Origin of the sequence: Paenibacillus agilis (genome assembly GCF_007786455.1) — a bacterium.
Taxonomy (GTDB): Bacteria; Bacillota; Bacilli; order Paenibacillales; family Paenibacillaceae; genus Paenibacillus_B; species Paenibacillus_B agilis.
This window is the reverse complement of sequence record NZ_VNJK01000001.1, coordinates 346,028-403,698: the sequence shown is the minus strand read 5'-3', so window position 1 is coordinate 403,698 and position 57,671 is coordinate 346,028. Positions and strand designations below refer to the sequence as shown.

The following is a 57,671-nucleotide window of genomic DNA, read 5'->3' as shown; positions in this document are numbered from 1 at the left end:
CAGGCTGATTGTGCAATACACACACTACTTTTTTGCCTTCATCTTCACGAAGTCGCTTCGTAAATGCAACAAACAAAGACTTCACGCTCGTATCTGTTCCTGGATAACCTAGTACGTTAAAGCTTTCAACTTCAAGTGCAGTCAAGTAACTGCTGTACGTTGTTCCATTCGCTGTACCATTGGTGCCCCCTGCTAAAGGAGCTGCAGCAGCAGCTACAAGTGCTCCCGTCGGACCAAACGTAACGAAGTCGTTCGCTGCCAAACTAGCAACAGAAGTTACCGTTTGCTTGTCCACCTCCTGCATAGCTAAGTAAGTAACAACATCAAATCCACCTGCAGGATTCGTCAATACCGCAATTCGAATGTCGTTGCCTCTCGTACCGCTATATTTTGCTGTTGCGGTAAGACCACCTGTCGTCTTTGTCGCCTTAACGCCGCCGCTATTTACACGATAGACAAGCAATGTTTTTGCTCGTTTAAAACATTCGCGAATAAGTAGCATCTCTGGAGCAGTAGAATCATAACCGAATACACTCAACGACTGTTTATTAAAATCAGCCGCATCCATTTTAATAAGCTTGTCATCTGGACCCCAGCTTAGTTGTAAAGGCAATGAAGCCACACCGCGAGCACCCGCAGTTACACCGCCACCCGCAGACACAAAGTTAATATATGCGCCTGGTAATACTTTATTTTGTAGCGTAAACGTTCCGCCTCCAATTGGCATACTAACACACCTCTCTCATCATAAATGTTTGAACAATCTCGTTTACTTCAGCTAACGTGTACAACTTCTCATCTTCTAGCAGCGCGTCCAGTACATCTGCACTGACATCAATAGAGTTATCTTTAAGCTGCCACTTATAGAAAGAAGGCTCTGACAACATGCCAGAACCTTCTCGCTTGCTATTTTTTATTTCTTTCACGGCAAAATACCCCCTATCATTTTCAAGCTGCCCATCGCTTCTATCGAATTGGGATCTATCAGTCCGTTTACGATGACGTCGAATGTAAAATGAAACACCATATCATCACCTGGCTCAGCTTGCGCTTTGCTTACGTGAACAACTTGGCCATTAACATCCAATTGCTCGAACTCGAAGTATAGCTTCTCTGCCCAGTCGTGGAAGGCCATATTGTCTTTTGCAGACTTAAAATGCAGCACCTCAAAGCTGTACGTCCGCATACGTCTTCGTCCGAGCTTCGTTTCATGCTTTTGCTCCATGCAACGAATGAAATGATGGCCATCTGCAGCTTTTGGAATCTCATCTACATAGATGAGTCGGTCGGGGTAAACGGACTTTAAGCGTTTGGCGATTGCTTTGATCAGATCGTTAACGGTCACTCGTCACATCATCCCCTTTCGAGATACTGTTTCAATCGGCTGCTGAATTTGCGCTGCAATCTCGACTGCCTAGAAGCCTCCGCCTGCTTCATTGCATGACGAAGGATATAACGTCCTTTCACAAAGGAACCGGACTTCGTACGGCGACCATATTCAATGACGCGTGCATACGGCACGTTGTTGTATACGTCAATGTGGTGGGTCGTACCGCTTGTTGTCGGCTTGCTGCCATCATGCTCATTGTTGTTGGCATGAGCGCGAGTGCGGTTGCCCGTATGAAAATGATCGCGATAGCGTCCCGTATCAACAGCGTCAGGGTTGCCACTGCTTGCGATCACCTTCGCTTGGCGCGCTGCATGTTCCCCTTCTTCGATGAGCAGCTTCTGCGTAACCTTTGGCGCTTGGCGCTGCAAGGCGACTAGCTTCTGACGATACTTGATTAACTGCTTAACGTTTGAGCCCATCGTCCACGCACCACCTTTACTTCATGCCATTGCAGCCATTGCCCTATCATGCCAGTTCTTCCGCCTTTAAGCGCACCTCGTTGTGCGTCGCATATCGCTTAGGGACACCTACCACTTCGTAGATGCTGGACAACTGAGCTTGTCCGAATCGTTGGACCATTACACGATCTCCCGCTTGAATAGAAGCAGTTGGCGCTACATATAACTTCGCTTCGTGTTCAATCCTGTGCTCCGCAGTTGTTTGATTACTTCGGTCACTGCCCGCGGAAAATGCGCATGCAATGTTTTGATAGACGTCCGTCCATGTCGTTCGGACGATGCCGTCTACATCTTCTGCAGCAGCCATCCGACTTACGCTGCAAATATCCTCGTACGTCAATTCGAGCGCAGTTCGTTCAGCTGCTGCATGGCCAAACATCCGGAAATGCAGTCCCGTTGCAGCCATAGCAATACGTTCCAACATAGCTACCACCTCGGCTTTCGAAACGCCTGCAATTGTACTTTATAATTGTCAACGATGTCTTTCACTCCACGAATATCTCCAATAGGCTTCGTATCAAAGCTAGTTGATACATCCCCGCGGCTTACAGACTTCGCTGCAGGTGGAAGCTGCTCGCTGCCGTACCTTTCGGAGCGCCACATATCCGCCGCCATACGAACGGCAACATTTTCGAGCAATACAGGCATTTGATCCAGATTACAATAATTGAATATTTCATCACATACCGTCTCCAGCACCAATTGCAAAAGGGAATCTTGCTCAGTGCCTGTAATCCCAAGCACCTGCTTTAACTTGGTTAGCATCGTTGTTGAGATTTTTGAAGTCATAAGGATCACACTCCTACCTTACGATCCGATATTTACCCACACACCATCGATCTTGTTATCTGGAATCCACAAGTCGTGGTATTTGCGGTAATCCAATTTCCAAGCGTCTGCCTTCTGATTCGTATTCGGCTCAAAAATACGTACTTTCTCTGTCTTGGACACCGCAATCGGGCTGCGGCGCACAGTAATGATCCAGTTAATCGGTTTAGCGCCTGTTGCTGGCACAAAGCCGCCATTTGTTTGTCCCGTCGTGGAACCATCGTGGAACACATAAGCCGTCTTCATACGCGCGGAAGGAACACGGATAATTGGGTTGTTGTCGAGCACTTTTACTTTGCGGGAAATGTTGCCTTGCGTAAACTCAGCAACCTCCAAGTTTTTCTCCACTTTATCAGCAAGATCAAGCTGTTTTGCAGCATGCGTGGACATCGTGATGACCATTTGCTCATTTTCACCAATGATGTCTTCGATAGCAGTAATATCATCAAGCAGCTTGTCATAGATCGTTGCCGCTGCTGGTGTATATGCCGTTGTATTTACTTTGCCTTTTGCGTTAGCCATCGCGTAAATTTTGCTATAGCGATACGCATCAATCTCAGGCACAACTAATGTGCGCTGAAACTCTCCCATTACATTAGCAGCAGTCGCAGCAAAGTTAGACTCATCCACATCCATCGCATCTAGCTGGAATGTGCGACCGCGGTCTTGCGTCAGCGCATATGTACCGTATGTTAAAGATACGGAGCCTTGTACGTAACCGCGATCACGGTCATAATCACCGAGGCCATCCATCGCGATCTTCGGAATTTTCACCTCGTTGCCGCCTGCGTATTTCACTTGTGCTGCATTTTCTTCCATCCATCCAGATGTCGCCAAAGCGACCATCTGCTCATCTAGCGAAGCTTGAAACAGCGTCGCGTATTGGAGCGTATTAATAGACATGTACATTCATCCTTTCGAAAGTGGTTGTTAAAAATAGAATAGTACTTGAAATTGCCATCTCCACTGTAGATAACCTACAGCGTCGGCAATCCCATTGCTGCACGCACTGCCGTTAGGTTAGCAGCTTGTGAGTTAGGCGCTATGCCTGGATCGGCTGGTCTTGCCCCATGAATGGCTGGCAAGGTGAGGTTTAGAAGCTGATCCTGATTGAGCATTGCGGGGTTGGACTGTAGTTGTCCCGCTTGTTCCGCGTGGATGATCGGAGCGGTGCCATCTTGCGTCTGTACGGACATTTGTTGACCGTTCAGAGGACGCTGATCAATAAACAAGTAAGGCTTCGCCACTCGGATTGGACCAATGATCTCTTCCAAGTCTTGCTTCACATTGCCCACTTCATCCAGCTCAATCTTGTCCATATCAATGAGATTGATCAGGTCTTCTGTGTCATGCACCTTACCTGCAAGCGCCATTCGAATAGCAGCAGTACGCTGAATCGAAGCAAGCTCTGACTGGTAATTACGAGCAAGCTCATCCAGCTTGCCTTGCGCCACGATGACATCTGTAGCGATCTTGGAAGGATCGCCGCTGCCACCTATCGCTTTTAGCGCATCCGCGGCTGCCTTTAAAGCTGCTTCTGCACTCGCCTTGCCTTTCGTTGCTGCATCGTATTTTTCTGCGGGCACATAGCTTCCATCGTTGCCCACAACAAGATCAACGTCTTTCCCCTCCTTTCCTTTGCCCTGAAGTGCAGTTTCCACTTGCAAAGCTAGCTCTTCGCCCAAAAGCATTCTGATTGACTCAACAATCATATTCTTGCTCCTTCCCGGCTGTTTATATAGCGACTTCCACGCTCATTGCCTCCACCAGTAGATCTAGGACTGGCTGCCTGAAATGGGTATAAAAAAACCACCGCCTCTAGTTAAGAGGACGATGGTTTAATCATCTGGTGTTAAGTTGTAATATGTAGCTCATTGAGCGTATTTCCTAATTTGCTATATTACTATATTAATGCCTAAATGACCGAATGACCTGCATCGATTCTGCATTTAATCTGCAAGATGTCTGCAAGGAAGAATTGGTTAAATAATGGGTTGCACAAAACTTTTGACACTCCCCATCTACTATCAAATCTAATCTAATATAGTTGTAACCGGCTTCTGTTCAATTTTATCAAGTATTAATTTTTTACGTGCATTAAGATCGTAAAATTGTTCTAAAGGCAATTGATCCTCTAGTTCCTGTAGACTTAAAACATTCAGTTCTTTTAATAAGTACTCTTTAGATTTATGAAACACCTCCAAATGTGACAACAATATCTCTCCGTATGCAATAATTACTATAGATTTTTCAAAAATACCAAGATTCATAGTTGTTTCAAATTCACTAAGTGTCCTAGATAAGGCTTTAGTACTACTCATATTTTCCAATATAAACTCTTGGTATGTTTCATTTACTGCTTCAAACAATTCCGTATACTCCCAGTTCATATATACTACCTCCATTTATTTTTTTGGAATAACAGGGATGCCCCCATTATGAACAATTTCAATTATAATATTCGGATACTTTTCTTTAAACTTACTTATTATATTGTTACAACTACCACATGTATCTTTTTCAGTAAAGAGCTTAATGTAACCTTTTGCATTTACATTATTACCAAGTTGAGAGGCTAAATCATTAAACATTTTGTATTCAGAATCTGGTTCTCTCGAATAAGGTATACCATCTGGTCCAGGAGCTTCTGTAGCTTTAAATATTGGAGGTTTATTCTCTTCTACAACTGAAATATCATTAAGTTTTGGATTTCCGTTTCTTGAGTTCACTCGACTATGAGCATAAAATTCTTTTTTTGTAACACCTTCAATATTAACCTTCATCCATGCAAAATTCCCAACTTTTTTAAGTACGGAATTTGAAAGTAACCCTTTTAATTCTGAAACTCGGTCAAGCATATCCTCTTCAGCTACAGGATCAATCTTCCTTGATGGTATCCACTCAAAATCAACTGGTTTTTTAGTATCAGGATCAATAGCATACCTATGTTCAAGTGGTGTTGAACCACGTTCCACTTCAGGTTTTCCCGTCCCCTCAACCCTCTCCTTATGCCACTGCTCATACGTCATATCCTTCGGTAGAGGGGGCCCACTCATACGCGATTCATCTATGCCATCAGCATTCTCAATCGTAGTCGATCGGCAGCGCGGGTGCATCGGCGGATAGTTAATTCCTCTTTTCGCATCCGATACATTAAACTTCTTACCATCCAAACTTAAGCAAGTATCGCTTGTACGTCTATCTAATTTTGCCACATACTCATACTGCTTTACACCAGACGCTTCGTACGCCATCCTAATCGCTTCACTATGGAAATAGGCACTTTCTGTTTGAACGAGACGTTCTAGATGTTTATACGATGCTCCCGTCTGATCGGACAGATCTTTTAATATTTCGATGCTGCTTTTGCCGTGAATCAATCCATGTATGATCGTTTCTCTCATTTGAAAATGCAGCATATTGATATTCTCTGCCATCCGATCCGTAAAGTTTAGACCACTCCAAGGATGAGATAATACATCGTCCAGCTTCGCATCTGGCTTCTTGAACTCACGTAACAAGCCATATCGCTGCTCGATATCGAATATTTTCTTGTAGTACGCTTCGGAATACAACGATTCAAATGCATTCCACATTTGACGAACATTTTTAGCACTCAGATCATCCAGCGCGATCCTAATTTGTCTAGATGCAAGATCAAGTCTAGTAAGCGGTGGATCACTACATTTGACCGACTTGAGTCTAGATTGCAGCAGTTGTTTAGCAGCATCATCCTTCTCCTCACCGATGCTCTGCGCCCAGTCGTTTACAGAATCCTTCCATTCCTGTATCTCTGACGTATTCAGCGACTTGGCTGCCTTATCGTACGCAGATCCTTGTTCATCCTCATAGCGAACCAAAAAGTCATTAACGCTAACTCGAATCTCACAAAGTGCTTGGTCATACTGCTTGAATAGTTCTCCCATGACCCCTGATCCTGCATCTAAACTTTCTCTCTCCCTAGTTAACGCACGCTCCAGCCATTGCTCATCATTGTCCACCAATTCTATCACCACCTATCTGATTGCCCAGCTTATAAATGCACAGCAAAAAGACACCTTCAACAGTAAGAAGGTGCCTTGACGTTCAGCCACAATGACTGCCATTTATGCAATTCGTTCCACGCTACGTTACAATAATCTTATTACTAAAACTACATACGAATTTTCACAAGTCGAATTTATTATTTACTGAATTATTTCTCACTAATTACGCTTAGTTCCTTACCTTCACATAAATTATTAATGGCCTCATAGATATTATCTCCAAATTTCCAAATGTAGTACTCATCCATAATACCATAAATTTTCCCTGTTCTAGACATAAACATAGTTGCATTTTCGCTATATGCTCGCCCTATTACAACTAACTCTTCTCCTATTATCATCTCATACTTACTATAATGTTTCCTTCCGATTGCTTCCCTTAGAAATTCAGGTCCTACTTGAAAATCATCTGATTCATCACTAGGTACGGAATACTCTAGTCCTCCAAACTGCTCAAATACTGCCTTAGCGTGATCAAAATCTTCAAAACCCTTGTTCTCTAAAAATACAACTGTTGAACTGATATCTACTTTTCTGTTGGGATGCCAACCAGCATCCTCTAAAATATCAATAGTTCGTTGTGTGAAATTCATTTTAAACTTGCGCAGTTTCATAATCCAGTTTCATAATCTTCTATAAAATGAGACCAGTATCCCTCAACATCCTTCATAGCTTCGGGATCAATCTGTTCATACAATCTACTCAGCTCACGTGCATAATTATAGGAAGTATACTCACCTTGTTTTCTCATTTTCGTGGATACTTCGTGCCTAATTAAATAAAACAAGAAAAATGTTTCCAAGTTCTTATTAAGCATATAAACTTGGGGTTCATGATAGGAAGAGCTAGTAAAGAATTCATCGCCATCCTCGTTTACATACAATCCATACAGAGAAGACGTGAAATGGCCAATTTTAATAAATGGTTTGCCTCCAATTAATAATTTTTGGAAATCAACTATACTATAGAACACAAACTCATCATATTCTTCTGGCACACCAACACTAACCATAAATTCCGCGTTATTAGGACTTATTCCAATACCTACTAGTTTATTAAAATCATACTCTCGGATCTTAGCGTCATAATAATTTCGGATCTCTCGAACATCATATTCCATTCTCTCTCTCCTCTAACTTTTTAAGTTCATTAGCTAAAGCAGCGTTTCCTCTGGCTCGTGACTCCTTCTCCCCACCATACTCAACACTATAGGATACTTCAGCATCAGGAAGCTCATCAGCAAGTAGCTTTTTGCAATCATGACCCCCAAGATTACAAGGTTCTCTTTCCGTATAAACTCGATGAACAATATACGTATATCCATTTGCAATCATATCATTTTTTTCCTCTAACAAAATCTTTTCGGAATGTACCTTCTTTAATTCCTCTTTCCCATTCGGCTTTATTACTAGTCGTTCAGTGCTTTCAAAAATCTTCAGAGTACGGACTCCGTCTATTTCAACATCTGCTGCTACAAGATTTCTTAAATCGAAAATTTTATTTCCGACTCGATGCTGCTGTACTTTTAAACTTAAATCTGTTTCTCCATATCCGACTTGCTTTGGCAGTGTAGGTTTAGCTACTCTATCATCCGAGTCAGGTTTACTAGCCGCCACCAACATTGCCTCACTATGAAAATGAACGCTCTCCGTATCAATAATACGTTCTACCTGCTTAAATGAAGCGCCCATACGAGTTCCTAAGTCTTTTACAACAGCAGAACTACTCTTCCCCTGGATAAGCCCTTGCACGATCGTCTCGCGCAAATGATACTGCAGCTTTCTCATATTCATTGTCAAACGGTCTGAGAAGGTAGTCCCATTCCACGGATTCGATAGCACCTTAGCTATTTCCTCTGCATTGAGACTGTCTTCATCTCGCTGCTTTATATCTGATATTTTCTCAGTGTATACATCCATCAGCAGTGTTTCAAAGGTTTTCCCCATCTGTTGAGTGCCTGCAGAATCCAACTCTTCAAGTGCCATAAGCATTTGCCAAGATAATACGTCAAACCGCGTATTCGGGGGACTAGTTCCGCATATAATTTCTTTCAGCTTTGCCTGAAGCCGTTCACGTGTAGCAGGATCTGACTCTTTTTGTATGCGGCTCTCCCATAAGGCAACACTGTCTTTCCATTCTTTCATTTCTGCAGCCTTAATACGCTTCACGGCTTGATCGTACGGCAGTACTTGCTTCGTTTCTATCATGCCAGCAGCATTCCTACTACTGCTCCTGCTACCATAACGACCATAAAAATCGTTCACCATGCGACGAAAATTACGTTCGGTACGATCATACAGTTGCTTCAACTCGGCCTTTAATTTTGCTCCTGTTGCAGCACTCTCTGCTTCAAGCTGTATCGCCCGCTCCAGTCGCTCCGCCTCACGCCTGCCTAAATGTTCATCATCCTGCGTTACTAGTTCACTACTCTCGCCTGCATGCTCATCGTTCATCATCTATGGCACCAACGCTCTGCGTGGCTCCCATTGCATCATCAAACATACCTGAACCAAACTGCTCAACCGCTTCCTGCTGCTCCTGTTTGAGCTGTTCCATTTCTTCATCCACATCGCGTACCCAAGGATGGTTGGCAAGTCGTGTCCGCTTCGAAATGATGCCTTCCGAATTGCGAATGTTCGTAATAATATCCGTCTCATTAACCGGCAAATCCGCATTAAATAGGACGTTAAACTTCTCTTTCGTAAAGTCTCCCTTGCCTGCAACCTGAAAATAAACATCAAAAAACACCTTCATCTGCACGAAGGTGTCTTGTAGTTCAGCAGCTAATGCCGCACAGTCTATATCCAAATCCATATATCTAAAGTTAATCGCCGTACCGCTCGCACTACCGAGATTAGGGTCTTTCGTATCCACTGCACTAGCGAAGTCGAACATGTCACGACGATTTTTGTCCAAGAACGCCATCACCGCATCGACATTGATATCCGCTTGCAGCTTATCTACACCTCCGTCCCCATCCACTTTAATCGCAAGATGCTGATTCAGATCCTTCACGAACTCGCTCAGGTCTGTACCGCCATAATTTTTAATCACATAAATAAATTTCGCAACATCTCGCAGCACATCTGCCGTCACAGACGATTGCCAGTTGTAATCATTAATCAAGTCTTTAATAAAGTATTGCAGCGGCAGTTCCTCTTCGTTATATTTCACCCAAGCAATCGGAACCGCATCGAAGTTGTAGGGCTTCCCATCGATATGAAAATGAGCCTCTTCATACACGCCTGAGTCATAATCAGCTACGAGATTCGTACCGCCGTTGCCGTTATTTTTAAACCGCTTCACACCGTTAACATCCCAATACTCCGCTCGCAGCACCGTCTTTTTACGTGCTCCATCATATACTGTCTGCTCATAAAAGCGAATGTAAGCCCCCATCTTCGTCCGTTCTGCATCTGACCAGAGCGGGATCACTTCCGTTGACGGCAGCCTCATAAACTTGAGCGTTCCACCATCAAAATAAGGAGCTATAAAAGCGATTCCGCTTTTCACAGCTCCTTTCCCTAATGACTTCATTTTGCGGCGTAATTCATTATTAAACAACTCATTTAACGCCCCGCTGTATTGTCTATTTTTACTATCCACCGTAAACGGTTTGGATAACAAATAATTCGCCTTCTGATCAACGAGCTTCCTTAGAATTGGGTGCTCCATTCGCACGTTCGATCGATTGCGAACGTCGTTGTATTTTCGCTGCACATCCGACCGATTGCGGTAATATTGCTCTGCCTCGACCATAATTTTGTATTGTTCGGAAGCTCTGAAGCTTTTAATTTCTTCTTCTACAATTTGCTCAAGTTCCATCGGAGCATTACCTGCAATAATCTGCTCCATTTCATATAATCGATTATCTAACAACATTATGTTCACCTCACCTTAAAATGGTAATACTCGATCGATTCATCTCATCTTCTAATGCGTATCTCACCGCATCAATGCTATGGTTGTCCTTATCCGGATAGCCCGCCTTATAACCGCCGCTGCCATCAGGCGCCAGCTCATACCGATAAAACTCTCGTTTCGTATTCGGGCATCGAATAGGATCGATCACAATCTCCTCTAAATCTTGTAAAAACTTAATTCCATAAGCCACACTATCAGGGCCTTTCACAGCTCTTGTGATCCGAAGTCCATGCCCTTTCAATTCATTAATCGTACGTGGTTCAGCCGAATCCGCCGTCACCGATTGATTGAGCTTGTTTTCTTCTCGGATATGGTCCACCAGCTGTTTGTTAGACATTTGGGTTTTATGAACTTCATAGAAAATGTAAAGCCGTCTGCGCGTCTTATCATAATGACAAACCGTATAATGGGAAGGATCATTTGCATATCCAAAATCAAGTCCACGCTTCACGCGATCAAACGATCCGATTTCTTCATCAGTAATCGTTCGGAACGAAACGTTTCTGAACACCTCTCCACCTACTCCAGTTACCGCTCCCATATATTCATGCTCGTATCGGTCTAACCTCGTTGCCTTTAAGTGCTCCGCCTCAATTACAAATGGTTTCCCTAGCCATTGACTTGGCACAGATATATAAGTGCTGTGGTGAATGAGTCGATCATGACGTACTTCGGTTAGCTCTGCATTAACCCAATGACGTAAGGTTTGCGGTGGATTAAAGGTATAAAAGACAACAAACTTCGTGCCCCCACGCAGCAGTGACTGGTTAATCGAGCGGATTTCTTCCATTCCTGCAAATTCGTCAACTTCTTCGTACCAGACGTACTTAAAATAACCTTTTGCGAGCTTCGTAGACTTCAGCTTAGTAACATTGTCCGCTCCGCGAAACCAAATTTTCTGCCCTGTCGGCAAGTACGTAAGCTCTAGCTTGGATTTCGGTATTTCCCACAAATGGGACACTTGAAGTCGCTCTATCGCCCATACATATTGCTCGAACACCGAATCGCGCAGCGTTTGTTTTACTTTACGAATGGCCATCGCATTGGCTAGCGGATCTTCCATCATCCCTTTAATCGTCTCGATGCTCACAAAGGAGGACTTCGTTGATCCTCGCCCACCTTTTAACCAGTAATGTGTGTATAGACCTTCTTTTATATCGTGGTGTACACCGTAAAAGTGAGGAGCAATTAGGCTTGACATCGTAACCCGGGTCATTATAAATTCTCCGACATGGGATGCTTGGAGTGATGGGGCATTTCATTCGTTTCCTGCTTTAAAATATGCGTAGGCTCATGTGGAAGCGGGATATCGTCCATAATGTGCACGACGCCTTGAACATCAACTTTTTGCTTGTCCACCCACATGCCGAATCGTTTTCCCAACAGCTCCAACGCTTTAATTTTGTCGGCAAATCGTATCACCCGTTCTACCGCATTGCCTTCCTGCGTCGGAATCGTCTTCACTTTCACACTCGCTATGGCTGCCGTGTCATCCGGTGATACATCAGGTTGCATCGTCGCATCCTCCAAATTAATAATGTTCGGTGCATTTACAAATGCAATACGAGCCAGCTCGCGTATAATCCGCTCCTGATTCACACCAGTACGCCTTGAATGCTCGGCCATTTTGTCGTCTATGTACGCTCGGACTTTTGCATGCTTCATCAATCTACACGCTTGTTGCTCAGCCGTATTCGCACTATAGCTCGCCCTGATAGCAGCCTGCGTGGCATTGAGGTCAATCAGATACTCATCTGCAAATCGTTGTTGTTTGGCCGTCAATGCCATATTCGATTCCTCCCTCCTTCAAATGGAATACTTGCCTTCTCAATTAAATGTTCACACTACTATCGTATAGCCTATTCTGCCAACTAACCTGCAACCATTCTGCAACCTGTCTGCAAAGATTCTGCAACCAATATCTACAAGAAGCCCCCTCAAGAAGCCGCCTCTTCATTAAAAACTTCCAGCCTTAGCGCATATGCCAGCTGCTTCATTGCCTTCGACTTCGCATAATAATAGGAGCGCTCCGACATGTGCATATCTACATATACATGAATGTCTGTCACTCCATCATCGCTAAGATATCTCATTTCGATGATTCGACGATGAATATCCGTTAATTGACTCACTGCCTTCATCACTTGATTATATTCATGCTGCAATTGCTCTTCTCGGTCCACGTTATAAGTAGCGAGCATTGCTGTTTGATCACTTTTTACATTTGTGTTGCTGCGCGGCGCATCACTGTACACAGCTGTCACTCTAGCCTCACGACGAATAAAGCCAAACTTTTTATATAATCTAGCCGACTCTAATCTTTCTTCTACTTTTCTTGATGTTTTACGTGCATGAAGCTTAAGCCCCTCACCAGTCCCCATAGTAATTCCCCCCGTTAGCTCTCGCACTTAAATTCGCATACGCATAAAATATGCGCCTTCGCATATTTAGAATATACAACCAATTATGCGAAGACGCAATACTTATCCACAAAAATAATTGCGCGCACGAAATCTTTCATATATAATTGAACTATGTGTATGAACAGCGAAATGAGGTGAATGAAGTGTCAATGAAACACGATCATTTTGGCGATATTTTAAAGCATCTACGTAAAGATTCTGGATTTAAGACTCAAAAACAGTTGTCAGAGTCATCTGGTATTTCACAGACTACACTTTCAAGAATCGAAGCAGGTACCCAGAAACCGATGCCTGGCACGTTAAAAATGCTAGCGAAATATTTGCAAACTTGCACATACGAACAGCTAATGGAGAAGGCAGGCTACTTCGAGGGAGATCTATCTTTTGAAGATTCGATTAGTCAGCATTCACCTACCATAGTTGCCGATAAACAACAGGAAGCATATACGTTAGCTGCTCATCACGAGGGTGAAGATTGGACGGAAGAAGAGCTTGCGGAAATTGAAAGATTTAAGCAATTTGTAAAATCGAAGCGCAAACAATAGGAGTGACGCCATGACCTATGAACAATTGCTTAAAGAGGCAGCACAGCAAGATGTGGATACCTATGAAATGCCGTTGACAGCAAGAAATAAGGGCTTCTATTCGGACAAAGTGATTTGGATCAATAAGCATATTTCTACAAACATAGAGAAAGCGTGTATTCTCGCGGAGGAACTCGGTCATTACTATACAACTTCGGGGGACATAACCAATCAAAATGTTCTATGTAATCGAAAACAAGAAAAGCGAGCACGCAACTGGGGATATAACAGACTTATTTCGTTAGATATGATTGTTGATGCCCATAAGCACGGTATCCGCAATCGCTATGAGCTTGCTAACTATATCGGGGTCACAGAGGATTTTCTCGACTCTACTCTTCTTCATTTCCAAGAAAAATACGGCTCTTCCGTAACAGTTGGTAAGTATACGATCTGTTTTGAGCCACTAGGCGTACTTGAATGGTTTGAATAGCAACATGTAAGCAAGATTATCTACAAGCTTGTCACTGTTTGCTATATCGATGAGCAAAATTATAGTAGAAAAAAACGACTGCTTGCCAGCAATATACCGGGAAGCAGTCGCAGATTAGCAACCTTATTTAGCGTTACTTTTATAATTCCTCAGGCAATGGAGTAGGATCAGTTGGTGGTGTCTCCGGACCTTCAGAGCCCTTTCCAGATTCATATCCATTTACTTCGAAATTATAAATGCTATCGAACTTAATATATTCTTTACGCTTTTTGAATGGGCCTTTATTGTTGTTGTGCTTATCAAATGCAAACGTCGTCTTGCCTTTGCCCTCAGCTCGCATGTCATACCAAGTTAAGAACGCATTCACTTCCGCTACAGAAAGGTCATACTCTTTCTCCGTACCGTTGTCCAATGTTAGCGTCAACAATGCGCGGTCACCAATATCTTCATTGCCAGGATTCGGATTAGGTTCTGGGTTTGGCTCAGGGTCAATCACTACAGCTTTAGGTGTTGCAGATGCCTCATTCGAATTTGCGCTTTCTCCCGCTGCGCCTACCGCTGTTACCGCGTAATAATACGTAGTTCCGTTCGTAACCGTTTTATCAGTGTAACTTGTTTGGGCAGCATCTACCGTAGCAATTGCCGTATACGTACCCCCAGCTGTTGTTGAGCGCTTAATTTTATAACTAGCTGCGTCCGCCACTTTGCTCCAGTTCAATGTTACTTGTGCATCTGATCCAGTTGCCTTAAGATTCATAGGCGCTTGTGTAGGAGGCAGATCACTCTTACCGAACACATTCCATTCATTTACGAGTTCAGCTTTGGAAACTCTTAAAGCAACCAAAGATACATTTTTGATAGGTTGAGGTAGCACTTCTAAGCTATCATTCGTAGAAGTTACATGAGTATGCAGCAAAGTTTGATTTGCATCATAAAACTCGACTTTGTGTTCTACTCCCACTTTTGATTTCAAAATGATAGATTTAATTTCTTTTGGAGATTTGAAATCGTACCATGCCACAGTATATCCATTATTCACAAACAATTGTTCAGTCTTTACATCGTTATCTGTCATCTTTCTAGTTGTTTCAAGTGTTGTATGAATCGTTTTACCCGTCTGAATAACGAGACCGTCTAGTAAGCCACCCGTGTATTTACTAGAATGAGGTGTTATTTTTGCCTCCACAGAATCAGCACTTTTACCTGCTTCATTGACGGATGTGATTTTGTAATAATAAGTCACACCATTTGTTACAGACTTATCACTGAAAGATGTTCCTTTTATATTAGTTTCAAGTGGAAAGTATGGACCTTCTTTAGCAGTCGCACGTTTTACATCATAAGATTTAGCGCCAACTTCATCCCACTCTAAGTTAACAATTTGATTTCCACCGTAAACCCAATTAATTTTAGTAACAACTGGTGGTGCCGATGGAGTTTCATAAACGTTAAATTCCTTAATAATCATTCCTATTCCAACCGCATCTTTCAGTATTACAGTAGACACATTTTCTACAGGAGTTGGAAGAGACTGCACCCCATCATTCTTTATCACATCGTAAGTGTAAAGTAGATTTTGATTCGCATCATAGAATTCAACTTTAGTTGAGTGATCACTGTGAACAAGTAAAGAATTAATTACTTTAGGTGATGTGAAAGTATGCCAAGTGAAATTGCCCGTTGTAATTGGTTCATTCGTACTTACATTATTATCAGTCATTTTTTTACTAAGCGCTGTTGGTTTATCGATAGATTTGCCTATAGGCAGTTCAACGTTATCTAATAAACCACCTGTATATTTTGTAGCGCTTGGCTTTATTGGCTTTTCAGGAGAATTCGCACTTTCACCTGCTTCATTGTTTGCTGTAACAACATAATAATACATTACATCATTTGATACTGTTTGATCGAAATAGGTTGTTCCTGTAACATTCGACGCGACCGGCTGATATAATCCACTCGAAGAAGTTGAACGCTTAACGGTGTACGATTTTCCGCCAGTATTATCCCAATCTAGTCGAACAATTTTATCCCCGCCTTGTATCCAATTGATCGTGGTAGGGTTAGGCACAGCAGATGGTGTAGTAAACACGTTCCATTCCAATACATAAGCTCCCCCGGAAGGTGTTCTCAGAACAACAGTAGAGACGTTCTTTACCGCAGATGGCAATGACTCAACACCATCGAATTGTATGGGTTTGTAAGTATGTAACAAGTTGTTACTTGCATCATAGAACTCAATTTCATTTCTAAATCTGCTGTTCACAACTACCGCTGATATTTCTTGTGGTGTTGTAAATGTATACCATGCGAGATTTTGAACAGGCTCATTAGTGCCCGTATTATTATCGGTCATTTTTGCACTTGTCGATGTTGGTGTACCGACCGATTTACCAAGGCTTATAGCCGCACCATCTAGCAATCCACCCGTATATTTACTCTGCGCATATGCAGGAGTAGCATTTACCGCAGTCAATAGCATGACTAGCATTAACAAGGATCCTACGAACTTTTTCAATTTTACTTCCCCCTAAATTAATTTCTTTTTATGTTCATATGTTCATAAAAAATAATAACGAAATTAAAATTAACACAATAAAAATGTAATGTCTAAACATAAGTTGTAATATTTAGAAATATAAGTGCTTTATTTCACATAATAAAAACTTGTAATAACTGGAACTAAGTGACCTTTAAAGTATGTAAGACTATTCCCTCTACTAATAAGCCCCTTTAATGCAGTACATTTTTACTTATAAGTGAACTTGTTTCTTAGGCGTAGCCAATAAAAAAAGCTCCACAGTGCAGTCGTTTGACCACCCTCTGGAACTTTTATAAGCAGTATGAATGATAAAATGACGCCATTTAATCTAAAGAATCTTCCTGCTGCCCATCATACCATTGCGCCAACCGCACAATTAACGCACCCATCCGCTCTTCTTGCGGAACAAGAATGCGCTCAACGCCTTCATCACGGAGCACACCTGCTGTCACCTTACCTACTGCAGCCGCCAGTGTCCCCGATGCAAATTGCTGCAGCAGTTCTGTCTCTAACCCTTGCTCACGAGCGTACTCAAATAAAAATCTCGGCTGAGGCGCACTCGTCATGACGACTGCATCCACTTGGCCCTGCACGATCTCTTCGAGCAACTGCTTCATTACTTCAGGCTCAGGTGGAGTATGGCGATATGGCATCAGTTCTGCATAACTAGCTTCGGCTTCCTCAAAGAAAGCCACTAGAGCGGGTGCTGGGTCGCCATGAAGCTGCAAAGAAACCGTCTCACCCTTAAAATGCTCGGCTCCATGCGATTGCAGTGCACGGATAAGACCAGCCGTTGATCCATCATCATCACGAACTTCTGGCACAATACCAAGTCGCTTCAAAGCATTCATCGTCTTATAGCCTCGTGCTGCGTGCCTCAGCTCCTTCAGTCGAGCCTTCAGTGCATCTGCCTTCCCCAATGCTTCAGCCGCTTCCATTAGCGTATTTATACCAATTCCTGTCGTCCATATGCCCCACGTGAACGGTGTATGAAGGAGCTTGTCCACTTCTTGATCCAGATGCTCAAATTGTGCATATACCGTTCCCTGTGTCGGTCGAATGAGCGGAGTTCCCCCCTGCTTCATAACGATGGTCGCCATTTCTTCCGCCTTACGCGGCCCAGTAAGAACAATCGTCTTGCCCGCTAGCTTCGCCATATCTACCCCTCCTATTTCAAACTCGTATTTGTTCCCGCCTCAATAACGATGCGCTCCATAAGAAGCGGCCCTCTACAACGACCGCATACGTACTTCTGAACGTCTACACGACGCTTGCGCAAATAAGTAAGGCTGCATGTTTTACATACCAGCCTATATCGATAGGGCTCACGTCTCTTTTTCTGCAAGCTGGGAATCGCCTTGCAAAATCTTGATCCACCAACCTTCTGCAGCAATTCCTTAAAATCCTTATCCCGATGCTGATATCCTCTGCCTTCAAGATGAAGATGATAATGACACAGCTCATGCTTAATGATGCTGATAACTTCCTCTTCCCCGTGGGCTTCCCACTGCTTCGGGTTAATCTCGATATCGTGTGAACGCAGCAAATATCGGCCGCCAGTCGTCTTCAATCGGGCGTTAAACTTTGCTCGATGACAAAATGGCTTGCCAAAAGAATCGATGGAAATTCGCTCTACCATCTGCTGCAAAATAGATTCTGTTATCCGATTCAAGGTAAGAGCACCACCCTCTGTATACTTAACTGCTCGTCCTCTAATTAAGAAGAATGCTTGTTTTCCATACTTGAATTTGTACTTGAAGTCCATTACACTGTCAAGAGAATCATGGCAATTGAACGTGAAGGAGTGACAGAACATGCCAAAAATGCGCTATCTTATTCTGCAACGCGATGCAAAGCTGGAGTTCGTAGAAATGCCGACAGATTATGCTTATCAACTAAGTGCGTTGAACCTCCGCTTGAATAAAGAAATTGGAAAGCTAACAGCTCATGAAGTTCCGGTACTGCCTGTTGCAGTAGCGGAATGCGATCAGCTTGAATTGCTTCGTGAGCAAGATCAAATCGTAAGCGGACTTCATTATTTAAATGAGCTTGAGCAAGCTTTTTCGTCCATTCGTGAGACCGAATATCCGCTTATCTCGCTGCTTACTGAAATTCGTGCCCTGCAAGCGCAAATGGAACAATGGTATGAGGAAGAAGCTGTTTAGTGTTTAAGCTAAAATGAATTGATTGCGGCCGCAGTCGTCGGAATCAGACAGATCTGTAATCATGCACAATACTAAAACAAGCTCTACTAACTCCCGCTGCTTAACCGCGCTGGAGTTTTTTATTTGATCAGAGCATTTTTATTTTATCATAGCTTATGCACTTTACAGGACCTGCACCTTCTATGGCAGATGCCCATATGATAACGGTACAACATCGTATCGTCATCCTTAGAAGGAGGGAATAGCCCGTGCCGCAATGGTTAAGCAATCAGCTTATGAAAGCCTATCAGAAAAAAGATCGCAGGCAGATCAAGCTGCTCAATGATTGTTGGTTTTTTTATCGTTCGAAGCCGTCGGTTCGTTCATTCCATTCGAAGACAACTCAGTAATCAACTCAGCAAATCATTCAGCAAACGCTAGGCTTCCGCATCCCCTCTCGGAATAAAGCCGGACAATATTCCTCGGCGAGGCATGTCCGGCTTCTATGAGCTCTGCAAATCTGCAAATACATATTTAATAACTATTGTTAGCCTCGGCAGCACAACGGGCTGTGCCCTATCATTTCATTTTCCGGTAACCATCGTCTATTGCTTAGGCTGCTTCATCGTCAACCCAACGCGACCTTTTTTCACATCCACCTGCATGACCCACACTGTCACATTGTCTCCTACAGAAACAACATCCAGCGGATGCTTCACAAAGCGATCGCTAATTTGGGAAATGTGGACAAGTCCATCATTTTTAATCCCAATATCAACAAATGCCCCGAAATCAATAACGTTCCGAACCGTTCCTTGCAGCTCCATCCCAGGCACTAAATCCTCAATCTGAAGTACATCGGTACGAAATATCGGAGGAGGAAGTTCCTCACGTGGATCGCGTCCAGGACGCAGCAAGCTGTCTACGATATCTTTCAACGTTGGTATACCAACTTCCAGCTCAGCTGCCAATTGCTCCACAGAAGCATCGCGCAGCTTCTTCACAAGCTGCTCTGAACCGATCGCATTGACCTTGAAGCCGAGCGAAGCAAGCAGACGCTCTGTTACTTTGTATGATTCTGGGTGAATTGGCGTTTGATCAAGCGCATAGTCTCCATCTGTAATGCGCAGGAAGCCAATACATTGCTCGTATGCTTTCGGGCCAAGACGAGCTACCTTTTGCAGCTGCTGACGCTTCGTGAACTTGCCGTTCTCTTCCCGATGCTTCACGATATTTTTAGCCAATGTTGCATTGATACCCGCTACATAAGATAGCAGTGAAGGCGAAGCCGTGTTTACATCTACACCTACGTGGTTAACCGCAGACTCAACGACTGCTCCAAGATTTTCTTCTAAGCGTTTGGCAGCTACGTCATGTTGATATTGTCCAACCCCAATTGCCTTCGGATCAATTTTAACGAGCTCCGCAAGTGGATCTTGTACCCGTCGACCGATAGAAACCGCACTGCGTTCTGCCACATCAAGACTAGGGAACTCCTCCTGCGCCAACTTAGAAGCAGAATAAACACTCGCCCCAGCTTCATTTACGATGAGATACTGCAATCTTTTGCCGAATTCAGTAGCATAGTGTCCGAGCCAGTCGGCAACGAATTGCTCCGTCTCCCGTGATGCCGTACCATTTCCGATAACGATAATATCTGCATCATATTTACGAGCCAATTCAGTGAAGGTGCGCTCTGCTTCTTTAACCTTGTTATGCGGCGCAGTCGGATACGTCACCGCTACCTCCAGCATTTTACCTGTATCATCGACTACAGCTAACTTACAGCCGGTACGGAATGCTGGGTCAACTGCTAGTACCGTCTTACCTTTGACCGGCGGTTGCAGCAGCAAGCTGCGTAAGTTTTTGGCGAATACATCAATCGCCTGTTCCTCCGCCTTCTCTGTCAATTCATTGCGCACATCGCGTTCAATCGAAGAAGCAATCAGTCGCTTGTATGCATCCTCTACCGTCGCTTCCAACAAACTGCGCACAACCGAAGCACCGCGAATCCACTTTTTCTGTATGTATGCCAAAATCATGTCGTTCTGTACATCCAATGATACCTTCAACACTTCTTCACGTTCACCGCGGTTAATCGCCAATATTCGATGGGAAGGTAGGCGCTTGACTGGCTCACTGTACGCATAATACATCTCGTACACCGATTCCTGCTCTGTATCTTTAGCCTCAGTCCGCAGCAATCCTTGTTCGTATGTATACTGTCTTACCCATTTACGAACGACAGGATCATCTCCGATTAGCTCAGCGATGATGTCGAGCGCACCTTGTATCGCTTGCTCGCTCGTCTCTACACCTAGGTCAGGCTGAATGTATGCAGCAGCCTCCTGTAAAGGATCCCCTGACTTCGGCTCCGTAAGCACCCAATCCGCCAACGGCTGTAAGCCTCGCTCTTTCGCGACGCTAGCACGCGTCTTACGCTTCTGTCTGTATGGACGATACAAATCCTCTACTTCCTGAAGCTTAACCGCTTTCACAATGGCTTGTTGGAGCACCGTTGTCAGCTTGTTCTGCTCTGCAATAAGTCGCATGACCTCGCGTTTGCGTTCTTCGAGCCCACGAATGTAGCCTAAGCGCTCTTCCAAGCTACGAAGCTGATTCTCATCAAGCTCTCCCGTCATTTCTTTACGGTAACGGGCAATAAATGGAATCGTATTCCCCTCGTCTAATAGCTCGATCGTACGTTGGACTTGTCCTGTCCCAAGAGACAACTCAGAAGCAAGCTGCTTTAAAAGGCGTTCACGTTCGTTTGCTTTTAGCTGCTCTACAATCGCTTCCAGTTCTGCTAACTCCATCGTTTGTTCAGATACCGTCATTTTAGCCTTCCTTTCTATCTAAATGGCTAGTAACCTCACCATCATTATTGTCTCAGAAATCCAATAGCATTTCCAGCACTGCCTGAAGGAAACAAAAAAGACCACTGATTATGTAATCAGCAGCCTTATCATTGTCCACATATCGGCTAGAAGGAAAAGCGAACGAACCTCCACCTGACCTGCTTAAATAGAACAGGCAGAGGCTATTCCTAATTAAAAATCAATCAAACCAATGCTAATCTGGAGGGCATCGTCGACTTTGCGCATCGTCTCATCATCCAAATGCGTAATCTTATCGGTCAGACGCTGCTTGTCGATCGTACGAATCTGCTCCAACAAAATAACAGAATCACGATCAAAGCCATGTGTCTCCGCATCGATCTCCACATGAGTTGGAAGCTTAGCCTTCTGAATCTGCGCTGTTATAGCCGCTACAATGACGGTTGGGCTGAAGCGGTTGCCAATATCATTCTGAATAACGAGAACCGGACGAACACCGCCCTGCTCCGAACCAACCACGGGTGATAAATCAGCAAAAAACACATCCCCGCGCTTCACAATCACTGGCTACACCCCGCTAACTAAACGGCCCAGCGTGCCATCCGCATCTGCTTCCGCATAGAACGCTTCGGATGCCATCGTCAAGTTTATCTTCGCCATTTCCATATAGCCACGCTGCATAGACTCACGGATATGGCGTTTCTTCCGTTCGTTCAAGTACAATTTCATAGCTTGGCGAATGAATTCACTGCGATTGGAGTTCTCCATTGCCACGATGCCGTCCACTTCTTGTAACAGTTGGTCGGGCAAGCTGATCATTATTCGTTTGGTGTTGTGTATGTTTCGCACCTGTTCTCGCACCCCCAAAACCTTTCCTGCCTTATCACCATTATGTCGTACCTATAGAAAAATTATACAAGAGCATATATATGCCGCATATAGATCGGATATGTGAAAAGTCATACACGGTATATACAGCTGCTTTTTATTATTTACAATGAGTTATCGAATACTGCAATACTTTATCGATTATACCATTATTCGAGCATGTTTCCTCATTTTCCTTCATCCAATTGGAGAGAATGTAGGAAAATTATTGTTTTTGTCACAATATCACAATAAAGGATTATATACGATGCTAGTTCCATGCTGTTTCACATAGATGCGCGGAATTCGATGCGCAAGCTTGCAAATAACCTCGTAATTAATCGTGCCGAGCTTATCCGCAACCTCTTCTGTGGAAATACAAGCATCTTGCTGTTTTCCTATCAATACGACTTCTTCCCCTACACCCATATCAGCCGCTTCTTCACCAAGCGGAGCAAGAGAGACCATGCATTGATCCATACAAATTCGGCCAATAACAGGAACTCGCTTGCCGCGGATTAGCATTTCAGCTTTGCCGCTGAGCATGCGTGAATATCCATCCGCGTAACCGACAGGAATCGTCGCGATCCATTCGTCTTCTGTTGTGAAATATTTTGTGCCGTAGCTGACCCCTTCACCAGCAGGAAGCTGCTTCACGTGAACAACTTTAGTTTTCCAAGACATAACAGGCTGTAAGGAAACAGCTGTCTTATTGACCTCTTCAGAAGGATACAGCCCATACATGCTGATACCAACACGCACCATATTCACTGCACACTCTGGCAGATCAATGGTTCCTGCACTATTGCTCAAGTGAATCACTGGCGGACATAGCTGGTGCTGCTTCAAAGCTTGCACCACAGTCTGGAATCGCTCTACCTGCATATTGGTATACGTTTTATCTGCCTCATCCGCAGTAGCAAAGTGAGTAAATAACCCTTCTACTTCTACACCCTCAATGCGAGATAAACGGCTCATAAAGGCAACCGCTTCATCAGGTGAACGCAATCCAAGCCTACCCATTCCGGAATCGATTTTGACATGGACGCTCAAACGATGTCCATCATTGGCCGCTGACAAGGCAGGAGCTCGCTGCTCAAGTGCTTCCAATACGTCTTCAGAATATACGTTAATGCTAATATGATGGCAGAACGCCGTCGGAATAGCTTCCGGCGGCGTATAGCCCAACACGAGAATCGGCGTCACAATACCCGCCTGTCTCAATTGGATCGCTTCATCTATGAATGCAACGTTGAAATAATCTGCACCTATCTGCTCTGCTGCTTTAGCAATTTCGACGGCACCATGACCATAGGCATTTGCTTTGACACACAGGCCAAGCTTCGTCTCTTCCGGGATCATGCTGCGAAAAGCTTGTATATTATGCTCGAGCGCATCTAAAGAAAGCTCGATTCGTGTAGGACGATAGTATGATTCCATTAGTGTCACCTTCTCCGTTCCATATTGCCGCTCAATCGTCAACAAACTTATGTTAAATGGTGTCCGGTAGCCTGTCAACGCAGTGTAGCGGCAGTATAGTGCGGAAAAATGATCCTATTTTTCACAAAATGTCGAGAATCCAACCTATTTCCCAGGTTGATCAACCATCGACTGGGCGATTTTAATCATCTCAGTGAGCGGCAAATCTCCTGAAGTAATGCGATACTTAATGCCATCATATAACCACGTCATTGACTTTTGCTCCTCACCAACTAGATGAGCAACTGTAAATCCTAGATTGACACCCTCCGAATAACCAATACCAACCTCAACATCTTCAGGGCGCTCTTCCATAATGGAATACGTGTAAGTTCCCTCATAACGCAGCATGACCGCATGAGATTGGCTATTTGGCAGCTCAACTCGTTCGCCTAGCTCAACACCTGTCGGTGCATAAGTCGGCTCAATAAATCCAAATGGGCCAAGCGGGCCTCCTTGATCTTGACCACCGCTATCATCCGTATTAGGCTGTTCACCTGCTGCAGGAGCTTGCTCATTACCTGCTGTATTGCCCGTTGGAGCGGTTTCAGGCGACTTGGACTCATGAGACTTGTGGTCAGATGCTTCTGAAGTTGTGGCAGCAGGCGTTTGTTCTGCACCATCTGCAGCATTATTCGCTGGTGTCTCAGCTGAATTATCATTACCATTGTTAACAGCATCCACCGGGGTCTCGGTATTACTATTCGTATCCGTATTGGCTGATGCCTTATAACTACCGTCTACAGCAGTATTTTCTGGTGTTTTAGCATCACCATCTGCGGCTGGTGTTTCCGTTACAGCTCCTGCAGATGCAGGCGCAGATGATGGATCTGTTGTTGTAGCTTTGGCATCAGATGACTGCTCATTCTGAGCTTGCGGCTGCGGATCAATATTGGCACTCGCCGTCATATTGCGCTGCATATCGAATGCGTCTTTCTCAAACTTTTTGCTGAAATCAAACTGCTTGAACTTCATCTCCACAACAACACGAGACTCTGCATCCGTTACTTGAACTTGCTTCGGTGCATAGCTCTGCTGATCTAACCAGATCTTCTGCCTTACGAGTGAATCTGTCTGATAGTTAGCCGCAACTTCAAATACGAAGTTGTCGCCATCCTTTGTGAACTGCGGAGCCTTATCCGCTAAAATGCTATGAATTAGCGTCTGATATAAGTAAACTTGGCCTTGATTATCCGGCCAGTCGCTTTGGAAGCGGAAGCTCTTCTTCAAGCTTGGTGTCAACACAAATACTCCTTCATCATTGCGCAGTACGATCTGTGTGACGTCTTTCTTGGCATTCTTCAGCTCAATTCGATAGTATGATGGATTCTGGTACCACACTTCCACTTGATACTCCAAGGGCTGCTGGCCCGAGTACAACGTCATCGTTCCGATACCCGCATAACTTTCCAACTTGCTCATCTTTTGATCCAAGTCCTTGACCACTGACGTTGCATCCTTCTGACCGCAACCAGCCAAAAATAGCGCACAGCTCAACACTATGGCCAATACCCATGAGATCCGACGCATGAGATCATCCCCTCTGACATTGAATATGATTTTGCCTCGTAACGGCTTCCATCTGCTAACATGTCTATGAGGGAACTTGGCCAAATATGCAGACATGCATGACAAGCTAATGTGCGAATAATGATCGTATGGACAAATATGCAGTTATTTAATTTAGAAATCACCATTTCGCAATAAATCCGGACAAATGTGCAGTTAATTTTCTCGATTATCGATTGAAATGGAAAAAGAGGCTAAAATAAATGCAGTTTTGCGGAAAATATCCCAAATAAGCAGATTTACCGAATAAATACCTGCACTTTTGTCTTTAATTTAAGTCAAGAGAGCTTGCATCTAATGCAACTTACTGAAAGCAACTCCTCATCACCGGGCAATCGCCACGTAAACCATGTAAAACGTGTATAAGGCACTATCACGAGCCAACTATGAAGTTGTACTCAATAATAGTGCCTCAATGATTAGTCAATAAGCTGTAGTTGCTTGCAGGTCGCCCCCCGCCTCATACCTCCCACATACGAATATAAAATTAACGAGAACGAATTTCCTGACGCATAAACATCATATACGCTGCCATAAAGCAAACCAATACAGCAGCAATCAAGCCCGTTAGCTGCGGCCATACGAGCAGAAGGCTTTGTCCGACTGATAGCGGGCTAGGCAGCGCACCATAGGTCTGCTCTGGCGGCACAAACAAGCTCAAGGTGCGCACTTCCGGCATAAGCAGGGTCAGCGTTGCTTCATTGAACAAGTGGCCAGGTGATAGTCGCATCAAAAATTGAACCGTCTGCTGATAATTCACCAATTGATCCATATGAGTCGGATTGACAGGCGCAATCCCTTTCGCAATCATTTCGATAATCATCGTGTAGAACATGCTGAAGAATATCCACAGCGCAATACACGACAATGCCGACGTAGCTGGTTGCCGGAATCGTACCGAAAATACAATCGATAAATTCAACCAGAACGCAATATAGACGACACTTAGCATCAAGAAAAAGATCATACGTAAAAATTCTTCAAATGTTGGTGGGATGCCAAGCGTCAACAATCCAAGCCCCATAATAAGCAGACCAAGTGCGAAAAATAAAATCCCAATGACACTGATGCCCGCTACAAACTTAGCGTTAATGACATAATCACGGTGTATCGGCTGGGCCATCATACGCGATAACGTCCCTTTATTGCGCTCTGAATTGACCGCATCAAAGCCAAGCGCAATCCCGATCAGCGGCCCTAAAAAGCCCACAAACGTAATGAAGGATGGAATCGTTCCGTCAGACAGCGTAAATAGACGCAAGAACAGAAATGAATCTACCGCCTCACCTGTTGGTACAGCTGTCTTAATGCTCGAAATGGCCGTATAGAGCGATGCTCCGCACGTAAGCAGCATTAAAGCGAGCAAGATAACATAGCGCCAACTCAGCATAATATCAGACATTTCCTTGCGAACGATAATCCAGAAAGGATGAGGTCCAGTTCTCGACGCAGCAGCTGTAGATCCCGTATATGCAGCAGACATAGAGGACATCACGCCCCGTCCACCGCCAGAAAATACTTGTGCTGTTTTACGGAGTATTCCGCTTAATTTCTCCTGCATTCGGCTCCCCCCCTTCGAAATAACGATGATAAATCTCATCCAAGCCATACTGTTTCATTTGTAAATGGAACAAAGAACATCCAGACTCAATCAGGATGCGCGATAACTCCGAAGAAATATCTTCTTTGCATCCGATCTGTAACAGTCCGTCCTGTTCATCCACCCTGACAACTCCAGGCAGACTACGCAATTTTTCGATAAGTTCATTATCAATCGGCTTTACACCAACTTCTAACGTAAGAGCTTCTTCAAGGTATAGCCCTTTGGCTAAAGACGGGACATCCCCTTCAACAAGCAGCTCCCCTTTTACGAAAATGCCAACCCGATCACAAATTTGCTGCACTTGATGCAAATGGTGTGAGGACAACAGTACCGTAATGCCTTCGTCACGGCTTAACGCCTTAATTAATAGCAGCAGCTCACGCACCCCTTCGGGATCAAGTCCAAGGGTAGGCTCATCCAAAATAATGACCTCGGGCTTCTTAAGCAGCACTTCCGCCAACCCGAGGCGCTGCCTCATGCCGCGTGAATACGTGCTCGCTTTCTTCATAGCCGCCTCAGATAAGCCTACACGCTGCAGCATAACGTCTACTCGCTGTCTCGCTTCCAGTTCTGGAATTCGATTCAGCCTTGCCGTATACATTAGGTTATCGTAGCCTGTCATATCTTCGTAAAACCCAATATCATCGGGTAAATACCCAACTCTTCTCTTTACCGCAATCGGCTGTCTGACCGAATCAAGCCCACACACACGAACCGTTCCCGAAGTCGGCTCGGTAAGACCCAGCATCATCAAAATAGTCGTTGATTTACCCGCTCCATTCGGGCCAAGCAGCCCGAATATTTCTCCTTCTTGTATGGATAACGACAATTGATTCACGGCAACATGCTCATCGTACATTTTCGTCAAATCTTTGATTGAAATAATAGGTTGCTTCATTTCAGCTGTATCAAGCTTCGTATCCAACACATCATCCATTTGCATGTTAGTTGACTGTTCCACGCTTACCTCCTCCCGTATTTACGGAAAATATAAAACATGCCTCCAATGACACCAGCAATGATGAGTACACCTATCCATCCCCACAGCATCGACGTTTTTACGGTCATTCGGAACTGTACAGAAGAATTGGACTCAGGTGTTTTTGCATGAAGATCAAGCTGGTAATCACCAGAAATCGACTTATCATCCGCTTTGACCGTTGCCGTTACATTAGCTGATTGTCCCGGCTCCAAGCTAGCGATTTTGTCCTCATCAAAGGTAACTTCCCAATCTACTGGCGTCGTAGGAGAAAGCTCGATATCTTTTAATACTGCCGTTCCTGTGTTCGTAACTTGAAGTTCCAGCTTCTTTTCTTTCCCTGCCGTTATGTCCGTGCTTAGCAGCCCACTTGGTGTCGTCAATTTCAGTCCATACGTGCCTGTAATTACTGCTTCCAGCTCAGCTTCTGCCGATGTCGAGTTCGTCGCCGCCTTTACAGGGATTTTGTAGCTGCCTTCCTTCACTTCTGCCGGAGGCTTGACCGACACATTAATATCGGCAGTTGAATTTGCCGCTACTTCTACAGAGGTAACACTTTGCCCGCCGCTCAAAAAGGAAACTGTCCAGCCTCGTGGCGCAGCACCCGAAAGCGCATATTGCTGGTCATTTGCCGTTCTATTTTTCAACGTAAGTGTGTAGTCAAAAGCAGAGCTGGCATCTCCTTGCAAATTTGGTTGCTCTGTCGTTAGCTCTGTTTTGTACGTACCTTGCTCCGTTACGTTAATGCTCAATGGTAAAGATGAGTGACCGTTGGCCTTCAACGTAAAGTTGTATGTGCCTTTTTCCACTGCCAGTGGAACATCGATTTGGAGATTCAAATTTTGTTCACTGTCAGGTTTTACACCAATTTGCTTAATTGCCCAACCACCAGAAGTTAGTTCTGCTTTCCACTCTTTCGGAACGCCTTCTAGCGAGAGCGCTACATTTTGTACATCACTCGTATTGTTTAACACATCGACCGAATAGGAAATCGATTCACCAGGCGTAACCGAAATATTCGTATACGGTGTATACAGTACAACCCCGCTGGCAGCATAGGCGCTATATCCCCCTCCGACTAACGTTCCCATCATCAATGTAAGCATCAAGCTGAATGCGATCATCCATTTTTTTTGCATGCTCGTACCCTCTCCCATCATTGTTATCACTCCAACTACGCACGAGGAGGGCAAATGGATTTATTAAATATAGATAAAAATTCACTTAAAACCAGGTGAAATTCATGAAAAACCATACTTTTTATTAAAAATTAGATCTATATTGATATTCTAGACTTATTGAATTCATATAGATTTCTCATAGATTCACAGCCATTTTTCTAATTCAAGTTAGAGGTGAGGACAATAAAAAATAATACTAATGCACCTAGACTGCTCCATGAGTTAAATGAGGGCTCTATGGATGCATTTGAACAATTTTATGAGCAATACTCGTCTCTGGTTTTTCATATTGCCCTTAAAATGATGAACGATCGGATGGAGGCAGAGGATATTTGCCACGATGTATTTCTCGAGGCGTTTCGCAAAGCGGAGCAATTCGATTCAAAGAGAGGTTCATTGGAAGCTTGGCTTGCCGTCAAGACGCGCAGCCGCTGCTTGGATCGGATGAGGCGCCAAAAGAGGACGATATGCGAGGATGCATGGACGGACATGCCAACAGCAATAGAGTCAATAACTCCCGAGGAACGAGTCATCCGACGACTGGATGAAGAACATTTATACGAAGCCATTCAACAAATACCGAAAACGCAAAGAGATACATTAATTGGATTCTATTACAAATCACAAACTCAGCAGCAAATTGCCCAAAAGATGAACTACCCATTAGGTACAGTTAAGTCATTAATTCGCTACGGCATTCAAAATATACGCAAGCATTGGAACGGCAATCCATTAGGCAGTGCATCAAAGGAGGAGCGCAAACATGAATGAATGTACTTGTAGATTGACAGAACAAGAAGTGATCGACGATATTCTCGGCCAATTGCCTGCAGACCGTTCAGCGCAATGTCGAGCACATATACAGACATGTCCAGCATGCCGTGAGCTGCATCAGGAATGGAAAGGCATATTGCATGGGGCTCAAAATGAACATACACCGCATTCACCTGTCCCTGAACGTTTGCAAACTAGATTGAAGTGGAAGTTTTGGCTGTACAAAAAAATGCCCGCTTTATTGCGTCAGCATCGATTCAAGATGATGTCCGCAGTAGGAGCTGCTGCATTACTGGTTGTTATTTCGATTGGCTGGACACAATCACAGTCCTCTCCTGAACATATGCCATTGTCCGTTATGACTAGCAACCAGCTAGCACGAGAAGACGTAAACGTATGTAAGGTACCCGGCGCAGGCAGGACGATTCCAATTAAAAATCAATCTGGCAGATGGTTGAACCGTGAATGGCCAGATGTATCAATATTGCTGCAGCAATATGACAGTGCTTCTGTAGTCAAGCTGCGTACCATTCGATCAGACCGCCAGACCGTTCAATTTTTAGAAAATTGTTCGGCGTATCCATCCAGCTTTGGCCCTCGTATCAATGAGAACGACAGCGCTGGAGTTGTTAAATTTGCTCCTAATAGGTCAAATCATTCGATAAGAGATTAGTGTATGTATAGGGCTAAGCTTGTTGGCTGATTAGCAGGGCACAATCAGCAAAAAGACCGAGTTCGGGGATAAACGAATTCCCTTGTACTCGGTCTTTATTTTTCACCTATACACATTTATTGCTAATTGCTTATTTTTGGGCTTTAATCCACTTCGCTACATCTTCTGCCACTTCAAGCGGCACGTTGCCTGGGGTAAAATACTCTGCTCCCGTAGACGGCTGCTCGCTAGGAATGAAGAAATGGTTCAGCTTTGGATACAGTTTGTACTCAACGTTGTTGCGCTGCGTCAATTCCTTCTTCCATACATCTAGATGCGATTTATCAACTTGGAAATCGTTGTCCCCTTGAATGACAAAGAGCGGTGTAGTTTGTTTCTTTGCTGCTTCAGCCGCATAGGTGTTGCGGAAATCCATCCACCACTTCGCCATCGGGAAGTTCGGCGGTAACTTGTCTATGCTATACTTCTCATCTTTAATTATTTTCAGGAATTGCTTAAATCCTGCAACTTGTCCTTCCAACTGAGAAATGACGGCTTGCGGTTGTTTTCTATCCTTCGCTCGCTTCAAACTGCCTTCCATCTGTTCCAAAATCAAGTCCTCAATCGGACCTGCAGGTCCAGCCGCAACAATAGCGCCGCGAATGGTTTTGTGTTTATCGTTGTCCAAAATACGTGGGACAAGCATTCCGCCTTGGCTATGTCCAAACACGTACACATTTGCTTTATCGATACGTTTATCTTGCGCTGCCCAATTCGCTGCATAGACTGCATCAGCTACTGTCTCTTGCATGACCGTATAGTCTGGTGCGCCCGCAGCTTGATTTGGATATTCACGAGTCCGCTTCACATAGCGTACGGTAGCGACGCCTTGCTGTGCTAGCCCAATTGACAGATCACGTAATATTTTACTAGCACCATGCGACTCGTCCCTATCATGCTGACCAGAACCGTGCACAAGCACGACAACTGGTACCGCCCCTTTCACATCTGTCGGCAAAGTCAACGTTCCAGGAAGTTTGAATGCATCTTCACCGAATACGATAGACTCTTCTTTATAGCTGCCTGCCTTGTCATAGGCAGGCTTTTGATAACCTGCTGCTGACATATAAATTGGGAATACCTCATTGATAAGACCTTCTGCAGTATAACGAAGCTCTACTTGAAGTGGAATCCCCTTATCTGTCTTAAATGTAGCCGTTACTGTATTATGAACACCATTATGCTGCTGTGTTGCAGAAACAAATTGAACCGGCTGACCCATCGCAGGAACAAGCTGCATCACAGTCATTGAGAATGGGTAGTGTTTCGTCGCTTTCTTCAACGCTTCTGTCAAATATGGCTGCAAAGCAGCCTCGGCTTGAGGATTTGCTACTGTTTGCCCCCATGTCACAACGAATTGGGAAGCTTTCGTCTTCCAATCCGAAGCATCGACGACCACTTTATTATCTTTCCACTCTGCGTTAACGTTAAGGGCCTGCTTGAAGCTATCCCATGGAACGGTCATGTTCTTTTGTTCCGTCAGGCCAGGCTTAGCACTGAGCTTCAACTCCGTACCATTTACATCTGAAACAGCATCATTCAAGCGTACGGTCCAGACAATGTCACCGTAGCTGACTTTCGCAGCGTTAGCAGCCTTGTCCCATTTCACAACAGCACCAATCGATAATGCTGCCTGACGAAGCGGTACTTGACCTGTGTTAACGCGGTCTTCTTGAACCGTTTGAGACTCTTTTGCAGGTACAGGCTCTTGTGTTGCCAGAGCAACTGGCGCCATCGTACCGAACAACATACACGCTGCGAGCATCCATTTCCAAGCTGATTTCTTCATAGCCATCTTCCCCTCGTTTTTCTGTGATGTTTGTTAAGCAGCCATCACCATATCTTTTTCTAGTATATGACATGGATAATTTTGATAGTATCATAAATTTGAAATACTACTAAGTAAATAATTGTAAATACATACAACTCTCTTCTAGCTTAAGCCAATGGATCCGCGAGGGCCTTGTTGAAGGATACGCAACATTAGCGATGCCACCTCTTTTGGACGCAGCTTGCAACCCGTCTCGAACCAATGTTGAATAATCCCGATATTGGCTGAAGAGGCATACGCAATTAAATAATCGAGCGGAAATGGACTCATTTCTGCATCTGGAAACAGAAACGTCAGCTTGCTGTACATTTGCTTCTGTAGCATTTTTTTCAACTGCAGCAATATGGAAGTGTCACCTTTCGGTCCTAACGTAACTTTGAAGTAGTCCGTATGAAGCTCCATATATTCTAGTACTCTCACAACTACCCTATAAGGCTCCTTGGTTACCGGTACAGTAAATAATTCGTTTATATCCACTTCCTCCATGATCGCTTGCAAGCCGTTCATCATCTCGCTATGAATCGATTCCACCATATGAGGAACATCACTATAGTGCAAATAAAAGGTACCCCGATTAATACCCGCAGCCTGTGCAAGCTCGCTGACCGTAATTCCATCAAACCCTTTTGTCTCCACAATGCTCAGTAGTGCTTGTCGCAGCAGCTGCTTCGTCCTCAACTGCCTGCGATCTAATTTCTCGGTCATTTTCCCCACCCTTTTCGCCGCTTTTTTTGAACATAATCAACACCACTTAGTTCACGTGATTAGTAATGAACATTAGCTCTATTATTGATTATTGAACTCCCACTTTCTCCCATTATAATAAACAGTACGCTCACTAATCAACATAGTGTTCAATAATAACTAACCTGAGGGGAGAAATGACAAGATGGCTTTTTTGAAACAAAGATCGTTGTGGATAGGTCTGTTAGCGGTTGTTGGGGTTGTGATGTTGTTTGGCTTGGCAATGATCGGGTCTGTAATCGGTTCGAAGCCAAAAAATGTGCCTGTCGCCTTAGTCGCACTGGATAAAGGAGCTGTTGGTGCCAACGGAGTTCCCGTTCAAGTAGGTGAAATGATGAAGCAGCAGTTGCTCACGAACGATCAACTGCCTGTTCAATTCGAAATCGTAAGCAGCGTGTATGAAGCTCGGGCTGGCTTAAATGAACAGCGCTACTACGGGGCTCTTATTCTACCTGCTTCATTAAGCGAAAATATTACTTCTATTGCGACACCACAACCACGTTCAGGACAAGTTGATGTGTTAATCAATGAAGGAGTTAATATGCAGGCCTCTGCATTTGTGCAGCATGTGCTCAATGAAGTGACGATGCGGGTCAATCAGCAGCTGCACAAACAGCTTACTGAATCGTTTAAGCAGCAAGGAGAAGTAAAGCTTACGCTAGATACCGCTAAAGCATTGCTGCAGCCGATTCAAGTCAATTACGAAACGGTCCATCCGATCGGCAGTAATCACGGCGGCGGCAATGCGCCGAATATGCTGACCCAACTAGCTTGGATTAGCAGCTTAGCGATCAGTCTTGTCCTATATGTCGCGGTTACCCGTTCAACAACCAATGGCGGCAAGCGCTGGCTCGCTATCTGTGCACAGGTCAGTTCAGGCATTGTCCTAACAGGGATCATTAGTGGTCTTATTTTATGGATGACCGTGCAATGGTATGGTATGGAGACGAGCAATGCCACCGAATTATGGCTGATCCTATGGTTAGCTGGCGCTGTATTTTTCCTACTACAATCGTCGTTACTAAACTGGCTCGGACTCATCGCTCTGCCTATTATCATACTGCTCTTATTCTTCTCGTTGCCTGTGCTCGCGATGGCTCCGCCATTCCTTCCACAAGCAACCCAAGATTGGCTGTATGCATGGACGCCACTTCGATTCGTCGCTTCAAGTTTGCGGGATGCTTTGTATTTTGATACGGAAGGTCTCTCACATGCTGCTGTATTATGGTCCTTGTTCACCGTATGTTTAGCTGTCGTAGGAACTTCGGTATGGCGAAAAGCTCCTGCTCCATCTGAGGTATCGAATTCGAATCAACCAACATTGAAAAACCTATACAACTAAAAAAATACGCGTCACTCCTCCCCGGGGAGAGGGGGAGATGACGCGTCCAATTCATATTGAGGTTCAGGATGAATCCAAAGGGGATCAAGGGATGATTTGGGGTTACAAATCATCTACTCATGCTGCTTATTCCATATGAAGCGAGGAAAATCTATCATCAATGATGAGTACCAATGACTAACAATTACTTGTGGTTCTCATCAATAATTTTGAAAATCTTCGCTGCATTATCAATGTTGTCAATCAAACCTGCAAACTGCTCCTTGCCTGGTCCATAAGCGATTAGAGGCACATCTTCACCTGTATGTCCGCCCGTTGTCCAGCCAGAGAATGTACGCTTATCGAAAATTTGCTCAATTGCATTATCGATTTCGGTTACATCCTTCGTTACAGCAGCCTTTTTCACACTTTCAATTTCTTCAGGCTTCAATTCCAAATCAATATAGGCTTCCAAGGTTTGTTCTACATCCGCCCCACCAGCAATTTTCGCTGCCATATAGTCCGGTGTGCGCTTCGCCGCCTTAATTGGAGCTACATCGAAGGAATATTCGCCGTCTGTTCCGAGCGAGAATCCGCCCGTAGAATGATCCGCAGTCAATACAACCAGCGTCTCGCCATCTTTTTCGGCAAACTCAAGTACCGCTTGCAGCGATTGCTCGAAGTCTTCCATTTCACTCATTGCAGCTACAACATCATTGTCATGGCCAGCCCAGTCAATTTGGCTGCCTTCAACCATGAGGAAGAAGCCTTCTTCATTTTTATCGAGACGCTTAATCGCGGACTCTGTCATGTCTTTCAAGGAAGGTGTTTCGCTGCTGCGGTCAATCATTTTATCCATGCCGCCATCTGCAAACAATCCAAGCACTTGCTCGCTGTCATCTTTCAACAACTGCTCAAGATTCGTCACATAGCTGTAGCCATCTTCTTGGAATTCCTTTGTCAAATCACGGTCTTTACGAGCAAAGTTCGATTTGCCGCCGCCAAGCATGACGTCGATTTTATGCTTGCCGTATACCCACTCATCAAAGTAGTCATCGGCAATTTGATCCATACTTTTACGCGAATCTTCATGAGCACCGAATGCAGCCGGCGTTGCATGTGTAACTTCAGAAGTAGCGACCAATCCAGTGGACATGCCTTTGCCTTTTGCATGCTCTAGGACGGTTTTAACACGAGAATGGTCATTATCAACTGCAATCGCATTATTATATGTTTTGACACCTGCTGACATCGCTGTTGCAGCGGAAGCAGAGTCTGTAATATTTTCTTTAGGGTCTTCCGGATACGTCATTTGACTTCCTACTAAATGTTGATCGAATAGCGTTTTCTCCATAAGCGGTGTATCTGGGTTGTCTTTCATATAGCGATGAGCCGCTGTATAACTGAAGCCCATGCCATCCCCGATCATGAAGATTACATTTTTAATTTTCTTGGATTCTGGCTTGCTCTCTGCTGCTATAGCATGGCGCTCTTCAAGTCCCCATGCTCCCCCAATAATACCGAAAGCCATCACGGATGCGAGTGCACATAGAAGTAGTTTCTTCGGTTTAAGCTTTATCATTACGCCGAATCCTCCTCAAGGATAGTAGACTTAGGAGATGTCCCCCGTCACAACCTTATCTTAATTGGGCTGTGTTAGCGGACAATATCATTAGCGTAAAATCGATGTAAATTATTTTGTGAATTGTAAAATAGCAATCAAGTTCAATACCATATGTTCGAATGCTGTAAAAACCGTTAGAGTTCGTTTGCTTTCCCAAAATGATTTAACATGATAGTGTGAGTAGGTAGGTAGTTCATACAACTTCTAAACAGAAACAGTCATCCTTTATTTTCAAAGCCTATTAATGAGGAGAAGCTATGAAACTTGAACGATTATTATCGATCCTTATCGTCTTATTGAATCGACGCCAAGTGATGGCAAAAGAACTCGCTGATCAATTCGAAGTATCGATTCGCACCATATACCGTGACATAGAAACGTTAAATATGGCAGGTATCCCGATTATGACTCAGCAGGGAGCCAATGGCGGCATTCGCATCATGGACGGGTACAAGCTGGAACGCAACATCCTTACCTATGATGAGCTTGCATCCATTCTTACCGCACTGCAAAGCTTATCTACTGCCCATACTTTGAATCAGCAGCCGATGCTGGCAGAGAAGCTGCAAATGCTCGTCCCTGAAGCTCAAGGTGAATCGCTGGCTTTGCACTTGCAGCGTTTTCGAATTGACTTATCTACATGGGGCAAATACCCGTTTCTAGAGCATCATCTCACGTTATTGAAGCACGCCGTCGAAGAAGACCGTATCATTCAATTTCAATATGTAGATGCCAACGGCACGAATACGGAGCGGGTTGTACATGCCTATACCCTTCTGCTTAAAAGCCAGCAATGGTACTTATACGGCTACTGCACGACACGCAGCGACTTCCGCTTGTTCAAGCTGTTCCGCATGAAGGATATTCAATTACTTGAGCAGCAGTTTGATCGCAGTGAATTTATCGACGAGGCTAATACGGAACCAGCTACGAATTCACTATCCTTATCTCAACCGTGGAACAATTGGACAGCACCAGAAAATACAACGGAAATTGTTCTTTCATTTGAGGAGTCTGCTAAATCGATGGCCGAAGAACGATTCGGTGTAGAAGCGTTAGTTCCGCAGCCAAATGGTACGTACCAAGTAACGGCATCATTCCCAGCAGATCGCTGGCTGGACTGCTTTATACTTGGCTATGGACCTCATGTTGAAGTCCTCTCTCCGCCTCATTTGCGAGATCGAATTGGAGCATTAATTGAAAAAATGGCGGCTAAATATCGATCTTAGCTGCTCAATCAATCTTTCTATTACGAACCTGACAGACTGTTGTCAGGTTCGTTTTTTTATACTAGAGCTGTACCCGGGATGAACGAATTGTGCAAGACAACTAACCTTCAATTATAAGGAGAGAGATAAAATGACGACTCAATTTTGCCAAAGCTGCAGCATGCCGCTTGTAGATGATAGCCAACTAGGAACTGATGTTAATGGGAGCTTGAACAAAGACTACTGTAAGTACTGTTATGAAAATGGAGCATTTACAAATCCAGATTGTACGTTGGAGGAAATGATCGAGATTTGCGTACCTTACGTAATGGAAAATGGCATGTCTGAGGAAGAAGCAAGACAGCTTATGAAAAATACAGTGCCTTTTCTAAAACGCTGGCGGACAGATCAAGATGAGTTGCCTTCATTCGAACCTGTTCGTTATGAACGCTTGGATGCCATCTCACTCCAAAGCCTTATTACGAAACGAACGAGCAATAAGCAAGAAATGTCCGGCAATGGTGAGATCCCGCAAGCATGGCAGCAAGTGATGTCACAATCTAATACAGAGCAGCCCTCTAGCGAAGGGAAACAGCCTCCTTTATATGCGGTCTATCATCAATATGAAAATGAAATTTGGGGCGAATATAACTTTACTATCGCCGTTCCTGAACGGAATACGGGAGCAGCGGCTACGAATAATGCGGGCACTACAGCTGCGCATGATGTTAATTCATCAAATGCTGCAAATACTGTACAGTCTGAGGCTTGCCTCGTACTTCCCGAAGCGGAATATGCCGTCTTCCGTACTCGCTCCGGCCCAGTTATGGAGGTCGTTGCTGAAGCTTGGCACGGCATTTGGAAATGGCAATCCGAGACAGATCGCAAGCGCACCTACAGTGGTGATTTCGAACTGTACCACGCAGATAAAGTAATTAACGGTGTCGGAGAAGTTGAAATTTATATTGCTGTGGAACGAGCATAATCTACTATTTATAATCTTATATCACAAAGAAGACGGCTTCCCTTATTTTGCTGCATTGGGAAGCTGTCTTTGTGCATTTACCCCTTTATGGTAGCTACAAATACAACAAAGAGCGCACCCTCGAAAGGATGCGCTCTACAGGAAACGGGGCTATTTTATAGGATCAGTAAGTCCGTAATTTGTAAGCGCGTATAATCGTATATTCGTACAACTGTAAGCTGTTATCTCGAATTTCGCTCTAATAGCGTTGGGTTGCATCTGAAGCCGCCAGATGCTGCGGTTGCCCACACTTTCCTGTATGCTGGTTCCCACCAGCTTTCAGCAGGCAACGTAAAGCAATGATCGTCACCAGCTGAAAGCTAGGGAGAACGGAACGTTCACCGTCAATCCCTTTAACCTGCAAATTACATGCAGAGCAAGCCGATTAAGCCATATACTTAGAAGCATCGAAAGCAATCATATTCGTATGATTCGCACGCTCAATCAAGGCAGACAGCTTCGTCACTTCACGAGTCCGTTTCTGTGTAAGCTGGTGATAAACCTCCGGCTCATACAGCGCATATTGATACAATGCTGCAGCTTCACCAGTTCCACCACCACGAAGGCGTTCCCGCTTCTTCTGCTGGCCTAAGTAGCTATAAGCACTCATCTCTTGGCGTGTCTGCTTCGCCAGTTCAATGGCTTCGAGAATCGTAATCTCGCCACCATCCCACGCAATCGTGTTCGCTAGATTAGCCTGAGCAATCAGCACGTCCAACTTGCGATAGTCTTTCAATACTCCATTTAGTTCAGCCGTCATGACATCAATGCTGCGCGATGGGTATTCAGGTGTCTCATTTTTATCAACGTAAACGGTAGTATTATTGCTTCGCTCAATGCGAAGTTCTTCAATCTTGCGGGAAATAGCTGCACGCACACTTAATGCTTCTGCAACCGTAAGTTCATGACTCATGTATGCAACCTCCTTCTTAATTATGGAAGTTTTGTATGTATTGCTTATTCATACGCTCATATTTTGAGTAAGTTGCGCTATTCTATGGAAATTTTCAACCAGTATGTTAATCGTAGAACTTCATATGATGCTTTTCTTTTTTGTAATAGTCCAATCTATCTTGCAAACACCCTGTGTGCAGTTCAAATTTATGACCGTCCAAATCTGTAAAATAGATGGATCGCCTATCCTCAATATCCCGCGCTCTACCAGGTAGAATATTCACATTCAACCGTTCCAATTTTGCCTGCCATTGTTCAAAGTCCTTTTCCTCTATCGTAAAAGCCATATGCGTATAAGATTCTCGAATCTCGTTTCGTGGTATATCCTTCTCTTCATTTAAAGCAATCCATAATCCGTTAAGATCAAAATAAGCAAGCTTGCGCCCTACGACTAACAACTTCGCATCAAATACTTGCTCATAAAAAGCTACAGATTGTTTCAGATTAGAAACAGAAAAACAAATATGATTCATCTGCCCCAATTGCATTATGATATCCTCCTCAGCTCGGAACAGGATCTTCTTTGTAGTGACTGATATCTCCATGCAGCAAAATACTAGGCTCATCGCCTACAAATTGCACTTTGCATAGGCAAGCTGGATGAATATAAGGAAGGTCCCACAGCTTATTCATTGCTCTGCCTTCAAAATAAGCCATAAGCACCTTCACGACCACCGTATGTGTAACGATAACAATGGACTTGCCTCGATGCTCACTAACGATCTCATTCAGCTTGCGAACAGCGCGATCAGATACCTGTTGAAAAGTCTCGCTATTGTCCACTTGGAATTGTGCTGGGTCCTTCCAAAAATGATCGAACTGCTCTGGAAACCGCTCTTTCGCCTCCGTTTGAGAAATGCCTTCCCAACTGCCTAAGCCAATCTCTTTAAAATCATCCGTATCAATAATATCAATAGATCTTGAGCCTCTTATAATCTCTGCCGTTCGATGCGCTCTCCCGCTAGAGCTCGAATACACCCTATCAATGGCTTCATTCGCCATCGACTCTCCCAACCATTCCGCTTGCCGCACACCAAATTCCGTCAAGGGAGAGTCTTGGTGTCCTTGCAATCGGTGCTCCACGTTCCATTCCGTCTGTCCGTGTCTAACGATATATACGGTAGTGATATGATTTTCCATGCTCAAAACCCCTCTCAACGAGATGTGCCTGTTTGCTTTTTCGTCCAATACAACTACTCTACTTCATGCACTGGATAGCTTGCCTATTGCCTACATAGGATCTTATATAATAAATTAAAACATAACATACCATATTGCACCAATCATCCAATATTGTCATTCTAGCATTCATAAAATAAGCTGCTGATCAGCTGTATATCTCTCACTATTTCGCGCCTTCAACGAATATGTAATAGCGCCTATAATAGATAGAATACGATTAGCACATAGTACTTATTCATAAAGGAGAGTTTCTCATGACATCAGAACACGTTGTTAGACAATTTTTTGAACAAGTACGCTCCGGTAAAAACCCAGATTTCGCAAATCAATTTATGGCGGAACATGTATTAGCACATCAAATTGAATCGGAAAATGAACAAACCGTATCGAGAACACCCCAAGAGTACGCTGAACACGTCATCGAAATGATAGAAGCATATGGTCACTTTTCATTGGAAATTCAAGAATTTTTAGCTGCCGAAGATAAAGTATATGTACGCTGGAAACAAACAGGTACGCATGAAGGCGAAATTAATGGATACCAACCAACTGGGCTTCCAGTCATCCAACTGGCAAGTGCGGTATATCGAGTAGAAAATGAAAAAATTGCAGAGTATTGGATTCAAATTGATAGAGCGGGAATTCAAAAGCAACTAGAAGACAATAAAAATACGAACGGCAATTAACTAAAGAAAATTACAAACTTACATATCGATCACCATTTTGTATATAAGTAAACCTCAGAGTAATCACGCAATTTCCTCTAACGGGTGCCACTGACGTTATTTTCGTGAAATCGTCCATTATGGAATTGTAACGGTTGCCCTTGAGCTTATTTTAGCAATAATCGCGAACAAAAGCGCTTAAACCAACAAATAAGCTCGCTGATATCCGTTACATTTCAAAATCGCTCCATTTAGACGAAATAGCCTCCGTGGTAACCGTTAGTGCAAGCAGTGAGCAAGGGTATACTTAACTATCACCACATTTTTGTGAAAAGTTATGTGCAACCCACATTGCATGCACTATTCGATCTAATATGTACAAATAGAGAAATGGCGACGAAGGAACAACTCCTACGTCGCCATTATTTCACGATGCTCCATGAACTAATTTCACTACCACATCACGACAGATCAACCAAGCTTACATCCACTCACTTACATTCCGTCAAACATCGCACTTCATTCACTTACCTACATTCCGTCCAACACTTCATCCACTAGCACTATATATAAACTTGCATCATCAACCGTCACCGAGCGCCCTGCAGCTCATAATTAGTCGTATGCCATTCCTTCACCATCTGATTGAGCAAAAATTGATCCTGATTGCTCAAGCCGTACTGATTGTCATGCACCAAATACTGATGAATATTTCGCCGCAAAATTTCATTCCGTCTGTCCAACATTTCGATCTGTTCTGTCGTTTGTATCACCAAATCACTCCAATTAACAAGGATTTCCTGTTAAGGATAGGTCCAGTCTACAGGAAATCACCCCCAATTGAAAATTGGATGTGAAAGGATTACTTCCCATTTGCAAGAGTGAGCAGGGCTGAGCCTGCCTCAGCAGGTCGAGATATACAATTACGCGCAGATCCTCACGAATCCTGACGATGGTGGCAAAAAAGTCTAATCCAAATGCTCATGCAGCTTCGAGAAAATGGCCACAATCTCGTCCAATTTCATGCGTACAAGTCCACTGGATGAAGGTGCAACGAACTCCCACACGCCTTCTACAACAGATGTTTCCTGAAACCCCCACTGCACATCGCGTCTGCCACTGTATTTTTCATATACACCTTTCCCGACAAAGCATACAACCTTCGGACGGTATGTACGTATTTTATCTCGCAAAATCACTCGTCCTTCTGCATATTCCTCAGCAGTTATATCGGCAGCTGCCAATGTTGGCCTTGCGACGATATTTGTAAATCCATAGCCAAGCTCCAGCAAGTCCTGATCTTCTTCAGGACGATAGCGCCGTTGCGTTAAACCTGCCTCATGAATAATCGTATAAAAGCGATTGCGCGGATTGGCGTAGTGATGTCCTGTCTCTCCCGAACGAAGACTCGGATTAAAACCGACGAACAACAGCTTGAGGCCTGGCTGGAGATGATCATTGATGGCTGCTAACACGGTTGCTTCCTCCTATCCAGTACAATACAGTCCTTCTTAAGTAACTGCATCTAATTATAGCCTCTATTATAGACGGTCCAAATCCGCATTACGAACGCAAAATTAAATGAATATGTGAATGATTATGATGCCCTGATGCCCTACTAGCTAACTGGACCAAGCAGTCCTAGCTCATAGCCTTTTGCGACAGCACTGCCGCGAGACTTAACCCCAAGCTTCTGATTAATCGAAATAATATGATGCTCAACCGTTCTCATACTAATCGCCAATTCGTAAGCGACCTGCCTGTTATTTTTTTCTTCTGCGATGCGTCTAAGCACTTCTCGTTCAATAGCAGACAACTGTTCCTGCTTCAAAGGATTGGTTGGACGACTAGGAGATAAGAGGTTGCAGCCGAGAGCAACTTGTCTAATGGTGTATAGAATTTCTTCGTAGGGGGATTGCTTGGAAATATAGGCATTGATACCAATTTGAAAAGCTTTCTGAATGAGTACATTATACATATAGCCTGAAAGCATGATGATCTTCATTGAAAATGATTCAAGCTCCTTAAGCTTAGTGGATAATTCAAAGCCCGTCATATGAGGCATCGAAGCATCTATTATAATAACATCAGCCTGGAGTTGGGGCATGTCCTCCAACAGAAGCAATGGATCTGTATAGCTTGCTACAACTTCGATATCCGGCTCTAATTGGAGCCGATTATGAATCCCCTCAAGGACAAGAGGGTGATCATCCAACAAAATAACTCGTATGGATTCGTTCATGAATAATTCCCTACTTTCGAATTAGTTACATTATGTATGAACTACAGCGGTTAGTAAGCAACAAATATCGAGAATAATTCTTCTTATTCATGTCATTAGGTTCTTGGTATATTCGAACTCGCATGAATGGAGGGTAAAACGAATGACTACTTGGAGATTGCAAATGGGGAGATAATTAGCAAACACTTCTAAAGAGTATACTAGAAGCGGCAGCAATTGTAAATTATTTCATAGAAAAAGTCCGTTCCTTTTCGAAAGTTATAGCGCTTATCTATAAGATGACACAAATGATGGATAAACGCAAGATCACCTTGGTTCTTATGCCGAAAACAATATGGAGAAAATGCAGGGTATCAAATAGCCTGGCATATTCTAATATGAATCGAATGCTGCGCTGTTAATCGCGCCACATATTTGTCAGCATAGGAACGGTCAATCAAACCTATGCTAAGACCACTTCTTGATTAGCGGTTTCGCCGCCCGCTTAATTAAAGAAGTAACGGGCTCATATCTATCGCTTCATCGTTAACAGTTACCAAGTCACTTCAGTCAGTAATAACGTGTTAAAGTTAGTTTCAACGTAGTTAAAGTTAAAAGTCAGCTTCAACAAGCACCACAGCATCTCCAACATTAGATTAAGGGGGATTTCTTAATGTCCGTACAGAAACGCCGTCGGGAAAATGCAGACAAAATCCGCAAGCAAACCCCGCACTCACACGGGAAGATCAAATCTTTCCGTGAGCTGTCCGAACAGTAACGGTGCAGACGCAAGCGACTTGTCGCTTGCGTCCTCCCCTTATACACGTAGTATAACCCAATTCAATTATTATCATGAAACCCATGAATAAGGGCAAGCTTCTTTCCGTTAATGAACGCAAAAACTTCTACGTCGAAATTACAATTTGAACTTTGATGCAGACTCCTGCAGCGTTTCCGCGATCTTGGCAAGATGCGCAGCTGATGCAGCAATTTCCTCCATAGAAGCAGTTTGCTCTTCACTTGCTGCTGCCACCAGTTCAATTTCTTCGACCGATTGCTCAATCAATTTACCCGTGGAATCAAATGAAGTTAACATCATCGCATTCGTCGAACGCAATTGTCCACTGCGATCTGCAATGCTTTGCATGTGGAACGCCATTTGTTCCAATGAAGCAAATACTTCGTTAAGCTTACTCGTTACAGAGAGCGTTTGCTCATGACCTTCTTGTACAGAAGCTGCGCTAACCTGCATCGTTTCATATACGGTGTTAGAACGATCCATAATCTTCGTGATAATATCCGTTATTTGTGAACTCGCCTGAACCGTTTGTTCAGCAAGTTTGCGTATTTCACTTGCAACAACAGCAAATCCACGACCATGCTCACCAGCATGAGCAGCCTCAATGGCTGCATTAAGCGCGAGGAGCTGTGTTTGCGAGGCTATATTTTGAATAAACGAAACAATCCCTTGCACCTGCTTTGCTTCTTCATTTAGCGCTTCACTCTCAGCACTCGCTTGTGCAGAATGTTTCTTCATATTTTCCATTTGCACGCCGACGTTGAACAATTGGTGCTGTCCCTCAGATGCTAAGCGGTTCACTCCTGTCGTAGTCGCAGAAGATTGCTCCACCATATGTACAATTTCCATAAGCTCTTGGCCAGCTTCAACGGCTAGCACTTGTACTTCTTGCAAGCTTTGGCTCGTCTCTTCCGTTTGAGAAGATACTTCTTGCAGTGATTCCGATACTTGTGTAATCGTGCTAACATTTTGATCCGAATTCGATGACAGCTCTTCAGATGCAGCTGAAACATTTTCAGAAGCCTCCATAATCTGCTTCATCATATCTGATAGTGAATCAGACATCTCATTGAAATGGTTCTGCAACTGTCCAATTTCATCAGTCCGAGTACTTTGCTTTGTACGTACAGTAAGATCTCCAGCTGCGATTCGCCCAGCAAGTACTTGAATTTGGGCAACAGGACGAATAACGCTGCGCACAATGACTACAATATAGAACACGAGCAAGGCAAGCAGCAGCGCAACGAAAATGAATGCAATTTTATAAAGGCTGTATGTCAGCTCCTCCACTTCTGCTAGCGGAAGCACTGCCACAATATTTAGCCCCAGCAAATTGCGTTTATCAAAGCTAACGTACTCTTCTTTTCCATTTGTCATTATGTTCATATTGCCATGGTCGCTTGCTTTAAATGGAGCAAATTGAGCATCTGTAAGCTTGTCACCAAACTTCATTTGTGGATGAACAAGCACGTTGCTATCCTGATCCAGTAAACTTATGTATCCTGATTTACCTACTTTGTAGGACTTAATTAAATCGCTAAAATTATCGATCGACACATCAATGCCGACTACGCCATCATTGGCTGCTAACGTTTTGGAGAAGGTTATTACGATTTTCCCGGTCACTTTATCTTGATAAGGCTTCGAAATAACAACTTTTCCTTTGGCCTTCATTGCATCCTGATACCAAGGCCGTGACTTCGGATCAAACCCTTCCTGCAATTGACCCGTGCTTTCATAGTATTCATTCTTGTACGCAACGAATACCGCTAATAGGTTATTCATATCGTGCGACACATCACGTACACGATTTTGTAAATACGTTGGATTCGCTCGCTCTGGTGTTATGCTTTTAATCAAGCCATCCAACGTATGCGCGTAATTATCATAAGCTTGATTCAACACCGTTGTAATTGTAGCCGTAGATTGCTCGACATCACCGAGCAGCGTATCTTCATTTTGATTAACCGCAAAATTTGTTATCGCAAACGTCAATGCCAATACAGGTATCATGACTAAAAGTATTAATCGTACCAGCGTTTTCTTGGCAAGTGAACGATAATAAGCTTTTCTCCATCTATTAAGCACGGCCTCTCCTCCTTAAAATTGCATATAAATGTCTGTATACGATTTATCGGAGGAATAATTGAAAACTGAATAGGCAGAAAAATGTAATTGCTGGGATTAATATTTATAAATTATTAACAATTTTATTATCTTATATCTATCAAATCTAACATGTGTAAATAGACCCACTTATTCTACTTCCTCAAATAAACCGCGTGGTGATAGTGATTATCATTATACTGAGACTAATAATCACTTCTATTATCTATAATATTGTCATTATTAATTGAAAAAACTGTATCACAAATTATTAAAAATAAGTTATGCTACATTCATACAAAACAACGAATTACAAACACCTGAAATCTGAGGAGGAATTATAAATGTCTATTATCAAATGCCCAATCTCTGAATGTGTGAACTGGAAAGAAAACAACTGTGGAGCTTCCGTGGTTCAAATCAAGCAAGAAAACGCTGAATGCCTAACGTTCGAAAAGAAAGAAAACAGAAAGTAATCTAGTCTCACTGTCTGTATAGGAAACAACTCATCATCACGAACAGTCATCATATAAAAAGCCCTTCCTTATGCTGCAAATTGTTATTCCGTTAATTTGGATGACATCTCACATAAGAAGGGCTTTTTTTGCTGTGTCTCTATAATGGCTCACATTTTCTAAATTATGGAGCACATCAACGATTCCTAATCTACCGATAACATAATTATGAGGAGGTGTTATGCAAAATGGATGTAGCTGCAATGTCAGTTCGTATGAATCAGAGCATGTTGTCCCAAGCCGTCAGCCTTCGGGTCACGAAGATGTCGCAAGACCTAGCAAAACAAGCCGGTAACGATATGGTGCAACTACTGCAACAAAGTCAAAGTGTGCAGCCAAACTTAGGACGTAACATCGATATCAAAGTTTAACCGCTTATTTTCTCAATCTCCCTCCACACCTCTTGACTACCATAACAAACAAAAAATGTAATCTTTCACGTTCTAATCAATGTGACAAGCACATACATATGGGAATGTAACATAAATAAAAGTTGTGTGGAGGGATTACCAGATGAACGAATTAGCACGTGAATTTATTGCTAGTATTCGATCGGAGAAAGCGCCTTTAGATGGACAAAAGCACCGCTCTAGTGGAAACTTTAGCACAGAGGTTCTTCCTCCAGGTACGAAGCGCTTACTATGGGAAGTAGAAGGCGGCGGCGTAGATCCGTATGATATCTCATTCGATGTAAAAAGAGATGTCTCCGCTGGCACCGATCCTACGGAACTGCAAGATGTGATTACTGGAAATGCATCTAAAGTGATATCTGCTCGCTCCTTATATATTGCTAATCCAAGCGGTGCACAGGCTTCCTTCATCGTGAAAGTTTACGCAATCACATAATCATCATAGCTACTAAATAGATAAACAAAAGGGGCCTAGCCAGCGTCTAATCGACGTAGGCAGCCCCTTTTTTTCGTATATGCTAATAGTCTTGCATGCTGCTAGGTTCAGCCCGGACATACATCTTTCATTATATAAGCTTACCTACTAAGCACCTCAAAAGTGATAGGCTATTGCATCGTAATTGAAATTTTGTCATCCTGCTTCGACCAGCTTACTTTGGCACCAAGCGTCTCACTAACGAAACGTAACGGAAGGAACGCGGTATCTCCAGATATAAACGGAGCTGTTTGCAGCTTTACTGGTTTATCATTTACTTTCGTTTCTCCCGTCGAGAAGTTGATCGAAATAACGGTTGTCGTTCCACTAGCTTGCTTCTGCGTAACAAGTGCCTGCTTATCTTCGGCATCCCATTTTATTTCAGCTCCCATACTGCCAAATACAGAGCGCAGCGGAATAAAGGCTTGATCGTTGCGGACGATAACACCGTTCGTCAATGGTACGGACTTGCCGTTCAATTCAACGACTATTGGCTTTTGTACGGGAACGATATTCGAATATTCATTGTCATATTTATAATCCCCAGATCCATAATCAGCATAGGAGTTCAATCCCCACGCCCATAACGTCCCATCTGCTTTCTGCATAATCATATGCTTATAACCATCTTCTATTTCCACGATATCTTTAGCTACCAACTCGAACTTAGGATTCGATGGCATCTTCTCATGCTGCGTGGATGTCCGATACACATCTCCATTTTTCGTCCGAGCCACTAATTCACGATCTACGACTAGAGCTTCTTCAACCTGAGCAATAGTTGTAAGTCTAACCGGGGATAAATGGGTCAAATAATCGGTCGAATCCGAATATCCCGTAACCGTTCCACTTAAAAACCATAGCCTAGACTGTGAATCGATTGCCATCTGGGAGTAGCCATCAGAGTAAACTTTTTTAATGTTATTTACGCCCTTCACGCGGAATGGAACAGCCAACTTCCCTACGGAATCTTCCTCAGGCAGCGCCCACAACGTACCGTCTTTCTGCAAAGCAAGATTACTACTAATGTCTGCAATATCCGTTAGACCTTTTATTTGCTGTATAGATGTTGAATCTTTCACATTGCTCTGCCATACCGTTCCGTCTTGCTTTAAAGCTAGCCAATACGTTTCGTAGCCCTTATCTTCTATCGTATACGAATAAGAACTAAGACTTTTCACTCCATTTAGTCCCTCAACCGGAATGAGCAGATCGGATAACGATTTTTCTAAATCTTCGCTATCTGGATTTAAAGAATATACTTGACCTTTCTCGTCGAGCAATATGTATCCAGGATAAACACTAATTACATCTTTAACTCCATAAAGCCCTTCTATCGGTGTAATCTCTTGTTCTCTCGTATTCATTTGATTTTTCTGAAAATAATAAACGGAATGATCCTTCTTCACAATGAAGGTATTATCCACGGTATAAGCTACATCTGATATGGAATGCACTTGAGTCGGAGCAGATTGCTGTCGTCCCCATACCCATAAGGATCCATCTTTCTTAACAATGGAGTTAGATTCAAAGTTAGCCATATTGGATTTCACAGCTGCTGGCGCAGCATATGCCGGAATCGCTGCTACTGCTAACATCGATGCAATACTAAAACTAGCTATCCATTTCTTCATCACGTCTTTGTTTCTCCCCTTCTGTTCAGATCTGTAAGCTTTCTTATGTAATATGACGCCCAAAAAATTAGAAAGTTTCACCAATACATATTTTTGTAGAAAAATATATTTTTGTCGCATTACCAAATCCAACCCTGCAACAACAACGAACATAAAAAAGCCGACTATTTATGAAAATAGTCGACTTGGTATGAAACCGTTATATTATCATTCCTGCACACAACGAGATATATCGCAACTACTCATCCTAAAAAACGCTTCCGTATATCAGGAGATGGCAGCATACAGCTGTCCTTTTTCCCAAACCATTTATACCTGTTCTTGGCTATTACATTGTAAACTGCATCTCTAACTACTCTTGGCACAGCAAGTAAATAATAAAATAGCTTCCAGCCACCGTTCAAACCTCTACAAATTCTAAGCGCAGCAGAGGATTTGACGTAGTATTTCTTATTCTGTATCAATATCACACTGTCGATACTGTTCGGAACGTTATAAGCATTCATTAGCTGTTGACCAATCTCACTTTGTATAGAAGCAAACCTAAAAAGTGCTTGAGCATCTCGCTTAATAATGAATTGAACGCTGTGGTCGCAGAAGTTACACTCTCCATCGAATAAGATGACATTATTGAGCTTGTCCACTGTATCCATGGCAACCCACCCCTTCATATGGATAATTATAACACCCGCTTCCAAGCTGCTCAATCACCGCGAACGCGCACCTTTACTAACATCTTCCATCTCATGGATAGTGCTTCAAACCTTTTAAATGATTTGTCGCGCCTTCAACTCCGTTGCAATTCTACCTACCGCTTCCGGTACCGTTTCTACTTCAGTCATAATCGTCATTTCCGCATCCTGTGGTTCTTCATAGGGCGCAGATATACCTGTAAAATGAGGGATTTGCCCGCTGCGGGCCTTTGCATACAAGCCTTTCGGATCACGGCGCTCACATTCAGCCAAAGAGCAGCATACATAGATTTCGATATATGGATGTTCGCTCAAAATCTGGCGTGCCATCGTTCGATCCGATTGATACGGAGAAATAAAAGCGTTAATCACAATGAAGCCCGCATCCGCAAACAACCTGGACACTTCGGCGATACGTCGAATATTTTCCGTCCGATCTTGTTGACTGAAGCCCAAATCCCGATTCAATCCCAATCTTACATTGTCACCGTCTAACACATAGGTTCTAACACCACGATCATGGAGACTTCTTGCCAGCGCATTAGCCAAGGTCGATTTCCCCGCACCAGACAGACCCGTGAACCAGATTACTCCGCCCTTATGTCCATTTAACAACTCTCTCTCGTATTTGTTTACAGAAGCTGAATGCCAACGGAGATGATTCTCGCTCGACATGTTGTCCATAATATGCAGCCACCTTTCGCGATGATGATAACAATGAGAGTAGATCCGACCTGTCCTTCTCCAATCATTATACGCTGTATGTAAGTGATGGTACATGACGCTAATGTATAGGAAATAAATATAGCGAATAAAATGCACTATTGACCGTAAAAGCATGGAGGTGGGGATGATTGTCAAACGCATTTGTGGCACGATCATTGGACGAAATCCGGTTTTGGTCTCGTATCATGAAGGAACATTCACTTTTTCTTAAATTAGGATTCAGATGTGAGGATACCCAGCTCATTAATGAAGCCAATCAATTCTATTCCTTATTTGAAGGAATAGAACGCCAAGCACATTCGCACACCGTTGCAACAGATCCTGAGCAAATCCAGCGATTTAACGTAGAGGTACGCAATGCCGCTGCACACATATGGGCATTTAAAAGAAAAGTGTTGGGCTTAGTGCTCAGCTGCCAAATGCCTGGAGCTAACAATTTCCCATTACTTATCGACCATACCAGCAGAGAAGCCAACTACTTCAAAAACCGTCTCGAACAGCTCAATAGCGGAAAATTAGATCCTCTGCCCGATGCAATCATTAATGAGAACGTCTTTTTCTTGCGCATTATGGCCGACCATGCAAAGTTCATCGGGCATTTACTTGATCCGTCGGAGAGACAACTAGTGGAACAGGCTCGCAATTTCAGCCATGATTTTGATCAACTATTATTCCAAGCACAAGATCTGGATTCGATGCGGCCTCAATCGCAAACAGTTTCGCTGCTCGATCAATTTTTGGACGAAAACCGTGTTTCTGTGAAATCTCTACGTGACTTCAAAAAGACAGCAAGAGATCTAATAGAAGCTTGCCGCATTAAAAGCATTATTCATCCTTTACTAGCTGATCATGTATTTCGCGAAGCGGAAAGATTCCTTACGATTATTGATATGTTCGAGCAAAGTCTTGCGTCTGTGAAATCCAAGTGAGAATCAATGCTCCTGACATCAATTCTCCCCAATAAAAGAGGTCTCCCACTTGTTCCATGAACTTATGAGAGACCTCTATTTTTATACAATTCTAGTGTTAGAAGCGATGTTTTTTTGCCATCGGTTCTATCCATGTATCTAGTATCCAAGCTAGTACTTTCCATACCCTTTGTTGGTTAGGTGGCAAATGAGCGTAATACATATAACTGTATTCAATCTGCTGTTTTGCACCACGATTTCGTTTGAACTCTCCGGCCCCCGCACTACAATGACAAATTAAATCTTTTTCGATAGAATCCATTGTAATAAGGAGAGACAGAATACGGTATAAGCCTTGCTGCTGATCGGTGTTTGTACGATAGCCAAGAATAGGCGTTGTCATAACTCCATCCCTAATAAAATAAGCAATGACACCATCTATGGTGTCTCCTTTCTTTATAGCCTTTATCTCAAATAAATGATGCTGAAGAGCATTCCATAAATAATCGGGTGTAAACATTGGATTATGACGGGAATATTTTTCAATATATAGTTGATTGTATAACTCGGAAATTTGTGAAATATCCTCTCTTGTTAATCCTTCATTCGTAATGATTTCATAATTGCTTTTGTCTAATAAATTTTTATCGTTTAATAAGTCTTTTCGTTTCTTCGAATTCATTTCTTTATAGTGTTTTGGGTCAAATAAGTATATAGAACGGGACATCATGTTATTGTAACCTACTGCAGATAATGCTTGTGTAATCGTAGGATATAATTCGTTATTTAAAGAGCGAAATATAATCGTATGCTCTGGAAATTTCTCAACAAATAAATTCGTAATCTGTTCAATTTGTTGTTTGTTAATAGAGTGATAAAGATTGGTTGATAGCATCCAATTATTTACGACAATTACTTTATTCATATTCGTTCGTCGCAGCCAGCTTCCCATAAGATGAATCGGATAGGTTAGCAGCTTCTCTAACCATGGTTTTCTTAACTCCCATAACTCTTCCAATGCATAGGATATGTAATGTGTATAAGGAGAACATACATATGAATTTTCGAACTCCGCGTTATTAATCGTAACCGGCAAGATAAGATCATCCATTTCTAATAAAAATAGCTGCGTGTTAACATTTTCAATACATGCGGGAACGCCTTTTTTGAAAAAAGGCAGGAAGCTGTCTCTTACATAGGCTCCATCTTTTTTTGAAGCCCAGTCAATGCTATGCAAGGAATGAGCGTCGTGCAACTTAATCATATCTGTTCACCATGACTTACAAGGCGCTCTATTCTTTTTAATTTTTTATCATGTAATTGAATATCGTAATGTGAAAAGAAAATATGCGGTACAGCACACTTTTTAGTAGACCACAGTGCATGTAACTCCTGTATGACATTTGATTGACATGATTCGAGATGTTCTGGTGGTACTTCAAGTTTAATTTCAATGTTATTTAGGCTATGCTGGATCACTTTAAATTGTTGAATTTCATTGGATGCAAATATAATTGCTCTTCGAATGAAGTCAGGAAAAATAGATATCTCCCTATTATCCAATTCACTTCTTCCAATAAAGATATCATCGCAGCGACCATCAATTCGTTCTAAGGCTAAGAAGAGAGAACCACAGCTGCACGCCGTCTTTTTCTCAATTAAGATGTCATTGAGACGGTAACGTATAATAGGCTGTGTCTTCCTCATGAAATCCGTAATAATGGGAACGAATATCCCGTTTTCCTGGTCTAAGTATTCTTTTTCAATATGAACGAGATCTTCATTGATGTGTAATGTCCCCTGACTGCAGGTGGTGGCAAGAAAACCTTCTGTACATTGGTACACTTGGTGTACGGTCTGTTGGAAAGTTGCACGAATAAACGCGCTATCCATATCTTCAAGCACTTCTGCTACAGAAATAATTTTTTGAGGACAAATGCTAATAAGTCCTTCTTGCTGCCAGGAAGCGATCTTTCGCAACATAGACGGAGGTGCAATTAAAATAGATGGATTTACCTCATTTAATCGAGTGATATGCTGCTGAAATGAATCTAGTAAATCAAAAAAATGAAAGGAGATTCGCTTATTTTTTGTTGCTTCGTATAAATTGCTATTTGCACGCAAGAAAAAAGCAATCGTGTGTTTATGGAGGATACTAGAAGGAAGCACCTTTCCAATAACCGAGCCAGCCCACAACGTTTGTTCTTCCTCAGAAACGAGAAAAACCCCACGATTTCCACTAGTGCCTGATGATAAACCGACCGTTATATGACGAATGGTAGGCGAGAAATTTCGGGTCTTTTCAGCTTCAAATGCTACACGAAATGCTTCTTCCTTTGAAATATTTACTGTATTTAATGTATCAAAATGCTCCATCATTACTTCTTTATCAATGATAGGGAGCGCGGCCAACTGTCCCTTTTCAATTTCTTCTAAAAAAGGAGCATATAACTGACGATAGAAAGGAGAATTCTCTATCGTAAACAATAGTTGTTTTTTTATTTGTTGTTTATGAAACCGTTCCAATTGTTTGCGATTTGAAAATCGTGAGCCATATTTTGTTTTCAAGTATTGCTGGAGAATGCGTAATTTATTCATAGTACACTCCTGCTTTAATTTTATCCCATGTGTGCTCGCAATGAGTTGGTACAATTTCAATCTCTGGTGATACTTGAGATAAATGGTGCAGCTTCTCGATATTCTTTCGATAAGATGTTGGGTCACTAGTTAAAAGGTTCGCAATCTTACTAGGAAATACAAGGTTTTGATACGTTTTGCTTAGCCACACTGCGTCTGCACAAAGAAAGACAATTTTATTACTACCTAAATGGACGAATAGACCAAATTGTCCAGTTGCATGTCCTGTTAAGTCGACAGCAAGTAATGAGCCATCACCAAATACATCGTAACCCTCTTCAAATCCCCCATAGGCAGAAGGTAAGTTAATTGATGGAGTTTGATCAATAAATGTCATCCTTCGCTCTAAATCAATCGGCAATGTATCTTTTAGGCACCCTTTTAATAGAGCCCCAAATTTACTTCTCTTTTTAATATCCTCATAAGCTTTTGCGAAGGTTAGTATTTGGGCTGTTGGAAAGTCGAGCAAACCAGCTGTATGATCCCCATGAAAATGTGAAATCACAATATATTTAATTTCCTCTGGATGAATCCCATCAAGAAGCAGCTGCTGTTTAATAGATTGCTCTTCCGTAAAATGAACAGGGGTTAGTTTGGCATATACAGAGTAAGGAAATTTTTTGGTTGCTTCTTTAAAGTGTCCCGCATATCCCGTATCAAATAGAATATAGCCTAAGCTTGGATGATGAAGTAATCCTACTGTAGCTGGAAAACGGATTTGTTTCCAACTGCCCTTGGAGTAGGCAATTTTTTCTGGATGTGTGCAATATCCTGTATCATATAGCTTTAAAGATTTGATTTTCATTGTATTTTCCACCAGTCTACAAATTGTGTGATTCCTTCTTCTATACTGATCTTTGGAGCATATCCTAGTTCTTTTTTAGCTTTATCAATATTTAAAGTCTGGCTTTTTGAAAGGACACTAACCGTATATTTGGTGAGAATAGGTTCTTTTCCAAATAAAATCGTTTTTGAAATTGCTTCTAGGATAGCAGCTAGTCTAAAAGCAGCTTTGTAGGAAATGTTTTTATATTGTACCTCCTTATCAAGCCGCTTCATGACATGTTCAATGACTTCATATAAATTTACACGTTCATCATTTGTTATATTATATTTTTGTCCTAATGTAGGTATGGGGGAATCCATACAAAGAAGTAAAGCATCTACAACGTTCTCGACATAGGTAATATCAACAAGAACATTTTCTGTACCAATTCTCGGTAGGGCACCTTTTTCACATACTTTAATAAGACGCGGAAGAATAGCGTTATCTCCTGGACCAAACAAAGCGCGTGGGCGTATCGTGATAACGGGTAAACCATCAGCGAAAGCTTGATCAACAGCTTGTTCAGCCATGTACTTCGTTTTTGCATAATGATTGACAAACGTATCAGGAAGCTTCGCATTTTCTGCTACATCTTGCCGTTCATCATAATAGAAATAAATACTTGGTGTTGATACATGGATAAGGCGTTTTATACCGGACTTTTGACTTCCCTCGATAATATGTTGAGTTCCTAACACATTCGCATTGTAGAAATCTTTATATTTGCCCCAAGGAGAAGAAAGAGCACCGCTATGAAAGATATAATCTTTATCCTTACAAACTTGCAGCACACTATTTCTGTCTTCAAGAGGACAATGTACAAACTCAATTCCATTTTGCTCTAAACATTTGCCAATTGTTCTATTTCTCCCGATTGCCGTTACTTCATAGCCCATATTCATCAATCGAAAGGCGAGCTTTTGGCCTAAAAAGCCCGTTCCACCCGTCACTAGCATTTTCATAAATGTTCACCATCCCATGCTATGTCATGCGTTGTTTGCTCTAAAATAGTCCGTTCATGTTTAACACTTTCACGCCATAATTTATACATGCTAAAAAACTGATAAAAAAATGGTTTCCTATCCGTGTGGCTATAAATGATATCTGGATAGGAGCATAAAACTTGTAACCATCGCTTACGTTTTTGTTTACTTTTTACGTAAGGGAGTCCATATACAAGCATGGCTAACCGAATGGCACACTCGGAATGTGGTTTCGGAATTAATGTATGGTTTACGTTTGCATGAAAAAAAGCGGATACTATTTCTGCATCAAATAAATGTAACCCACTTGTGGCACGTGGATTACACTCAATGGGAATAGCATCTCCGTTCTCGGTAACGATAAAATCAAAGGCAATCTGTCCAGAGAAATCTAGCTCTTTTACAATATGCCCAACAAACTGTTCTATTTTAGGATGATCAATGGGTTTAAACGCTATGGTAGCGCCTACCCCTGCCGTAAATTCCGTTTTATAGGTAGAGTGAGCTAACACGTTCCCAGATTGCGCGATGCTGTAAGAGCAATGCTGTGTTCCTTGGATAAACTCTTGAAGGATGTAATTTGACTTGTCTATCATGTTTTCTTTTATAGCAACCTCTTTTGTAATAAACTCCACTTTATCAGAGAAACGGGAGAAAATCGGTTTTAGCACAAAAGAAGCAGTGTCTGCTGTTTGGTAAAGCATTGTTTTTATGTCTTGTTCATTATTGGTTCTATACGTTGCAGGAACTCGCCAACCTAAATTCGCTGCTAACTGAATAAAGTCCCATTTATTATGGAGTAATGAAAGTTTGCGAAAATCATCTACGAATACATGACAAAATGGACTTAATTGTTCTTTATATCTAGATATATAAAATATTTCTTCACAAGTAGGAATAAGTACATCCACATTACGACGTTGAATTATCGATAACAGCGCATGAATACATTCATTTGTTTTCCACTTTGGAGAAGGAATTTCATAAAAGTAATCCGTACTTGTTGAAACCTTGCTTAATGGATAAGGAATACTATCTGCCATAATAACGGTATGACCGGTGTTATGAAACAGTCTGCATAGATGTAAAGCCGCTGGTGCACGTGCCCCTGTAATTAATACAGTTTTCTTAGTATTCAAGAAGGATTCCCCCGATAGAAAGTCCAGCAGAAGTACCTAGCAGTAATATTTTATTTCCGCGCTGCACCTTCTTTTGTTTAATCGCTTCGAACAAGGCGATTGGTATCGATGCGGAAATCATATTACCGTAGTCTTCAAAAATGGTCATAAAGCGCTCTTCCTCAACTCCTAATTTTTTACGAATCAATCTCATAGCTGGTCCACTTGCTTGGTGAGGAACAATTAAATCAATATCGTCTAAGGTATAACCCGTATTCATAAGTAGTTTATCGAT

General features: G+C 42.9%; 62 protein-coding genes (2 of these 62 running past the window's edge). 15 read left to right on the top strand and 47 right to left on the bottom strand.

Going from position 1 to position 57,671, the window contains the following annotated elements; translation table 11 throughout:
• The 17 genes from FPZ44_RS01780 to FPZ44_RS01700 all read right to left on the bottom strand — a co-directional run.
• Positions 1–727, bottom strand: partial view of a phage tail sheath family protein gene (locus FPZ44_RS01780; RefSeq protein WP_144986845.1) — the 5' portion only. It extends 593 nt beyond the left edge of the window; only the first 727 of its 1,320 coding nucleotides appear in the window; its start codon is at positions 725–727; its stop codon lies off the left edge, out of view.
• 1 nt (position 728) lies between these two features.
• Positions 729–926 (bottom strand): hypothetical protein, encoded by a 198-nt coding sequence (locus tag FPZ44_RS01775; protein WP_144986842.1) that lies wholly within the window; start codon positions 924–926, stop codon positions 729–731.
• Positions 923–1,345 carry a phage tail terminator family protein gene (locus tag FPZ44_RS01770; protein ID WP_144986840.1) on the bottom strand — a complete coding sequence of 141 codons (423 nt, stop codon included), beginning with the start codon at positions 1,343–1,345 and terminating at the stop codon, positions 923–925. The genes FPZ44_RS01775 and FPZ44_RS01770 overlap by 4 nt, the downstream gene beginning before the upstream one ends.
• An 8-nt stretch (positions 1,346–1,353) precedes the next feature.
• A complete protein-coding gene (locus FPZ44_RS01765) occupies positions 1,354–1,809 on the bottom strand; it encodes an HK97 gp10 family phage protein (RefSeq protein WP_144986839.1) in 456 nt (151 codons plus the stop codon).
• Between the two features lie 46 nt (positions 1,810–1,855).
• Positions 1,856–2,272, bottom strand: coding sequence for a hypothetical protein (locus FPZ44_RS01760; RefSeq protein ID WP_144986837.1), 417 nt, complete (start codon positions 2,270–2,272; stop codon positions 1,856–1,858).
• 2 nt (positions 2,273–2,274) lie between these two features.
• Entirely contained in the window at positions 2,275–2,637 is a 363-nt protein-coding gene (locus tag FPZ44_RS01755) for a phage head-tail connector protein (RefSeq protein WP_144986835.1), read from the bottom strand.
• 18 nt (positions 2,638–2,655) lie between these two features.
• Positions 2,656–3,579, bottom strand: coding sequence for a hypothetical protein (locus FPZ44_RS01750; RefSeq protein WP_028593228.1), 924 nt, complete (start codon positions 3,577–3,579; stop codon positions 2,656–2,658).
• A gap of 74 nt (positions 3,580–3,653) precedes the next feature.
• Positions 3,654–4,388 carry a phage scaffolding protein gene (locus FPZ44_RS01745; protein ID WP_144986832.1) on the bottom strand — a complete coding sequence of 245 codons (735 nt, stop codon included), beginning with the start codon at positions 4,386–4,388 and terminating at the stop codon, positions 3,654–3,656.
• Between the two features lie 321 nt (positions 4,389–4,709).
• Positions 4,710–5,066: an Imm3 family immunity protein gene (locus FPZ44_RS01740; RefSeq protein WP_186785878.1), complete on the bottom strand. Its 357-nt coding sequence runs from the start codon at positions 5,064–5,066 to the stop codon at positions 4,710–4,712.
• Between the two features lie 15 nt (positions 5,067–5,081).
• Entirely contained in the window at positions 5,082–6,677 is a 1,596-nt protein-coding gene (locus tag FPZ44_RS01735) for a deaminase domain-containing protein (protein ID WP_261378356.1), read from the bottom strand.
• Between the two features lie 194 nt (positions 6,678–6,871).
• Entirely contained in the window at positions 6,872–7,336 is a 465-nt protein-coding gene (locus FPZ44_RS01730) for an SUKH-3 domain-containing protein (RefSeq protein WP_144986826.1), read from the bottom strand.
• On the bottom strand, positions 7,333–7,842 hold the full coding sequence (locus tag FPZ44_RS01725) for an SUKH-4 family immunity protein (protein WP_144986824.1): 510 nt from the start codon (positions 7,840–7,842) through the stop codon (positions 7,333–7,335). Before FPZ44_RS01725 ends, FPZ44_RS01730 begins: the two co-directional genes overlap by 4 nt.
• Positions 7,832–9,178, bottom strand: coding sequence for a nucleic acid/nucleotide deaminase domain-containing protein (locus tag FPZ44_RS01720; protein WP_144986822.1), 1,347 nt, complete (start codon positions 9,176–9,178; stop codon positions 7,832–7,834). Before FPZ44_RS01720 ends, FPZ44_RS01725 begins: the two co-directional genes overlap by 11 nt.
• Positions 9,165–10,604, bottom strand: coding sequence for a phage portal protein (locus FPZ44_RS01715; protein WP_261378168.1), 1,440 nt, complete (start codon positions 10,602–10,604; stop codon positions 9,165–9,167). Before FPZ44_RS01715 ends, FPZ44_RS01720 begins: the two co-directional genes overlap by 14 nt.
• Positions 10,605–10,614: 10 nt before the next feature.
• Entirely contained in the window at positions 10,615–11,862 is a 1,248-nt protein-coding gene (locus FPZ44_RS01710; protein WP_144986820.1) for a PBSX family phage terminase large subunit, read from the bottom strand.
• A complete protein-coding gene (locus FPZ44_RS01705) occupies positions 11,862–12,434 on the bottom strand; it encodes a terminase small subunit (RefSeq protein WP_144986817.1) in 573 nt (190 codons plus the stop codon). Before FPZ44_RS01705 ends, FPZ44_RS01710 begins: the two co-directional genes overlap by 1 nt.
• A gap of 149 nt (positions 12,435–12,583) precedes the next feature.
• Complete coding sequence (locus tag FPZ44_RS01700; RefSeq protein WP_144986815.1) at positions 12,584–13,027, bottom strand: ArpU family phage packaging/lysis transcriptional regulator; 444 nt, start codon at positions 13,025–13,027, stop codon at positions 12,584–12,586.
• 185 nt (positions 13,028–13,212) lie between these two features.
• On the opposite strand from FPZ44_RS01700, the gene FPZ44_RS26295 reads away from it, so the two are divergent.
• Both FPZ44_RS26295 and FPZ44_RS01690 read left to right on the top strand, forming a co-directional pair.
• Complete coding sequence (locus FPZ44_RS26295) at positions 13,213–13,614, top strand: helix-turn-helix domain-containing protein (RefSeq protein WP_186785877.1); 402 nt, start codon at positions 13,213–13,215, stop codon at positions 13,612–13,614.
• Between the two features lie 10 nt (positions 13,615–13,624).
• Positions 13,625–14,086, top strand: a complete 462-nt coding sequence (locus FPZ44_RS01690; protein WP_144986813.1) for an ImmA/IrrE family metallo-endopeptidase — start codon at positions 13,625–13,627, stop codon at positions 14,084–14,086.
• 139 nt (positions 14,087–14,225) lie between these two features.
• Here FPZ44_RS01690 and FPZ44_RS01685 read toward each other — a convergent pair whose 3' ends face one another.
• From FPZ44_RS01685 to FPZ44_RS01675, 3 genes are all read right to left on the bottom strand, one after another.
• Entirely contained in the window at positions 14,226–16,604 is a 2,379-nt protein-coding gene (locus tag FPZ44_RS01685; protein ID WP_261378167.1) for a fibronectin type III domain-containing protein, read from the bottom strand.
• Between the two features lie 347 nt (positions 16,605–16,951).
• Positions 16,952–17,785: a uroporphyrinogen-III synthase gene (locus tag FPZ44_RS01680; RefSeq protein WP_144986811.1), complete on the bottom strand. Its 834-nt coding sequence runs from the start codon at positions 17,783–17,785 to the stop codon at positions 16,952–16,954.
• Between the two features lie 11 nt (positions 17,786–17,796).
• A complete protein-coding gene (locus FPZ44_RS01675) occupies positions 17,797–18,291 on the bottom strand; it encodes a SprT family protein (protein ID WP_261378355.1) in 495 nt (164 codons plus the stop codon).
• Between the two features lie 151 nt (positions 18,292–18,442).
• Between FPZ44_RS01675 and FPZ44_RS01670 the strand changes: the two genes are divergently transcribed.
• Complete coding sequence (locus FPZ44_RS01670) at positions 18,443–18,793, top strand: hydrolase/acyltransferase (RefSeq protein WP_144986807.1); 351 nt, start codon at positions 18,443–18,445, stop codon at positions 18,791–18,793.
• Between the two features lie 248 nt (positions 18,794–19,041).
• A complete protein-coding gene (gene cmpA / locus FPZ44_RS01665; RefSeq protein ID WP_144986805.1) occupies positions 19,042–19,182 on the top strand; it encodes a cortex morphogenetic protein CmpA in 141 nt (46 codons plus the stop codon).
• Positions 19,183–19,377: 195 nt separating this feature from the next.
• Here cmpA and FPZ44_RS01660 read toward each other — a convergent pair whose 3' ends face one another.
• From FPZ44_RS01660 to FPZ44_RS01625, 8 genes are all read right to left on the bottom strand, one after another.
• A complete protein-coding gene (locus tag FPZ44_RS01660) occupies positions 19,378–21,609 on the bottom strand; it encodes a Tex family protein (protein ID WP_144986803.1) in 2,232 nt (743 codons plus the stop codon).
• A 213-nt stretch (positions 21,610–21,822) separates the two neighbouring features.
• Positions 21,823–22,173 (bottom strand): type II toxin-antitoxin system PemK/MazF family toxin, encoded by a 351-nt coding sequence (locus FPZ44_RS01655; protein WP_028593240.1) that lies wholly within the window; start codon positions 22,171–22,173, stop codon positions 21,823–21,825.
• Between the two features lie 3 nt (positions 22,174–22,176).
• Positions 22,177–22,458 (bottom strand): CopG family ribbon-helix-helix protein, encoded by a 282-nt coding sequence (locus FPZ44_RS01650; RefSeq protein WP_028593241.1) that lies wholly within the window; start codon positions 22,456–22,458, stop codon positions 22,177–22,179.
• Positions 22,459–22,722: 264 nt separating this feature from the next.
• Entirely contained in the window at positions 22,723–23,916 is a 1,194-nt protein-coding gene (gene alr / locus FPZ44_RS01645; RefSeq protein WP_144986801.1) for an alanine racemase, read from the bottom strand.
• Positions 23,917–24,060: 144 nt separating this feature from the next.
• Positions 24,061–25,485 carry a DUF4367 domain-containing protein gene (locus tag FPZ44_RS01640; protein WP_144986799.1) on the bottom strand — a complete coding sequence of 475 codons (1,425 nt, stop codon included), beginning with the start codon at positions 25,483–25,485 and terminating at the stop codon, positions 24,061–24,063.
• A gap of 526 nt (positions 25,486–26,011) precedes the next feature.
• Positions 26,012–27,085 (bottom strand): ABC transporter permease, encoded by a 1,074-nt coding sequence (locus FPZ44_RS01635; protein ID WP_261378166.1) that lies wholly within the window; start codon positions 27,083–27,085, stop codon positions 26,012–26,014.
• The gene (locus FPZ44_RS01630) at positions 27,054–28,025 is read right to left on the bottom strand and encodes an ABC transporter ATP-binding protein (protein WP_144991626.1); all 972 of its coding nucleotides are present in this window, start codon (positions 28,023–28,025) and stop codon (positions 27,054–27,056) included. Before FPZ44_RS01630 ends, FPZ44_RS01635 begins: the two co-directional genes overlap by 32 nt.
• Positions 28,026–28,090: 65 nt before the next feature.
• Positions 28,091–29,245, bottom strand: coding sequence for a COG1470 family protein (locus FPZ44_RS01625; RefSeq protein WP_144986795.1), 1,155 nt, complete (start codon positions 29,243–29,245; stop codon positions 28,091–28,093).
• Between the two features lie 279 nt (positions 29,246–29,524).
• Here FPZ44_RS01625 and FPZ44_RS01620 point away from each other — a divergent pair, with 279 nt between their 5' ends.
• Both FPZ44_RS01620 and FPZ44_RS01615 read left to right on the top strand, forming a co-directional pair.
• On the top strand, positions 29,525–30,058 hold the full coding sequence (locus FPZ44_RS01620; RefSeq protein ID WP_144986793.1) for an RNA polymerase sigma factor: 534 nt from the start codon (positions 29,525–29,527) through the stop codon (positions 30,056–30,058).
• Entirely contained in the window at positions 30,051–30,734 is a 684-nt protein-coding gene (locus tag FPZ44_RS01615; protein WP_144986791.1) for an anti-sigma factor family protein, read from the top strand. The genes FPZ44_RS01620 and FPZ44_RS01615 overlap by 8 nt, the downstream gene beginning before the upstream one ends.
• A gap of 130 nt (positions 30,735–30,864) precedes the next feature.
• Here FPZ44_RS01615 and FPZ44_RS01610 read toward each other — a convergent pair whose 3' ends face one another.
• Together FPZ44_RS01610 and FPZ44_RS01605 are read right to left on the bottom strand one after the other, a co-directional pair.
• The gene (locus FPZ44_RS01610; RefSeq protein WP_144986789.1) at positions 30,865–32,562 is read right to left on the bottom strand and encodes an alpha/beta hydrolase family protein; all 1,698 of its coding nucleotides are present in this window, start codon (positions 32,560–32,562) and stop codon (positions 30,865–30,867) included.
• A gap of 144 nt (positions 32,563–32,706) precedes the next feature.
• Entirely contained in the window at positions 32,707–33,309 is a 603-nt protein-coding gene (locus tag FPZ44_RS01605; RefSeq protein WP_144986787.1) for a TetR/AcrR family transcriptional regulator, read from the bottom strand.
• Positions 33,310–33,493: 184 nt separating this feature from the next.
• Between FPZ44_RS01605 and FPZ44_RS01600 the strand changes: the two genes are divergently transcribed.
• Entirely contained in the window at positions 33,494–34,690 is a 1,197-nt protein-coding gene (locus FPZ44_RS01600; protein ID WP_144986785.1) for a YhgE/Pip domain-containing protein, read from the top strand.
• A 184-nt stretch (positions 34,691–34,874) separates the two neighbouring features.
• Here the strand turns inward: FPZ44_RS01600 and FPZ44_RS01595 are convergent, their stop codons facing one another.
• Positions 34,875–36,251, bottom strand: a complete 1,377-nt coding sequence (locus FPZ44_RS01595; protein WP_144986783.1) for an alkaline phosphatase — start codon at positions 36,249–36,251, stop codon at positions 34,875–34,877.
• A gap of 299 nt (positions 36,252–36,550) precedes the next feature.
• Here FPZ44_RS01595 and FPZ44_RS01590 point away from each other — a divergent pair, with 299 nt between their 5' ends.
• Together FPZ44_RS01590 and FPZ44_RS01585 are read left to right on the top strand one after the other, a co-directional pair.
• Complete coding sequence (locus tag FPZ44_RS01590) at positions 36,551–37,522, top strand: helix-turn-helix transcriptional regulator (protein WP_144986781.1); 972 nt, start codon at positions 36,551–36,553, stop codon at positions 37,520–37,522.
• Positions 37,523–37,652: 130 nt separating this feature from the next.
• Positions 37,653–38,486 (top strand): zinc ribbon domain-containing protein, encoded by an 834-nt coding sequence (locus FPZ44_RS01585; RefSeq protein ID WP_144986779.1) that lies wholly within the window; start codon positions 37,653–37,655, stop codon positions 38,484–38,486.
• Between the two features lie 424 nt (positions 38,487–38,910).
• Here FPZ44_RS01585 and FPZ44_RS01580 read toward each other — a convergent pair whose 3' ends face one another.
• The 3 genes from FPZ44_RS01580 to FPZ44_RS01570 form a co-directional block, all read right to left on the bottom strand.
• Positions 38,911–39,438 carry a hypothetical protein gene (locus tag FPZ44_RS01580; protein ID WP_144986777.1) on the bottom strand — a complete coding sequence of 176 codons (528 nt, stop codon included), beginning with the start codon at positions 39,436–39,438 and terminating at the stop codon, positions 38,911–38,913.
• Between the two features lie 106 nt (positions 39,439–39,544).
• Positions 39,545–39,967, bottom strand: a complete 423-nt coding sequence (fosB, locus tag FPZ44_RS01575; RefSeq protein WP_144986775.1) for a metallothiol transferase FosB — start codon at positions 39,965–39,967, stop codon at positions 39,545–39,547.
• Between the two features lie 13 nt (positions 39,968–39,980).
• Positions 39,981–40,619 (bottom strand): histidine phosphatase family protein, encoded by a 639-nt coding sequence (locus FPZ44_RS01570; RefSeq protein WP_144986772.1) that lies wholly within the window; start codon positions 40,617–40,619, stop codon positions 39,981–39,983.
• 296 nt (positions 40,620–40,915) lie between these two features.
• Here FPZ44_RS01570 and FPZ44_RS01565 point away from each other — a divergent pair, with 296 nt between their 5' ends.
• Complete coding sequence (locus tag FPZ44_RS01565; protein WP_144986770.1) at positions 40,916–41,347, top strand: ester cyclase; 432 nt, start codon at positions 40,916–40,918, stop codon at positions 41,345–41,347.
• Between the two features lie 569 nt (positions 41,348–41,916).
• Here FPZ44_RS01565 and FPZ44_RS01560 read toward each other — a convergent pair.
• The 3 genes from FPZ44_RS01560 to FPZ44_RS01550 form a co-directional block, all read right to left on the bottom strand.
• Complete coding sequence (locus FPZ44_RS01560) at positions 41,917–42,099, bottom strand: hypothetical protein (protein WP_144986768.1); 183 nt, start codon at positions 42,097–42,099, stop codon at positions 41,917–41,919.
• A 195-nt stretch (positions 42,100–42,294) separates the two neighbouring features.
• The gene (mug, locus tag FPZ44_RS01555; protein ID WP_144986766.1) at positions 42,295–42,801 is read right to left on the bottom strand and encodes a G/U mismatch-specific DNA glycosylase; all 507 of its coding nucleotides are present in this window, start codon (positions 42,799–42,801) and stop codon (positions 42,295–42,297) included.
• Between the two features lie 143 nt (positions 42,802–42,944).
• Positions 42,945–43,568: a response regulator transcription factor gene (locus tag FPZ44_RS01550; protein WP_144986764.1), complete on the bottom strand. Its 624-nt coding sequence runs from the start codon at positions 43,566–43,568 to the stop codon at positions 42,945–42,947.
• 652 nt (positions 43,569–44,220) lie between these two features.
• On the opposite strand from FPZ44_RS01550, the gene FPZ44_RS26660 reads away from it, so the two are divergent.
• Entirely contained in the window at positions 44,221–44,325 is a 105-nt protein-coding gene (locus tag FPZ44_RS26660; protein WP_222429784.1) for a DUF6254 family protein, read from the top strand.
• 138 nt (positions 44,326–44,463) lie between these two features.
• Here the strand turns inward: FPZ44_RS26660 and FPZ44_RS01545 are convergent, their stop codons facing one another.
• On the bottom strand, positions 44,464–46,434 hold the full coding sequence (locus tag FPZ44_RS01545; RefSeq protein ID WP_144986763.1) for a methyl-accepting chemotaxis protein: 1,971 nt from the start codon (positions 46,432–46,434) through the stop codon (positions 44,464–44,466).
• 362 nt (positions 46,435–46,796) lie between these two features.
• Here FPZ44_RS01545 and FPZ44_RS01540 point away from each other — a divergent pair, with 362 nt between their 5' ends.
• The 3 genes from FPZ44_RS01540 to FPZ44_RS01530 all read left to right on the top strand — a co-directional run bounded on the left by FPZ44_RS01540 (position 46,797) and on the right by FPZ44_RS01530 (position 47,813).
• Positions 46,797–46,928 carry a DUF1540 domain-containing protein gene (locus FPZ44_RS01540; protein ID WP_144986761.1) on the top strand — a complete coding sequence of 44 codons (132 nt, stop codon included), beginning with the start codon at positions 46,797–46,799 and terminating at the stop codon, positions 46,926–46,928.
• A gap of 227 nt (positions 46,929–47,155) precedes the next feature.
• Complete coding sequence (locus tag FPZ44_RS01535; RefSeq protein WP_144986759.1) at positions 47,156–47,338, top strand: YjfB family protein; 183 nt, start codon at positions 47,156–47,158, stop codon at positions 47,336–47,338.
• Between the two features lie 142 nt (positions 47,339–47,480).
• On the top strand, positions 47,481–47,813 hold the full coding sequence (locus FPZ44_RS01530; protein WP_144986758.1) for a DeoR family transcriptional regulator: 333 nt from the start codon (positions 47,481–47,483) through the stop codon (positions 47,811–47,813).
• Between the two features lie 170 nt (positions 47,814–47,983).
• On the opposite strand, the gene FPZ44_RS01525 is transcribed toward FPZ44_RS01530, so the two are convergent.
• From FPZ44_RS01525 to cysC, 3 genes are all read right to left on the bottom strand, one after another.
• A complete protein-coding gene (locus FPZ44_RS01525) occupies positions 47,984–49,486 on the bottom strand; it encodes a stalk domain-containing protein (RefSeq protein ID WP_261378353.1) in 1,503 nt (500 codons plus the stop codon).
• A 242-nt stretch (positions 49,487–49,728) separates the two neighbouring features.
• Positions 49,729–50,139: a thiol-disulfide oxidoreductase DCC family protein gene (locus FPZ44_RS01520; RefSeq protein WP_144986756.1), complete on the bottom strand. Its 411-nt coding sequence runs from the start codon at positions 50,137–50,139 to the stop codon at positions 49,729–49,731.
• Between the two features lie 114 nt (positions 50,140–50,253).
• Positions 50,254–50,862, bottom strand: a complete 609-nt coding sequence (gene cysC / locus FPZ44_RS01515; RefSeq protein ID WP_418789114.1) for an adenylyl-sulfate kinase — start codon at positions 50,860–50,862, stop codon at positions 50,254–50,256.
• A 170-nt stretch (positions 50,863–51,032) separates the two neighbouring features.
• On the opposite strand from cysC, the gene FPZ44_RS01510 reads away from it, so the two are divergent.
• Positions 51,033–51,833 carry a DUF2935 domain-containing protein gene (locus FPZ44_RS01510; RefSeq protein WP_144986755.1) on the top strand — a complete coding sequence of 267 codons (801 nt, stop codon included), beginning with the start codon at positions 51,033–51,035 and terminating at the stop codon, positions 51,831–51,833.
• Positions 51,834–51,930: 97 nt separating this feature from the next.
• Here FPZ44_RS01510 and FPZ44_RS01505 read toward each other — a convergent pair whose 3' ends face one another.
• The 6 genes in view from FPZ44_RS01505 to FPZ44_RS01480 are tightly spaced (each overlapping or abutting the next) and all read right to left on the bottom strand, a layout consistent with a single transcriptional unit that may run on beyond the window.
• Positions 51,931–53,076 (bottom strand): hypothetical protein, encoded by a 1,146-nt coding sequence (locus tag FPZ44_RS01505; protein ID WP_144986753.1) that lies wholly within the window; start codon positions 53,074–53,076, stop codon positions 51,931–51,933.
• Positions 53,073–54,410 (bottom strand): F390 synthetase-related protein, encoded by a 1,338-nt coding sequence (locus FPZ44_RS01500; RefSeq protein ID WP_144986751.1) that lies wholly within the window; start codon positions 54,408–54,410, stop codon positions 53,073–53,075. The genes FPZ44_RS01505 and FPZ44_RS01500 overlap by 4 nt, the downstream gene beginning before the upstream one ends.
• A complete protein-coding gene (locus FPZ44_RS01495) occupies positions 54,403–55,254 on the bottom strand; it encodes an MBL fold metallo-hydrolase (protein WP_144986749.1) in 852 nt (283 codons plus the stop codon). The genes FPZ44_RS01500 and FPZ44_RS01495 overlap by 8 nt, the downstream gene beginning before the upstream one ends.
• Positions 55,251–56,237, bottom strand: coding sequence for an NAD-dependent epimerase/dehydratase family protein (locus FPZ44_RS01490; protein ID WP_144986747.1), 987 nt, complete (start codon positions 56,235–56,237; stop codon positions 55,251–55,253). The genes FPZ44_RS01495 and FPZ44_RS01490 overlap by 4 nt, the downstream gene beginning before the upstream one ends.
• Entirely contained in the window at positions 56,234–57,397 is a 1,164-nt protein-coding gene (locus tag FPZ44_RS01485) for an ATP-grasp domain-containing protein (protein ID WP_144986745.1), read from the bottom strand. The genes FPZ44_RS01490 and FPZ44_RS01485 overlap by 4 nt, the downstream gene beginning before the upstream one ends.
• Positions 57,387–57,671: the final stretch of a beta-ketoacyl-ACP synthase III gene (locus FPZ44_RS01480; RefSeq protein WP_144986743.1), read on the bottom strand. 705 nt of this gene lie beyond the right edge of the window; the window shows 285 of its 990 coding nt (coding positions 706–990); the start codon falls outside the window, past its right edge — the gene reads right to left on this strand; it ends in the stop codon at positions 57,387–57,389. Before FPZ44_RS01480 ends, FPZ44_RS01485 begins: the two co-directional genes overlap by 11 nt.

Bases quoted from the DNA above. Each gene is read 5' to 3' on its own strand.
- FPZ44_RS01765 (WP_144986839.1), bottom strand. From the start codon at position 1,809: ATGGGCTCAAACGTTAAGCAGTTAATCAAGTATCGTCAGAAGCTAGTC.
- FPZ44_RS01760 (WP_144986837.1), bottom strand. From the start codon at position 2,272: ATGTTGGAACGTATTGCTATGGCTGCAACGGGACTGCATTTCCGGATG.
- FPZ44_RS01755 (WP_144986835.1), bottom strand. From the start codon at position 2,637: ATGACTTCAAAAATCTCAACAACGATGCTAACCAAGTTAAAGCAGGTG.
- FPZ44_RS01750 (WP_028593228.1), bottom strand. From the start codon at position 3,579: ATGTCTATTAATACGCTCCAATACGCGACGCTGTTTCAAGCTTCGCTA.
- FPZ44_RS01745 (WP_144986832.1), bottom strand. From the start codon at position 4,388: ATGATTGTTGAGTCAATCAGAATGCTTTTGGGCGAAGAGCTAGCTTTG.
- FPZ44_RS01740 (WP_186785878.1), bottom strand. From the start codon at position 5,066: ATGAACTGGGAGTATACGGAATTGTTTGAAGCAGTAAATGAAACATAC.
- FPZ44_RS01730 (WP_144986826.1), bottom strand. From the start codon at position 7,336: ATGAAACTGCGCAAGTTTAAAATGAATTTCACACAACGAACTATTGAT.
- FPZ44_RS01725 (WP_144986824.1), bottom strand. From the start codon at position 7,842: ATGGAATATGATGTTCGAGAGATCCGAAATTATTATGACGCTAAGATC.
- FPZ44_RS01720 (WP_144986822.1), bottom strand. From the start codon at position 9,178: ATGATGAACGATGAGCATGCAGGCGAGAGTAGTGAACTAGTAACGCAG.
- FPZ44_RS01715 (WP_261378168.1), bottom strand. From the start codon at position 10,604: ATGTTGTTAGATAATCGATTATATGAAATGGAGCAGATTATTGCAGGT.
- FPZ44_RS01710 (WP_144986820.1), bottom strand. From the start codon at position 11,862: ATGACCCGGGTTACGATGTCAAGCCTAATTGCTCCTCACTTTTACGGT.
- FPZ44_RS01705 (WP_144986817.1), bottom strand. From the start codon at position 12,434: ATGGCATTGACGGCCAAACAACAACGATTTGCAGATGAGTATCTGATT.
- FPZ44_RS01700 (WP_144986815.1), bottom strand. From the start codon at position 13,027: ATGGGGACTGGTGAGGGGCTTAAGCTTCATGCACGTAAAACATCAAGA.
- FPZ44_RS01690 (WP_144986813.1), top strand. From the start codon at position 13,625: ATGACCTATGAACAATTGCTTAAAGAGGCAGCACAGCAAGATGTGGAT.
- FPZ44_RS01680 (WP_144986811.1), bottom strand. From the start codon at position 17,785: ATGGCGAAGCTAGCGGGCAAGACGATTGTTCTTACTGGGCCGCGTAAG.
- FPZ44_RS01670 (WP_144986807.1), top strand. From the start codon at position 18,443: ATGCCAAAAATGCGCTATCTTATTCTGCAACGCGATGCAAAGCTGGAG.
- FPZ44_RS01660 (WP_144986803.1), bottom strand. From the start codon at position 21,609: ATGACGGTATCTGAACAAACGATGGAGTTAGCAGAACTGGAAGCGATT.
- alr (WP_144986801.1), bottom strand. From the start codon at position 23,916: ATGGAATCATACTATCGTCCTACACGAATCGAGCTTTCTTTAGATGCG.
- FPZ44_RS01640 (WP_144986799.1), bottom strand. From the start codon at position 25,485: ATGCGTCGGATCTCATGGGTATTGGCCATAGTGTTGAGCTGTGCGCTA.
- FPZ44_RS01635 (WP_261378166.1), bottom strand. From the start codon at position 27,085: ATGCAGGAGAAATTAAGCGGAATACTCCGTAAAACAGCACAAGTATTT.
- FPZ44_RS01630 (WP_144991626.1), bottom strand. From the start codon at position 28,025: ATGAAGCAACCTATTATTTCAATCAAAGATTTGACGAAAATGTACGAT.
- FPZ44_RS01625 (WP_144986795.1), bottom strand. From the start codon at position 29,245: ATGCAAAAAAAATGGATGATCGCATTCAGCTTGATGCTTACATTGATG.
- FPZ44_RS01620 (WP_144986793.1), top strand. From the start codon at position 29,525: ATGGATGCATTTGAACAATTTTATGAGCAATACTCGTCTCTGGTTTTT.
- FPZ44_RS01615 (WP_144986791.1), top strand. From the start codon at position 30,051: ATGAATGAATGTACTTGTAGATTGACAGAACAAGAAGTGATCGACGAT.
- FPZ44_RS01610 (WP_144986789.1), bottom strand. From the start codon at position 32,562: ATGAAGAAATCAGCTTGGAAATGGATGCTCGCAGCGTGTATGTTGTTC.
- FPZ44_RS01605 (WP_144986787.1), bottom strand. From the start codon at position 33,309: ATGACCGAGAAATTAGATCGCAGGCAGTTGAGGACGAAGCAGCTGCTG.
- FPZ44_RS01600 (WP_144986785.1), top strand. From the start codon at position 33,494: ATGGCTTTTTTGAAACAAAGATCGTTGTGGATAGGTCTGTTAGCGGTT.
- FPZ44_RS01595 (WP_144986783.1), bottom strand. From the start codon at position 36,251: ATGATAAAGCTTAAACCGAAGAAACTACTTCTATGTGCACTCGCATCC.
- FPZ44_RS01590 (WP_144986781.1), top strand. From the start codon at position 36,551: ATGAAACTTGAACGATTATTATCGATCCTTATCGTCTTATTGAATCGA.
- FPZ44_RS01585 (WP_144986779.1), top strand. From the start codon at position 37,653: ATGACGACTCAATTTTGCCAAAGCTGCAGCATGCCGCTTGTAGATGAT.
- FPZ44_RS01580 (WP_144986777.1), bottom strand. From the start codon at position 39,438: ATGAGTCATGAACTTACGGTTGCAGAAGCATTAAGTGTGCGTGCAGCT.
- fosB (WP_144986775.1), bottom strand. From the start codon at position 39,967: ATGCAATTGGGGCAGATGAATCATATTTGTTTTTCTGTTTCTAATCTG.
- FPZ44_RS01570 (WP_144986772.1), bottom strand. From the start codon at position 40,619: ATGGAAAATCATATCACTACCGTATATATCGTTAGACACGGACAGACG.
- FPZ44_RS01565 (WP_144986770.1), top strand. From the start codon at position 40,916: ATGACATCAGAACACGTTGTTAGACAATTTTTTGAACAAGTACGCTCC.
- FPZ44_RS01550 (WP_144986764.1), bottom strand. From the start codon at position 43,568: ATGAACGAATCCATACGAGTTATTTTGTTGGATGATCACCCTCTTGTC.
- FPZ44_RS26660 (WP_222429784.1), top strand. From the start codon at position 44,221: ATGTCCGTACAGAAACGCCGTCGGGAAAATGCAGACAAAATCCGCAAG.
- FPZ44_RS01540 (WP_144986761.1), top strand. From the start codon at position 46,797: ATGTCTATTATCAAATGCCCAATCTCTGAATGTGTGAACTGGAAAGAA.
- FPZ44_RS01535 (WP_144986759.1), top strand. From the start codon at position 47,156: ATGGATGTAGCTGCAATGTCAGTTCGTATGAATCAGAGCATGTTGTCC.
- FPZ44_RS01530 (WP_144986758.1), top strand. From the start codon at position 47,481: ATGAACGAATTAGCACGTGAATTTATTGCTAGTATTCGATCGGAGAAA.
- FPZ44_RS01525 (WP_261378353.1), bottom strand. From the start codon at position 49,486: ATGAAGAAATGGATAGCTAGTTTTAGTATTGCATCGATGTTAGCAGTA.
- FPZ44_RS01520 (WP_144986756.1), bottom strand. From the start codon at position 50,139: ATGGATACAGTGGACAAGCTCAATAATGTCATCTTATTCGATGGAGAG.
- cysC (WP_418789114.1), bottom strand. From the start codon at position 50,862: ATGGACAACATGTCGAGCGAGAATCATCTCCGTTGGCATTCAGCTTCT.
- FPZ44_RS01505 (WP_144986753.1), bottom strand. From the start codon at position 53,076: ATGATTAAGTTGCACGACGCTCATTCCTTGCATAGCATTGACTGGGCT.
- FPZ44_RS01500 (WP_144986751.1), bottom strand. From the start codon at position 54,410: ATGAATAAATTACGCATTCTCCAGCAATACTTGAAAACAAAATATGGC.
- FPZ44_RS01495 (WP_144986749.1), bottom strand. From the start codon at position 55,254: ATGAAAATCAAATCTTTAAAGCTATATGATACAGGATATTGCACACAT.
- FPZ44_RS01490 (WP_144986747.1), bottom strand. From the start codon at position 56,237: ATGAAAATGCTAGTGACGGGTGGAACGGGCTTTTTAGGCCAAAAGCTC.